38 protein-coding genes, 1 tRNA gene and 1 pseudogene (1 of these 40 running past the window's edge) are annotated in these 48751 nt (G+C 57.2%); 13 read left to right on the top strand and 27 right to left on the bottom strand.

Annotation, left to right across the window (positions count from 1 at the left end):
- Positions 1 to 22: 22 nt before the first annotated feature.
- Complete coding sequence (locus tag BGE01nite_RS15925) at positions 23 to 1060, bottom strand: hypothetical protein (RefSeq protein WP_146851477.1); 1038 nt, start codon at positions 1058 to 1060, stop codon at positions 23 to 25.
- Positions 1061 to 1084: 24 nt separating this feature from the next.
- A pseudogene (locus BGE01nite_RS15920) lies at positions 1085 to 1519 on the bottom strand (YidB family protein); the annotation flags it as partial.
- Between the two features lie 131 nt (positions 1520 to 1650).
- Between BGE01nite_RS15920 and BGE01nite_RS15915 the strand changes: the two are divergent.
- Positions 1651 to 2493 carry an LOG family protein gene (locus BGE01nite_RS15915; protein WP_146851475.1) on the top strand — a complete coding sequence of 281 codons (843 nt, stop codon included), beginning with the start codon at positions 1651 to 1653 and terminating at the stop codon, positions 2491 to 2493.
- A gap of 65 nt (positions 2494 to 2558) precedes the next feature.
- Entirely contained in the window at positions 2559 to 3428 is an 870-nt protein-coding gene (locus BGE01nite_RS15910; RefSeq protein ID WP_146851474.1) for an alpha/beta hydrolase, read from the top strand.
- A gap of 211 nt (positions 3429 to 3639) precedes the next feature.
- Here BGE01nite_RS15910 and BGE01nite_RS15905 read toward each other — a convergent pair whose 3' ends face one another.
- Positions 3640 to 4818: an outer membrane protein assembly factor BamB family protein gene (locus BGE01nite_RS15905; RefSeq protein ID WP_146851473.1), complete on the bottom strand. Its 1179-nt coding sequence runs from the start codon at positions 4816 to 4818 to the stop codon at positions 3640 to 3642.
- 182 nt (positions 4819 to 5000) lie between these two features.
- The gene (locus tag BGE01nite_RS15900; RefSeq protein ID WP_170266820.1) at positions 5001 to 5420 is read right to left on the bottom strand and encodes a prepilin-type N-terminal cleavage/methylation domain-containing protein; all 420 of its coding nucleotides are present in this window, start codon (positions 5418 to 5420) and stop codon (positions 5001 to 5003) included.
- Between the two features lie 563 nt (positions 5421 to 5983).
- On the opposite strand from BGE01nite_RS15900, the gene BGE01nite_RS15895 reads away from it, so the two are divergent.
- The 4 genes from BGE01nite_RS15895 (at position 5984) to BGE01nite_RS15880 (ending at position 19415) form a co-directional block, all read left to right on the top strand.
- The gene (locus BGE01nite_RS15895) at positions 5984 to 6190 is read left to right on the top strand and encodes a hypothetical protein (RefSeq protein WP_146851471.1); all 207 of its coding nucleotides are present in this window, start codon (positions 5984 to 5986) and stop codon (positions 6188 to 6190) included.
- A 198-nt stretch (positions 6191 to 6388) separates the two neighbouring features.
- The gene (locus BGE01nite_RS15890) at positions 6389 to 12796 is read left to right on the top strand and encodes a tetratricopeptide repeat protein (RefSeq protein WP_146851470.1); all 6408 of its coding nucleotides are present in this window, start codon (positions 6389 to 6391) and stop codon (positions 12794 to 12796) included.
- Between the two features lie 57 nt (positions 12797 to 12853).
- Positions 12854 to 16810, top strand: coding sequence for a choice-of-anchor D domain-containing protein (locus BGE01nite_RS15885; protein ID WP_146851469.1), 3957 nt, complete (start codon positions 12854 to 12856; stop codon positions 16808 to 16810).
- Between the two features lie 388 nt (positions 16811 to 17198).
- Complete coding sequence (locus BGE01nite_RS15880) at positions 17199 to 19415, top strand: Ig-like domain-containing protein (protein WP_146851468.1); 2217 nt, start codon at positions 17199 to 17201, stop codon at positions 19413 to 19415.
- 71 nt (positions 19416 to 19486) lie between these two features.
- On the opposite strand, the gene BGE01nite_RS15875 is transcribed toward BGE01nite_RS15880, so the two are convergent.
- Both BGE01nite_RS15875 and BGE01nite_RS15870 read right to left on the bottom strand, forming a co-directional pair.
- On the bottom strand, positions 19487 to 19939 hold the full coding sequence (locus BGE01nite_RS15875) for a ferritin-like domain-containing protein (protein ID WP_170266819.1): 453 nt from the start codon (positions 19937 to 19939) through the stop codon (positions 19487 to 19489).
- A gap of 159 nt (positions 19940 to 20098) precedes the next feature.
- On the bottom strand, positions 20099 to 20971 hold the full coding sequence (locus BGE01nite_RS15870) for an alpha/beta hydrolase (protein WP_146851466.1): 873 nt from the start codon (positions 20969 to 20971) through the stop codon (positions 20099 to 20101).
- A 124-nt stretch (positions 20972 to 21095) separates the two neighbouring features.
- On the opposite strand from BGE01nite_RS15870, the gene BGE01nite_RS15865 reads away from it, so the two are divergent.
- The 4 genes from BGE01nite_RS15865 (at position 21096) to BGE01nite_RS15850 (ending at position 24111) form a co-directional block, all read left to right on the top strand.
- Positions 21096 to 21461 (top strand): hypothetical protein, encoded by a 366-nt coding sequence (locus BGE01nite_RS15865; protein WP_146851465.1) that lies wholly within the window; start codon positions 21096 to 21098, stop codon positions 21459 to 21461.
- 41 nt (positions 21462 to 21502) lie between these two features.
- Positions 21503 to 21982 carry a hypothetical protein gene (locus tag BGE01nite_RS15860; RefSeq protein WP_146851464.1) on the top strand — a complete coding sequence of 160 codons (480 nt, stop codon included), beginning with the start codon at positions 21503 to 21505 and terminating at the stop codon, positions 21980 to 21982.
- Between the two features lie 237 nt (positions 21983 to 22219).
- The gene (gene glgA / locus BGE01nite_RS15855) at positions 22220 to 23419 is read left to right on the top strand and encodes a glycogen synthase (RefSeq protein ID WP_146851463.1); all 1200 of its coding nucleotides are present in this window, start codon (positions 22220 to 22222) and stop codon (positions 23417 to 23419) included.
- A 164-nt stretch (positions 23420 to 23583) separates the two neighbouring features.
- Positions 23584 to 24111, top strand: coding sequence for a DUF5069 domain-containing protein (locus BGE01nite_RS15850; RefSeq protein ID WP_146851462.1), 528 nt, complete (start codon positions 23584 to 23586; stop codon positions 24109 to 24111).
- Between the two features lie 354 nt (positions 24112 to 24465).
- On the opposite strand, the gene BGE01nite_RS15845 is transcribed toward BGE01nite_RS15850, so the two are convergent.
- The 11 genes from BGE01nite_RS15845 to BGE01nite_RS15795 form a co-directional block, all read right to left on the bottom strand.
- Entirely contained in the window at positions 24466 to 24849 is a 384-nt protein-coding gene (locus BGE01nite_RS15845) for a hypothetical protein (RefSeq protein WP_146851461.1), read from the bottom strand.
- Between the two features lie 121 nt (positions 24850 to 24970).
- The gene (locus BGE01nite_RS15840; protein ID WP_146851460.1) at positions 24971 to 25522 is read right to left on the bottom strand and encodes a hypothetical protein; all 552 of its coding nucleotides are present in this window, start codon (positions 25520 to 25522) and stop codon (positions 24971 to 24973) included.
- A 25-nt stretch (positions 25523 to 25547) separates the two neighbouring features.
- A complete protein-coding gene (locus tag BGE01nite_RS15835) occupies positions 25548 to 25964 on the bottom strand; it encodes a hypothetical protein (RefSeq protein ID WP_146851459.1) in 417 nt (138 codons plus the stop codon).
- 24 nt (positions 25965 to 25988) lie between these two features.
- Positions 25989 to 26267 (bottom strand): outer membrane protein assembly factor BamE domain-containing protein, encoded by a 279-nt coding sequence (gene bamE / locus BGE01nite_RS15830; protein WP_146851458.1) that lies wholly within the window; start codon positions 26265 to 26267, stop codon positions 25989 to 25991.
- A 72-nt stretch (positions 26268 to 26339) separates the two neighbouring features.
- Positions 26340 to 26795 carry a hypothetical protein gene (locus BGE01nite_RS15825; protein ID WP_146851457.1) on the bottom strand — a complete coding sequence of 152 codons (456 nt, stop codon included), beginning with the start codon at positions 26793 to 26795 and terminating at the stop codon, positions 26340 to 26342.
- A 178-nt stretch (positions 26796 to 26973) separates the two neighbouring features.
- Positions 26974 to 27309 (bottom strand): hypothetical protein, encoded by a 336-nt coding sequence (locus tag BGE01nite_RS15820; RefSeq protein ID WP_146851456.1) that lies wholly within the window; start codon positions 27307 to 27309, stop codon positions 26974 to 26976.
- 136 nt (positions 27310 to 27445) lie between these two features.
- Complete coding sequence (locus BGE01nite_RS15815) at positions 27446 to 27778, bottom strand: hypothetical protein (RefSeq protein WP_146851455.1); 333 nt, start codon at positions 27776 to 27778, stop codon at positions 27446 to 27448.
- A gap of 215 nt (positions 27779 to 27993) precedes the next feature.
- Positions 27994 to 28203 carry a hypothetical protein gene (locus tag BGE01nite_RS15810; RefSeq protein ID WP_146851454.1) on the bottom strand — a complete coding sequence of 70 codons (210 nt, stop codon included), beginning with the start codon at positions 28201 to 28203 and terminating at the stop codon, positions 27994 to 27996.
- A 536-nt stretch (positions 28204 to 28739) separates the two neighbouring features.
- Positions 28740 to 29042: a putative quinol monooxygenase gene (locus BGE01nite_RS15805; RefSeq protein WP_146851453.1), complete on the bottom strand. Its 303-nt coding sequence runs from the start codon at positions 29040 to 29042 to the stop codon at positions 28740 to 28742.
- Positions 29043 to 29446: 404 nt separating this feature from the next.
- Positions 29447 to 29863, bottom strand: coding sequence for a hypothetical protein (locus BGE01nite_RS15800; RefSeq protein ID WP_146851452.1), 417 nt, complete (start codon positions 29861 to 29863; stop codon positions 29447 to 29449).
- Between the two features lie 62 nt (positions 29864 to 29925).
- Positions 29926 to 30001 (bottom strand) — tRNA-Ala (locus BGE01nite_RS15795).
- Positions 30002 to 30092: 91 nt separating this feature from the next.
- Between BGE01nite_RS15795 and BGE01nite_RS15790 the strand changes: the two genes are divergently transcribed.
- The 3 genes from BGE01nite_RS15790 (at position 30093) to BGE01nite_RS15780 (ending at position 32494) form a co-directional block, all read left to right on the top strand.
- Positions 30093 to 31154 carry a tyrosine-type recombinase/integrase gene (locus tag BGE01nite_RS15790; protein WP_146851451.1) on the top strand — a complete coding sequence of 354 codons (1062 nt, stop codon included), beginning with the start codon at positions 30093 to 30095 and terminating at the stop codon, positions 31152 to 31154.
- Positions 31155 to 31464: 310 nt separating this feature from the next.
- Positions 31465 to 31698, top strand: coding sequence for a helix-turn-helix domain-containing protein (locus tag BGE01nite_RS29900; protein WP_146851450.1), 234 nt, complete (start codon positions 31465 to 31467; stop codon positions 31696 to 31698).
- Positions 31699 to 32173: 475 nt separating this feature from the next.
- Complete coding sequence (locus BGE01nite_RS15780; RefSeq protein WP_146851449.1) at positions 32174 to 32494, top strand: hypothetical protein; 321 nt, start codon at positions 32174 to 32176, stop codon at positions 32492 to 32494.
- A gap of 263 nt (positions 32495 to 32757) precedes the next feature.
- Here BGE01nite_RS15780 and BGE01nite_RS15775 read toward each other — a convergent pair whose 3' ends face one another.
- The 10 genes from BGE01nite_RS15775 to BGE01nite_RS15730 all read right to left on the bottom strand — a co-directional run.
- Complete coding sequence (locus BGE01nite_RS15775) at positions 32758 to 33042, bottom strand: hypothetical protein (RefSeq protein WP_146851448.1); 285 nt, start codon at positions 33040 to 33042, stop codon at positions 32758 to 32760.
- 221 nt (positions 33043 to 33263) lie between these two features.
- Positions 33264 to 37031 (bottom strand): NACHT domain-containing protein, encoded by a 3768-nt coding sequence (locus BGE01nite_RS15770; RefSeq protein WP_170266817.1) that lies wholly within the window; start codon positions 37029 to 37031, stop codon positions 33264 to 33266.
- Positions 37032 to 37424: 393 nt separating this feature from the next.
- A complete protein-coding gene (locus tag BGE01nite_RS15765) occupies positions 37425 to 37637 on the bottom strand; it encodes a TPR end-of-group domain-containing protein (protein ID WP_146851446.1) in 213 nt (70 codons plus the stop codon).
- 74 nt (positions 37638 to 37711) lie between these two features.
- The gene (locus tag BGE01nite_RS15760; RefSeq protein WP_146851445.1) at positions 37712 to 38401 is read right to left on the bottom strand and encodes an ion channel; all 690 of its coding nucleotides are present in this window, start codon (positions 38399 to 38401) and stop codon (positions 37712 to 37714) included.
- Positions 38402 to 39131: 730 nt separating this feature from the next.
- On the bottom strand, positions 39132 to 39611 hold the full coding sequence (locus BGE01nite_RS15755) for a hypothetical protein (RefSeq protein WP_146851444.1): 480 nt from the start codon (positions 39609 to 39611) through the stop codon (positions 39132 to 39134).
- A 197-nt stretch (positions 39612 to 39808) separates the two neighbouring features.
- Positions 39809 to 40894, bottom strand: a complete 1086-nt coding sequence (locus tag BGE01nite_RS15750; protein WP_146851443.1) for a hypothetical protein — start codon at positions 40892 to 40894, stop codon at positions 39809 to 39811.
- Positions 40895 to 40932: 38 nt separating this feature from the next.
- A complete protein-coding gene (locus BGE01nite_RS15745) occupies positions 40933 to 43137 on the bottom strand; it encodes a hypothetical protein (RefSeq protein ID WP_146851442.1) in 2205 nt (734 codons plus the stop codon).
- A complete protein-coding gene (locus tag BGE01nite_RS29585) occupies positions 43074 to 45521 on the bottom strand; it encodes a DNA polymerase III subunit alpha (RefSeq protein ID WP_146851441.1) in 2448 nt (815 codons plus the stop codon). Before BGE01nite_RS29585 ends, BGE01nite_RS15745 begins: the two co-directional genes overlap by 64 nt.
- Before the next feature lie 69 nt (positions 45522 to 45590).
- Positions 45591 to 46367: a DUF72 domain-containing protein gene (locus tag BGE01nite_RS15735; protein ID WP_146851440.1), complete on the bottom strand. Its 777-nt coding sequence runs from the start codon at positions 46365 to 46367 to the stop codon at positions 45591 to 45593.
- A gap of 289 nt (positions 46368 to 46656) precedes the next feature.
- Positions 46657 to 48751: the 3' portion of an excinuclease ABC subunit UvrA gene (locus BGE01nite_RS15730; RefSeq protein WP_146851439.1), read on the bottom strand. 470 nt of this gene lie beyond the right edge of the window; only the last 2095 of its 2565 coding nucleotides appear in the window; its start codon lies off the right edge, out of view; it ends in the stop codon at positions 46657 to 46659.

The following is a 48751-nucleotide window of genomic DNA, read 5'->3' as shown; positions in this document are numbered from 1 at the left end:
ACTGAGCCAGCACCAGAGCACCTCACGTCAGATGCCTGCCCAGCGTGATCTCCAGGTTCCGCTCCACCACATCTCCCATGCTGGTGCAGGAGTCAAAACGCTTGGTCTGGTGATACTCACCCAGCTCACGGGCCAGTTGCTGCATCTTGTTCTCAGGCTCGCGGGGATTCCGTTTCATGCAGTCCAGCAGCAGGTGGATGCGCTGATGCTCGCTGATGTAGCGGCGGGCGATGAGCGTGCGCTCCTCGTCCTGATACTGCCTCACGGTGGCCAGGTTCAGGTTCTTCGAGCACAGCCAGACCACCGGGTTGTTCTCCTTGAAAAACTGCGGCAGATAAAGGCTCCGCCGGCCTTCATAACTCTGCTGGTCGAAGTCGATGGCACGCACGCGATACTGCACGTCCTCAAAGTCCGGCGTGATGTCGATCACGTAGTTGTAGCTGCGCATGTCCCCCAGCAGGCGGATGAAGCAGCGCTCGCTGAACTTCACAAACTCCTTGGCGATGCGCACCTCGTTGATGTCCGGCCGGTCCAGATAGTCACGGATGAAAGCATCCCCGGGGATGCCGGCGATGTGCTCCTCCACCAGCGTGCCGCTGTGCGCAAGGTAGTTGATCCGGTTTGGTGACAGCAAATGCTCCAGCTCCAGGCCATACACACGGGAGGCATCCGCGCGCTTCACATAGAGGTGGTCATAGTTGTCGTTATACTGGTTCACCACGCGCACACGGAAAGGCCGCGAGTTTCCGAACTCGCAGAAGTCCACACGCTCCACGTACAGATGCGGCACCGCGTGCAGGTCCCCCGTGCGCAGCAGGGAGTAGATGCTGGTCAGCCGCGGATACAGATCCTGCTGTACATGCGGCGGATACAGAACGGTGGCCCAGTGGGTCGGATTGCCATTCTTGTCATCCAGCGAGTAGCTCTCCGCAAACCCCAGCAGATCCTGATAGGTGGCCGGCAGCGAATAGCGCCGGCCAAACTGGTCCAGATAGGTCTCCAGATCATCCGTGAAAGGCAGGAATTCCTTTTTCTTGGAGATCTTGACGTCAGTGGACATGAATGAAGCGGGAGACGATACGAGTTATGAGCGACCACCAAACAATCCGCCCAGGCCGCCCTTCATCACGCTGCTGATCACGCTCTGCAGCTGGTCGGTGGAGGGATGCGGATTGTCCACCACGCCATCAGGAGTGAGTTTGTCGATGATCTGCGGCAGGAACTGGCTCAGCAGCGGCAGCAGTGTGCCGGAATCAATGCCAACCTTCTTGGCGAGATCCGCGATCTGACCGGCACCAAAGGCCGCCTCGAGCTGGTCAGGCTGCACGCTTTCGTTCGGCCCGGTGGACACCCACGAGGCAAACTTGTCCTGCAGACCGGCTTCTTGAAATTTTTGCATCAAGCCGGGAAGACCTCCCGCTTCATTGAGGAGAGATGACAGCATGTCGGCAGGCTTTTGGCCGCCTCCGAAAACGCTACCGATGGCTTGTTTGGCGAGTAGATCGAAAAGTCCCATGAGACACCCATGGTGTGAAGTGGCAGCGGCAAGTCAATCATGGTGCTGGCACAATCAGCATAAAAAGAACCAAGCTCAGTGCTGAATTTTTGAATCTTCAAGGGCCTTTCACACTCTCATCTATTGTAACGACCATGATTGCTCCCCAGCCGCCCCTGCAAAGGAAAGAGAAAGAACAGCTCTCAGGACCTCTGCCATCCGTTGAGAACCTCAAGCCAACACCCGAGGAACAGCGTGCTGAAAAAATTTTCTCCAGCCAGTTGATCGACCGCTCGCTTCTACGCGGCCCCAACCGCCGACTGGAAGAGCTGCGCCAGATCTTCAGCGTGGCTTGGGAGTTTATGAAAGGCTTCCGTGCCCTGCATTTCGTGGGGCCGTGCATCACCGTCTTTGGTTCGGCACGCTTTGAGGAGAACCACCCGTATTACAAGCTCGCCCGCAAACTCGGCGCGGAGATCGCGCGCATGGGATTCACCGTCATGACCGGCGGCGGCCCCGGCATCATGGAGGCAGCCAACCGCGGCGCCAAGGATGTCGGAGGGCGCAGCGTCGGCTGCAACATCGAGCTGCCCTTCGAGCAGAAGCACAACCCCTGGCTCGACCGCTGGGTGAACATGAAGTTTTTCTTTGTGCGCAAGGTGCTGCTCATGAAATACAGCTACGGCTTCGTCATCATGCCCGGCGGCTTCGGCACACTGGACGAGATGTTTGAGGCACTCACCCTCATCCAGACCAAGAAGGTGCGGAACTTCCCCGTCGTCGTCATGGGCACGGAATACTGGAGCGAGATGCGTGACCTTGTGAATCACATGCTCAAAGGCTCCACCATCAGCCCGGAAGACATCGACCTCATCTGCTGGACAGACAGTGTGGAGGAAGCCATCGAGCATCTCCAGGACAAAGCGGTGAAACAGTTCGGCCTGGTGCGTGAAACCACCCCGGACAGCAGCGCTCTCCTGGGTGAGAAAAGCCTTTAATCTCCGCCGCAGAACCTCGTCTTGCGCAGCGGTGCCTTTCGCCTAGTCTTTGCGGCTGCCCCCGAATGCCAGATCACACGCTTAAGCTCAAAAACGGACTCATCCTCGGCTATGCTGAATACGGGGATCCGCAGGGCACCGTGATGTTTTACTATCATGGCTGGCCCAGTGCCCGCGTGCAGGGCGCGCTCATTGACGAAACGGCGAAGAAATACGGACTGCGCATCATCGCCCCGGATCGTCCCGGCATCGGCCTCTCCGAGTTCCAGCCGAAGCGCACCCTCATGGACTGGCCGGACACGCTGGACCAGCTGGCCGCGCATGTTGGCGCGGACAAGTTTCATGTCCTCGGCTGGTCGGGTGGCGGCCCCTATGTTCTGGTCACCGCCAAGGCCATGCCCGAGCGCGTCCTGACCGCCACCATCTGCTGCGGAGCGCCACCGCTCAAGTTCCTCGGCTACCAGCACGTGTCCTGGGTCTACCGGCTCATGATCCATCTGCGCGGCCCCTTCCCCGGCCTGCTCGCCCTTGTGCTCCGGATGGGAAAGGTCATCTCCAGCGGCCAGCCAGACCGCGCTCCGCTGAAATGGTTCATGCCCATGCTCGGCAAGGAAGACCGCCGCGTGCTCGCGGATCCGCACTTCTTCAGCGTGGTCCGCCAGGGCATCATCGAGGCCCTGAGCCGCGGCCCGCGCATGGTCATCTCAGATGCGGACATCTATCTTAGCGAGTGGGGTTTTGAAGTCGGCCAGATCGGCACCCTCATCCACTTCTGGCACGGCAAGGAGGACCGGAACATCTCCTGGAAATACAGCGAGCAGATCTCCAAGATCATGCCCCGCGTGACCACCCACTGGCTGGAGGAAGACGGCCACTACTCCCTCCCCATCACCCACATCGACCGGATCATCGGCCACGCGCTGGGGAAGAGTTAAGCACGCCCCGCGGCCTCTAGAACAGCGCGCCAGCGTCCTGGAGTGCGCCTGCCCTCTGGCGCTCTTCGGCGAAGTGAGTGATCTGCACCTTTCTAAAGGCGGATTGACCTCAACTGACCTTCGACGACAGCTTGCGCGAACCATTTGGTTAGGCCTTCCAAAGCGCCGGAGGACCGGCGCACTCCAGGACGCTCCGCGACTTCCATACGTGTTACTGCTTCGCCGACTTGAAGCAATACACCTTCCCGTCATCCGCGCCGAAGATCACATAATCACCGGCCACGGCAGGCGAGGTCTTCACCGGAGCGCCGACCTCATACTGCCAGACCTCCTTGCCGTCCTTGGTGTCGAGCGCATACACATAACCGTCATCAGCGCCGAAGACCGCCACTTTGCCGGCACAAATCACCGCGCTGCTGTCGATGCGGTCGCGGCAGCGATACTCCCACAGCTTCGCGCCCGTGGTGCGGTCGATGGCATGGAAGCGCTTGTCACGACCGCCACAGAACACCGCCTTTTCCCAGATCGCCGGAGCTGCGTAGTATTCAAACTCACGCTCACCATACTCCCAGACCTTGGCGCCATCCGCCATGTTGTAGGCGCCCACGTGATTGCCATAGTGGGACACGTAGATCACGCCATCCGAGATCGCCACGTTGTTGCCGATGTAAGCGCCGACCTCGATCTGGCGCTCCTCCTTGCCCGTCTTCACATCATGCACGTGCAGCACGCTGTCACAGCCGCCAAAGACCACTTTGCCATCTCCCACCGCCGAACCACCATTGATATAATAGCCCGTCTCCGCCGCCCAGTCCTGCTTGCCAGTCTTCGCATCCAGGCAGTAGACCTTGTAGTCATAACTGCCGATGAGGATCTTTTGCGCCTGCGTGGCGGGATCCGTCCAGGTGTTCGCCGCCGCGTGGATCTCCGCCTCGGTCTCATACTTCCAGGCTTCCTTGCCCGTCTCGGCATTCCAGGCATAGACAAAACCATCCTGGCAGCCTGCCACCACAAGCTCGCCTGCAAAGGAAGCCGCTCCATCAAAAGCGCCCTTGCCCTCCGCCTCCCATATTTTCTCACCTTTGGTTAGGTCCAGGCAGCGGAATTTGCCGTCCTTGCAGCCCACATACACCTTGCCCGCACGCACCACGGCGCTGCTCACCAGCATTTCTGCCTGGCCTTTCGGCTTTTCCATCATGGAGTGCTGCCAGGCCAGCTCCAGCGGGAAGCGCAGTTCCACCGGGGAACGCCCCTGCATCGCCTCATCACCGCGCGAATGAATCCAGTCGCCTCCAGCCGGAGCCGGAGTTGCAGCCGGAGTTTGCGCCTGCGCCTGGACGAGGGCCACGAAGACAAGGAGAGAAGCAGCGATACCGGAGAGGCGGAACATGATGTGGGTGGAGAGTTTCCAAACGTGGCACAGGCCGGAGAAGTTACGAAGCACACGTCGTGATCGCGCCACACATCCTGCGGAATCCCCCCTCCAAAGAAAAAACCCCCGAGGTCATCGGGGGTTTGGGGGCTCCGGTCAGGTGAGTTCCTGAGACAGACCGGCTCCTGGAAAGATCTGGGTTATGGCTTCAGGCTGCCATCATAGAGAAGCTCGCCATCCTTGATGGACACATACTTAGAAGCACCGGCGATCTGGTCCGCATCCAGGTGAGGAATTCTGAAATTACGACCGGCAAGGGTGCCGTCGATGACCGTGATTCCATCGACCAGGGTCTTGAGGATCACCTTGACGTCATCGCTTCCCGGATTGGCGAAGTTCACATTGCCAGTCAGGTCCACACCTGCGGAAGAGATGGCGATGGCCAGCGAGCAGAAGTTTTGGGCGTTCTGCTTGTTCACGCTCTGTTTGGCGGGCTCGGTGCTGCCAAAAGTCGGCAGAGCCATCACAGTCATCACACCGATGATTGCGACGGTCATGAGCATCTCGATGAGGCTAAAACCTTTGCGGTGTGACTGAGTGGAGGTGCGGATGTTTTTCATAACTTGTTTCAGGAACGAGAGAGCTATCCACCACCAAGAGCCATGGCGCAAACCCATTTTCATAAATTTTAGAATCCATTATGCGATAGATATCATAATTGATAATAAATGACGAATAACTGACACAATCCTGAAGGATGGCCTATCAAGCGGTTATGAAGGGTATGGAGAATGCCTCCTTGTGGCCTAGGACCGCCTCGAATCATCCCACCCTCCCTACGCCATACGGCGCACGATACCCCGGCTCCAATGCCTGATAAAAGAGGAGGGGAGGCGGTCTTATTCTCCCCTTAGCTTCTCGCCCGTCTCCAACCCCTGTTTCACTAGGCGAAACCGCAGGGTCATCTATCAGCGCAGAATACGGAGTTTCCAGCATCCCAGGAAATTCGCGGCCTCCTTCGGCGCGAAACCGCAGCATCTCTCCGCGCGATCCCACAAGCTGGCATCTGCCGGATCTTTTTAAGACCCGTCTCCATTATCACCCGTGATGCGTATTGACGAGTTGACGGAGAGCAGGGCATCATGCCCCTGCGTTCCATAAATCCCGAACTCCCCATACCCTCATGAAGCTCATCCTCGCAAGCCTCGCACTTCTGATGACCCTCAGCGCCTGCTGCCACGACAACTACTACTCGCAGGCTCCAGGCGGACGCCGCGGCGGTTATGTCCCCACCCCGCCGCCTAAGTTCTCCGGCGCCGGCACCGCCCAGCCCACCCTTTACGTCGATCCGCCCAACCCGCAGCCTTACAACCGCTACTTTGTCTACTGAGAGACATCGATAGCTCGAAGACCTTTTGTCCGCCGTGTCTGCAGCAGCAGCCACGGCGGATTTCGTTTGGGGAGGCTGCGGCGAAGGCTTGCGGCCCGAAGTATTGCGCTGATCCCGGAACCCATCTTGCTCCGCTGAAACCCGCGTGATAGCCTGACCGTAATTCCCTGTATTCTCTTCCTTTCTCCGCGCATGTGGGTGCCCCCTGTTCCTATCCAGCGCGCCATCCTTGTCATGGCGCTCGGTGGATCGCTCGCACTCCAGCTGCCAGCGGTGGGCCAGACTCCGGAGGCAGGTCCCCTGCCCTGGGCGGAGCGGGAGACCAGGCTGGCGAATGAATATCTCTCCCTGCTCGTCTCCCAGCCGGAATACGGCCGGGTGGTGGACCTGCTCTGGACCCTCTATGAGAAGCATGAGGCCACCGCGCTGCTGATCGAAAGCGTGACCCAGCAGGTGCAGCAGCAGCGGCACCCCGCCGTGGTCCTGGTGCTCGGTCATCTGCACCGGAAGGCGGGCAGCCTAACCAAATCTGCCGCCACGTATGAGCAGGTGCTGGGGAATGACAATTACAAGCCCCTGGCCCTGCAGTCCCTGGCGGACGTGGCCCAGGAACTGGGAGACCCGGCCAAGGCCTGGCAGTGGATGACCCAGTTCAACGATCTCCTTCCAGAAAAAGACCCGCGCAAGGTGGATGCGCTGCTGCGGCTCGGCACCCTGGCCCTCTCCGCGCAGAAGAACGAGGACGCCGTCCGCGCCTGGGAACAGGCCGCGAAGCTGCGCTCTGATGACTTCCCTTTGGTCAGGCAGGTGGCAGAGCTCATCCTGCGCGCCGGCTTTCCAGAGCGCGCCGCCGCCTTCTACACCACGCTGGCAGATCAGAGTGATCCGCAGAAGCGGCTGGATGCGCTCTACGATCTCGCCCGCATTCATGAGCATGCGGACCAGTTTGAAAAGGCTGACGCCGCGCTGAAGAAGGGCCTCACCCTGCTCGATTTCCGCGATGGTCGCTATACAGACTTCTTCCGCCGCCGCGTGCGTCTGCATGAGCGCTTCGGCACACTGGAAGACCTGCGCCAGCAGCTCATCAAGGCCGCCTCCGTGCAGCCTCCCGGTGAGCAAGCTCTGCGCGATCTCGCCCGCTACCATGAGATGACGGCAGACTCAGATGCACATCTGGAGGCCATGCGCGCGCTGGTGAAAGCCGCGCCGCAGGTGGACGACTACCGCTGGGAGCTGGTGAGGCTGCTGCTGGATCACGATGGCACCGCCGAAGCCGCGCAGTTGCTGGATGAACGGCTCAAGAACGATGGCACAGATCTTCCTGCCATTGTCTTCCTGCGCTGCGAGGCGGATCTGCGCAGCGGCAAGCAGGCGGAGGCCACCGCTCGTCTGCGCAAGCTGCTGGAAGCCACGGCAGGCAATACCGAGATCGAAAAGCAGGCACTGGCCTTTGCCCAGCAGCGGGCCTTGGATGATGTCATTGAGGCCATCCTGAAGTCACGTGTCGAGCGTGATCCCGCGCGTGCCGAGGCCGTGTTTGAACTCGCGGCCTTTCATCGTGCGCGCAAGGACATGACGGCTGCGGACACGCTGCTGCGGCGCTTCACGCAGTCCGCACCGAGTGATGAGGAGAAGCAGCGCCGCCTGAATGATGCGGCTGCCTTCATGGCCTCCGGCAGTGATCTGGACACTGCCATCATCCTCGCACGTGAAGCGGTTTCAAAACCAAGCGCCGGACGTGAGGAGTTCCTCCGCCTCGCCGATCTGCTCACGGAACATGCCGAGCCCGAAGAAGCCACCGAGTGGCTGGAGAAAGCCTGGGCCGCCTCGAAGACCGAGGAGGACGGCATGGATGTCGACGAGCGCCTTTACTCCATTTTGTTAGGCGAAAAGAAAAAGGAATCGCCGAAGCATCATGGCACCGGCGGAGACTTCCAGCTTCCGGATGTGTTCACCGGCAAGGGCTTTGGCGCGGCCGACGAAGCCATCTCCAGCGGGCGCGAGGCATCCCCCGAGGAGGTCCAGGAAAAAGCGCAGATCTTCATGCGCCGGGTGATGACCGACAAAGGCCCCAAGACCCTCTACATCGATCCGCCGATGGACAAGGAGCGGATCAACGAGATCTTCAACCCATCTCCAACTCCGACTCCTGCGAATGCCATCACGAAGGCTGAACAAAAGGCCATCTCTGAAAACTCCAGGCAACCGCAAGTGCAGCAGCTCGTTGCGGGAGCGGATGCGAACTCGCCCCTGGCCCTCTTCCGCGCCGCGTGGTGGGCCGTGCGCGCTGGCATGAGTGAGGAGGCCTACGCCGCCTTCCGTCAGCTTGAAGAGATCTCACCGGCCCGAAGCCTGCCACTCGAAGCCGAGCGCCTCCTGCTCGAACTCACGCTCGCTGACAAAAACACAGCCCTCTCCATGCGGGTGCTGCGCCGCCTGATGGCCAAGGATCCGTCTAACCAAATACGCTACACGCTACGTCTCAGCGAGCTGCTCCTGGAGGATGAGCAGACCGCCTCCTCCGCCATCAACGTGGGCATTTCTCATGAGCGCACCGGCTGGCGGATCGCGGGAGATACTCCCGTGCCGGGAAAGATGGCCACGGCTCTTCTGGAGCGCGCTTACCGCGAGGCACCCGACTCGGAGCAGCTTCTGAATGCCCTCACGCAGTGCTACACCCTGCAGCGCCGTCCAGATGATGCGCTGAAGCTGTGGGAGCAGGCCATCAGCCGTGCCACGGGTGGTGCCGCGGTCACTCTGATGCAGCGCTATGCGGAGATGCTGCTGCAGCGCGGCAAGCTGCCGGAGCACATCCTCATCCAGCTCCGCATCGTGGAGCAGGAGACAGATGTGAAACGCCGGCGCGAGGACTTCAAGCGCTTCCTCGACCGCCTGCTCTGGGCTGGTGAAGGCGGGGGCGAGCTGCCTGCCGAAGTCCAGACCGAACGCATCAAACTCATCCAGGATGCTCTGCTCGGTCTGGTGAAGAAGCATCCCTTCGATGGCTTCTACCACGAAGCCCTGGCCAGTGTCTATGAGCGCTCCGGTGATGCGGCAAAAGCCTTCGCCGCCATGAAGCAGGCCTACTACACCGCGCCTGACACACCCTTTTCGTTAGACCAGTTGCGCGAGGCCGCGCTGAAAGTCTCCGATCTGAAGGCCGCCATCTATTTCCAAAAACAGATCGCGGCCAGCGCCGCGCCTTCCACCATCGCCGCGGAGTCGCGTCGCCTCGTGGAGATGCTGGAGCAGACCTTCCAGATCGCGGAGGCAGACCGCGTGCGCCGTCGCCTGGAAAGCCGCTTCGCCCAAGATGCCACCGCGCTGGAAGGACTGGCGGAGCACTACCGGTCCACCGGCCAGGATGAAGCTGAGCGCCGTGTGTATGAGCAGATCTCCCACGTGCGTCCGTGGGATGCGCATTCGGAACTGCGCCTGGCCTTGAAGTGCCTGCGCCTCGCGGATGAAGATGGCGCGCGCAAGTATCTCAGCGAGATCCTCCGCCGCACTCAAGCCCAGGCCTTCATGCCACCCACCGGAGGCAGCCCGGAGCGCCTGCCGCTGCCCATCGCCGAACAGCGGAAAACCGGCACGCCCGGCCCTGTCTCAGAGATTGTGAGCGAACTGGATACCGTGCCCGGCTTGAAGAGCACGGAGATCGCCACGCTGCGCACCTTCCTCAGCCTGCCGAGACCTGAGTTTCTGGAGCTTCCGACCGAAGCGCCGCACATCCGCCTGCGGGCGATCGAGGAGCTGGCACGTCTCTCGAAACGAGACGGCAGCAGCATCGAGGCCTGGAAGAAGGAAGCCAGTGCATGGAAATCACCCATCGAGCGGATCTGGGCCTTCTACTTTGCCGGACTGGACGAGCATTGCCGCAGCGAGGTGCGGGCGATCATGGGCCCTGGCAGCACTCTGGAGGCCACCTTCTGCCATCTCTGGCTCACGCTGCGCTCCGGCGGCATGGACGAGGCCATGCGCTGGTCCACGCAGACCGGTGTGGATGGCGAGATCCTGGAGCGCCGCCAGCGCACGCTGCTCGCAGTCGCGGCCATCCTCGCAGACATTGACGGCTTCCACTTTGCCAAGGGTGATCTGGCTCTGCTCGGCACGCTGCGCAGCGTCTCCGTGCTGGACATTCTGCGCCGTCTCCAGGACCAGCAGCGCTACTCGGAGGCGCTGGAGCTGGGTGAGAGTCTGAGCGAGCACAATGCCGCGCTCGGCAGCGCTTTTGTCTTCTCGCTCGCACGCATCGCGGAGGCTGCGGAGCGCTGGGATCTCGCACGCGAATATCTCAGTCGTGTCGTGCGCGGCCCCGTGACACCGGAGGCGTATCGCGGCACTTTTGATCCCTATCTCTTCAGCCTCAGCGCCGCGAACCGTCTGGCCATCAGCGCGGAGGAGCGCGAACAAAATGTGCGTTCATCCTGGCAGCATTTGCAGGCCACGCCAGGCTCGGCCATGACCAGCCTGCGAAAGTCCGCCGTGGCAGGACTTGCCGGTGCGCCGGACAAGGCCGCGCAGGAGATGGAAAAGCTGCTCACGGGTGACTTTCTCCCAGCCCGCCAGATGGGCGAGATGCGCGGCATGCTCATGCCCCAGGGCTCCCCACGCTATGAGGAGCCCATGCATCTGCGCAGCCTGTGGGAAGAGACCCGCGAGATCCAGGCGCGCTTCACCAATGAAGGCTTGGGCCAGGTGGTGGAGCAGGTGAATGACAAGCTCATGAGCCGCTGGGGAGGTGTGGGGCTCAGCTCACGCTCTGGACTCGAGTTCGGTGAATGGCGCATGGGCCACCTCATCCGCCGCATGCGTGAGGTGGACTACCCCACGCGCCTGAAACTGCTGCGCGAGCACCTGGCCAGTGTGGACATGCGCCAGGAGGTGTCTGTGGATACTTTAAGCGAGCTCGGCGGCCGTCTGGAAAGCGCCGGCATGGCCCGCGAAGCCATCGAGGTCTACGGCATGCTGCCCGGCCGTGCTCCGGCAAATCCGGAATACGCGCAGTGGCTCATCCGCGTGGCCGAAGCCTCGTTGGAGACGAAGATCGGCATCAAGTTCACACTGCAGTTGCTCGAGGCCGAACCACCTTTCAAACCACCGCAACCCGGTGACGAAGTGCTGCGTGAGAAACATGCGCACTTCCTCGCGCTCGAGTATGACATCGCCACACTGCACCGGCTCGGTTACCTGCCCGCCTTCACCCAGGTGCGCCAGGGCCGCATTCCAGATGAGGTGCCCTATCTCCGCGAACTAGCTTTGCTTTATGAAAAGATGGGGCAGGAGAAACTCGCGCTCGCCGCCTGGGACCGGCTGCATGAGGCCTTCGTGGCGAATGCCGGCAGCGGCATCATACCGGATGCCGAAAGCTGCGTGCACCGCGCCCAACTCATGATTCAACAAAACAAGCCAGCCGCCGCGCTGGATGCGCTGCGCATCGTGCCGCTGGTGGAGAAGGCCGGAGCCCAGGGCCGTGAGGCGCTGAAGCTGCGCGCCAAGCTGGCCGCGCAACTCGGCCTGTGGGAGGAGTTCCGTGAACTGATGACGAAGGCCGTGGACCTCAAAGCCATCGATGCCATCACCCATCTCTCCGCGCTCTGCCGTGAGCACTCACGCGCCACAGAAGGCCTGAACTTCCTCACCCAGGCCGAACGAACGATGAAGGATGACGCGGACCGCTTCCGCCTGCGCCTGGAACTGCTGCGCCTGCTGGCCGCAGATCCAGCGTGGATGCCGGATCGCGGTCGTGCGCAGATCGCCGCGCTCTTCCGCGTGCGCAATCGCAGCCGCGAAGCGCTCACCCAGCTCGCCGATTGGATGAGCACGGAAGCGGAGGGCAAGCACCGCGAAGCCTGGCTGCCCATCCTGCGCGCCGAGACACGCGCAGGCACGGATCGTCCGCTCGCCGCCCTGGCCCTCAGCGCCTTTGCCAAGGATGCGCCCACCTCTTTCTCGGATGACCTCCGCCTCGGCTGGCAGAACGTGACGGACAGTGATCGCATCTGCGTCGAGCTCGCCGCCAGCATGCTCATGAAAAAAGAGCGCCCTGCCCTGGCCTGGCAGGCCTGCCTCGTCATGCAGGATCTGCCCTCCATCCGCCTGGACAGCCGGAAGCAACCCTTCATGCTCCGCGTGGCCCATGCCATGAAGGACCGCGCCATCGTGCAGGAGCTGTTTGCAGAGGTCGTGCGCATGCCCGTCCCCGGCGGCTCCCAGACCGTGGCCTGGGCCCAGGCCCTGCTGGACTGCGGCGAGCTGCAGATGGCCCGCGAGCTTTACCAAACCGCGCTCGACCGTCTGAACTCCACGAACTCCACCCAGCCAGATCTCACCGCCGCCTGGGCCCGGTTCCTCATCTCCCAGAAAGAGTTCGAAGCCGCCGAGACCTGCCTCATGAAGGACGTCTGGATGCTCCCTCACGATGCCGCCGCCCTGCTCTTCGAACTCTACGAGTCCTGGGGTCGCCTCGCCGACGTGCAGCAGGAGCTGCGCAAATTCCACCTCACCGGCGGCATCGAAAAAGAAGTCCTCTACCGCGCCTCCAAAACCCTCGGCCTGCCTCCGCCCACCACGAGTGCGCTTCCGCAGAGTCAGGGCGGGGAGTGAGAGTAAGCAGACTCCTTATTGCCCAAGCAGGCTTTCGGGTATATACGATGTTAACACATGCGTTTACGACCCACTGCCTTTGCCCTCACACTTATTCTAAATCTGATGATGGGCTTGGCTGCCTGGGCTCAGACGGCCCCGGAGATTGTGGTGGAAACGGCTGCTGGAGAGAATCTCACGAGCGGCGCAGCCACCGTGGATCTTGGGGCGGCTCTACTAGGGGATTATACCCCGGAAGTGCCACTCATCGTGAAAAATGCGGGCACGGCAGACCTCACCCTTGGCGTTGAGATCAATAATGCCCGATTTTTCGCCTCAGGGTATGTCGGAACTCTGACACCAGGACAGTCCACCACGGTGAAACTTAAGTTCAGGACCACGAACCAATACGGTCCAGGCACCTTCACGACCACGCTGAAGCTGCGGAGCAATGATGCCGATGAGAGTCCTTTTGACATCGTGCTCACCGGTCGCGGACTGGCCCCGGACATGGAGGTGGAGGAGCCTGTGGGAAGTCCGCTGAACTGGGGAGACGACCGGGACTTTGGCCAAGTTTCTGTGGGCAGTGCCCAAAGCAGGACCTTCACCATCACCAATGTGGGCACTGCCAGTCTCGCAGGTTTGGCCATCACCTCAACCAACAGCCCCCCATCCCCCGACTTCACGATCACCGAGCCGCCTGCAGCATCTCTGGGACCGGGGGCCAGCACCACGTTCACCATCCGCTTTGCACCCACGGTGGGGGGACTGCGTGGAGACAGTTTCAAAATCGCCAGCAATGACTGGGACGATGGCGACCTGCTTTTTTATGTCCGTGGCACGGGGATGGAGCCGGAGATCAGCGTGATCAAGGAAACCGGATTCGTCCTGCAGGATGGTGGCTCGCATGCCTTCTTGTGGATGCCCGTGGGCATGAGCCGAAGCCATACTTTCACCGTTAAGAATGACGGCCTGGAGCCGCTCACCGGCCTGTCTCTGACCCTCGATGGCGAGCATGCGGGGGACTACCTCATCACCCAGCCGCTGTCCGTGACTGAGCTGGCACCTGGAGCCCAGACAAACTTCACCGTACAGATCACTCCATCCACCACCGATTTCCGCCGCGCTGCGCTGCACATCACCAGCAATGATGCCACAGAGAACCCTTTTGACATCACACTGAGCGGAGCTGGATCCATCCCGGAGATCCAGGTGGAGAACAGCAGCGGCGTTGTAGTCCCGCATCTTGGCACTTCCAATCTGGGCAGTTGCAGGGTGGGGACCACCCTTGATCGCACCTTCAGGATCAAGAACGTGGGCTTTGGCTCCATGATGGTTTTTGATGCCCAGGTTTCTGATGGCGAGATGACCTACCCTGACGAGGAAGACTTTCAGATCTACATCGCGCCAGACAATGCATGGGTCACTCCCGGACTTGATTTCAATCTGCGCGTCATCTTCCAGCCCAAGACCTATGGCACACGCACGACGACGCTCAAAATCATGAGCGAGGATCCGGACGAGAGCCCCTATGAGATCACCCTGACGGGCACGGGCCTGCTGCCAGGCTTCCAGATCGAGCAGCCAGCGGACACTGCCGTGACTTCCCCCTACACACGGCAGTTCGGGCTGGCTGCCGTCAATACCACGAACACGACTCTCACCTTCACCATCAAGAATCCGGGCACCCAGGCGCTGACTCTTGGTCGCACCATCACCGGCACGAACGCGACGGATTTCACCATCGTGGCACCCTTTCCCCTATCCAGTGTGCCTGCTGGATCCAGCACCACACTGACGGTGCAGTTTTCGCCGAAAACCTCCGGAGCGCGCCAGGCGATGCTGAACCTCACCCACAATGCAGCCGAGTCCGGCTCGGGGAGCTTTCAGGTCCATCTCTCGGGCACGGGGGTCTACTCCCAGGTGGAGCTTACATCCTCCAGCTACAACGTGAACCATGGGGAAACTGAGGTGTCGGTGACTATGACGCGGGATGACACGCGGGTGCCAGCCTCTGTCGAACTGCAGACGCTCTCAGGTCCTCGTTCCAGCATTCCTCCGGTGGAGGCCGCCCTTGCGGGTGAAGACTTCACTTCCCTCACCGGCCCCTCTGCGGTGGTAAACTTCGCCATCGGCGAGGCGGAGAAGACGGTGACCATCCCTCTGCTGGCCCCCGCCTCGGGTGCTACTGAGAGCCGCCAGTTTCGTGTCAAACCCATCAATCCCGGCCCAGGTGTGATCCTGCGACCACCCTATGAGGCCCTGGTCCGCATTGTGGGCGCAGACAGTGCCAAACCAACTTTGACATTGACTACTCCGGCAGCGGGCAAGATCAGCACCACCTGGCCGCTGGTCGTGAGCGGCAAGACAGGTGATGCGAAAGGCATTGACCGCGTGGAGGTAAAGCTGGGCAGTGCGGATCCCGTGCTCGCCACCCTGAGCCCCAGCGCCACGAAGCCCACCGATGTGCCTTTCACCTGCGATCTGTATCCGGCAGACGGAACCTACACGCTTGTGGTCACCGCCTATGACTTGCGCGGAAACAGCACCTCCGTGACACGCAGCATCACCTTCACCCGCCGCCATACACTCACCGTGAAACTGGTCGATGGCAGCGCCGATCCCGTGGGACTGCCAGGCACCCTGGCCATGACCGCCACTCCCGCAGCCTCCGCTGCGGCTCTCAAGACGGATGTCACAAATGCGCTTATCAAGACCACCACCGTCGTGCCCGGCACCCAGGTGAAACTGGTGGCCACTCCCAAGGCAGGGTATGTCTTTGGCAGATGGCTCGTGCTGAACAGCAACGGTAACATCGTGCACACGGGGCCTGAACTCACCCTCACCATGCCAGACACAGGCCTGACGGTGGAGGCCATGCTGGTGCCAAGTCCCTTTACCCCCCTCCCAGGTCACAACAACAGCCTGCACTGGATGCTGGTGCCCGCTGAATCCACCGAAGCCCCGCTCACCGCCTCACAGTTTGGCTATCTGAGCGGCACCATCACTCTGAAGGGTGGCTTCACCGGCAAACTGCTGATGAATGGCCAGACATTGCCTGTGACCGCCACCTTTTACGGCGACGGTCCTGCCTTTTTCACGGTGGCAGGCCAGAAGCGTGACTCCCTGCCAGTGCCAGGTGGAAACCTGAAGCTCTACTATGACTATCTGCCTGCCACCCTCACCTCGCCTACCGGAGAACTCCTGGCCATGGCTGAGATCCAGCATGGCCTGGCAAAGGCACCCGCCAGCCTGCTGAACTCTGCCACGAAAGGCACCTACACTGTCCGCCTGAATCCTGCGCCAGAGCCGCTGGATCCTGCCACCTTTCCCCAAGCTTCTGGTTATGCCACCATGACGCTGTCAAACACCGGCGTGATCTCCCTGGCCGGAGCGCTGGCAGATGGCACCGCTGTGACCCAGACTTCCGCCCTGCTGCCAGGCAACAAGGCTCCGGTCTTCATCCAGCTCCCCACTCCCGGCGGCACCACGAAGCTCGGCCTGCTCATCGGTCAGCTGGATTTTGACATCGTTCCCGCGACCACAGACGTCACCAGCGCTCTCCAGTGGTTCCGGCCAGCGGCAGCGAGTGCCAAGGTGCAGCTCTATCCCGCAGGCTGGCCAGGGGGGATCGGTCTTGATGCACAGGGTGCGCTTTATTCCGCCACCAAGACCGCCCAGTCCGCCTTCTTTGGCCTAACCAGCAATACGCCATCCCCTGCCCGCCTCCACTTCACGGGCGGGAAGCTCACATCCGCCATCGAGAAGACGAACTTCAGCCTGAAAGGAAACACCGTGGTGAAGACCGCTCCGGCAGATGCTTCCTACACGCTCGCCATCACGCCTGCCACCGGCCTCTTCAGCGGCACCTTCACGCCAAATTGGAGCAATCCTGGTTCGGCCAAACCGGCCTTCAAAGGAGTCATCCTGCAAAAAGGCACCCTGGGCACAGCGGCCGGTTTCTTTATCAGCAACGCCAAGGGTGAACCTGCGCCGGAAAGCGGCGCGGTGATCCTCAGCGCGCCGGTGCCGTAAGCAAGCAGCCTGGAGATAGACGGCCGCTTCGCGGCCCAACGAGAGAGAGCCAGCCATCTGGCTCTCTTTTCGCGTGCAGGGGGCTTTCTCACACCCAGGGGCCTCGGAAACCTGCGGTTCAGGGCCAAAACTAAGTGGACAGTATCGCTGCCATTTTATATGTTCATTTGAACTTATCTTATGAACACGGAGCCGACTCGCCAACGCCCTCTTTTGACCTTCCGCAGGACCACCCAGGATTCAGTCGAGGAGGTCCGACCATGAGTTCTGAGGACAAGTATTTTACTCTCCCGCTGGCCATCTTGCGCAGCAGCTCGAGCGCTCTGGATGTCCTGCATCAGGCCTGCTCCTTTTCTCCCCCCAGGCCTTGGGACTTCGGCAGACCTCTTTGCGTATCCATAGCAACGCGCTCCCCTATGCGGACTACCCGACACTGCCCGTCCCTAACGCCAGCTTCCTCTTGAGCGGCACCTGCAAGCTCTCCAGCATCTCTTTAGATGCTGCGGCGTATGAGGCCGCGGCTACGGACAAACAGCGCGTTGTCACCCTCACGCGCAGTCCGGCAGATGTGGCGGCCACGGTGCGGCTGGACACGAATGACGGCCCCGCACAGGGCCTGCCGCTCTTCACGCCGGCGCTGGCAGGGGTGGACTACACAGACCTCACCGGTGCCACATCGTTGGTTAGCTTTGCAGCTGGTGAGGCGCAGAAGACGGTGACCCTTCTCTTGCGGGCCCCCACCTCCCGCGCAGGCCTGAACCGGCAGATGACACTGACGCTCAGCGAGCCCGGCGCCTCCGCTGAACTGGGCAGCATCAGCACCGCCACGCTGCGCATCATGGCCGCGGACTCCACCAAGCCCACCGTGGCCATCACCACCCCCGCAGCGGCAGGCAAGGTCAGGGTGGCAGCAGATGAGGTGACCGTCACCGGCAAGGTCGGAGACGCGAAGGGCATCTCCCGCGTGGAGATGAGCCTGAACGGCAGCGAGCCGGTGCCGGTGACGCTGGGTTCCTGGACCACTCCCACGGCCATCCCCTTCAGCTTCGCCATCACCCCCGTGAACGGGCCTAACGAATTGATCGTCACGGCCTGGGATCCGCGCGGGAACAGCACCTCGCTGAAGCGCTCCTTCACCTTCCTCCGGCTCCGCACTCTGGCCGTCCGCGTCTATGACTCCTACACCCAGGAGCCTTCCGCCTTCATGACTCTCAAGCTTGCCACCACCCCGTCCGGCCTGGCCCAGCCCTGGCAGCCTGCCACAACGGTCGAGCCAGGCATGATTGAGCGAAAGGCCGTCATCGCCCCGGGAGCGCAGGTCACCCTCACGGCCAACGCGCCCAAGGGGCATGTCTTCTCCAACTGGGATTATTTTGCCCCCCTGTCTGAGTTTGACTCCCGGTTAGGCAACCAGGTCACCTTCACCATGCCGGACGCGGATACCACGCTGCTTGCCATTCAGATGCTGCGGGAGCAGTCCTTCCTCCCCACCACCACGGTCAGCCTCCACTGCCTGCTGGATTCCAGCTTCCCCGGCACGCCGGCCTTGAAGGGATATCTGACGGGAACGCTGAGCCCCACGGGCACCTTCAGCGGCAAGTTTCAGGTCCAGGGGAAAAGCCAGCCGGTCACGGCGGTGTGCTATGACAATGGTCCGGCCGTCTTCACCGTGGCAGGCAAGAAGACCGATGCCCTGCCCGTCCCTGGTGGCAAGCTGCGCCTGGATCCTGGCGGCGCGACCTACACGAGGGATGATGACGGCAGCTACTCCTCTGGCTTCACCCAGCTGGCTCCCTTCACCACTGCCAACAAGGTGCCTGCGGCATGGCTGAATTCCGCCACGCAGGGTTTTTACACCCTGCGTCTGGACCCGCAATCCGAGCTGACCCCGTCTGCCTATCCGCGAGGCTATGGCTATGCCACGGCCAAGCTCACCTCGACAGGCCAGATCTCCATCACCGGCGCACTGCCAGATGGCACCACCATCACCTGCTCCTCCGTGCTGCTCGACGATGGCACGGCTCCAGTCTACCAGCCCCTGCTGACTCCAGGCGGCACCACGAAGGACGGACTGCTGTTTGGCAGGCTTCAGTTCACTCAGAACGCGGAGACACCCCACATCACCGCGAGCCTGAAATGGTTCCGCCCGGCGGCGGTCAGTCCGAAAGTCCTGCTCTATGCTGCAGGCTGGCCGGCGGGAATCACCCTGGACACCAACGGCACGCTCTATGACAGCAAACTGGCCGTGGAGTCCATGCTGGGCCTGACAGCGCCGGGCAATGGACTGGGCAATGCCTCCCTGCGCTTGAGCGGCGGCAACCTGGTCTCCGGCATCACCAAGGAGAACTTCAGCATCGTCAAGAGTGCTGTGGTGAAGATCGCTCCGGCGGATGGCTCCTTCACGCTCACCTTCACACCTGCGACCGGTCTCTTCAGCGGCACCTTCACGCTGGATTGGAGCAATCCTAGTTCGGCCAAACCGGCCTTCAAAGGGGTGATCCTGCAAGGCACCGCCCTCCGCGGCGGCTACGGCTTCTTCCTGAACAACGCCAAGAACGAGCCCGCGCCGGAAAGCGGTGTGGTGCTCCTGGGCGGAACGCTGTAGTGAGGGATGCCAAGCGGCGAGCGCGCTTTCGCACGCCCGCCGCGGGTCAGAGGGTGACTCTAGAGTGCCGGTCAAGACACAGGAGCGAGGGCATCACGCATTTTGCGCACGTGGTCATGCACGGACTTCACCTGGGCGGCCTGGGTGCGGATGGTGTCCACGATGTTCATGGGCAGGCCGGGCTGCTCCAGGGCTTCCTTGTAGGCGGCGACGGCGAAGTCCTCGCCACGCTCACATTCCGCGAGGATGGCGTGCTCATCTTTGGAGGCGATGGCGGCCTTGATGTCCATCCAGCCGCGATGCAGCGCCGCGGCCACGGAACCGCTGTTCGGCGGATCGGATTCGCCGAGGGACTGGGCCAGTGCCTGGAGCTCGCCTGCGAAGGTGCTGCGCTGCAGTGAATACTGGCTGAAGAGGGTTTTGAGCTCGCTGTTGTCCACATCCGCCGCCGCGGCTTGGAAGCCGTTCTGGCCGTCTTTGAGGATTTCAATGAGCTTGTTCAGGGTGCTGAGTGGGGTTGCCATAGTGCAGAAGGATCGCGCTTGCGGATTCATCTGCGCCTAAGGTCTTCACCTGATCCGGACACGCGATGATGGCTCGTGCGCACACAGCGGTGGCGCGCTTGGGCGCTTCTATGGACTGCGGCGCTGCCGCGCTCATCGCGGCATCACACTTTCTCCGGCCTAATCAAATTTGCCGAGACCGGCCTCTGGATCGGGCTCGATGAAGCCGAGCTCGACGAAGAACTCGTCCATGGACATGAGGGTGGCCTCATACATCTCGAAGGAGAGATTGAAGTTGAAGAAGCCGTGGCCCTGGCCCTCGAACTCGATGAGGCGGCAGAGATTCTTTTTCTTCGCGCTCTTGCGGGCGAACTCGTAGCTGCCGGCAAAGGGCACCACGCGGTCCGCGGTGCCGTGCATGACCAGCGTGGGAGGCAGGCCTTTGTCGATGGCGCGGATGAGATTGGCCTCCTTGGCCACACCGGCGTCCGGGAAACGCTCAAGGCCGAAGCCCTTCTTCGAGGTGTCCAGCACAGGATTAAAAAGCACAAGCGCGTTTGGCACCGGGGTGATGCCGCCGCTGCTCTCTGCCGGATCATCAAAGCCTCTCAGCATGGCCGCGGAGCAGATGGCATGCGCGCCACCACTACCACCGACACCGACGATCTTCCCTGGATTGATGCCGAGCTCGATGGCATTCAAACGCAGCCAGCGCATGGCGGAGCGCGCATCAGCGATGGCCTCCAGCGGTCCGCCTTTCGTGCGGTTCGCCACGCGATAATCAAACGCCATGGTCATCATGCCGCGTGAGGCGAAGTAAACGCAGTGCGGTGCAAACTGCGCCACCTGACCCTGATCCCAGCCGCTGCTGAAAAAGAACGCGGCCACGGATTTCGGATACGGTGGTGTCTTCTCCGCGGGTGGTTCCCAAATATAAACGGGGAGGTGCACATCACCCACCGTTTTATAGATCTCTTCACGAGCACTCTTCAGCAGCTCGCGATTACGATCGAGCGGCAGTGTTCGAGGATGACCTTCGCCGGTGAATTCCATGAGTCAGGGGGACAGAGCGGCGACTGTTACGAATCCGGCAGAACTCGGCAACCTCTTTTCCTTATTCACGGGTAAGATTGACACCAAAGTGACGGGTTGATAGCGTCTCTACGATTATTTGCTTATGAAACCCTCGTTTGATCCTATCCGCCGCCCCCTCCTGGTGCTGACTTGCTGCCTCGGTCTCGCCTCCTGCAAGGAAAACCAAGCGCTGCAAAAACAACTGGACGAGGCCAACGCCAAGGTTCAGGCCGTGTCCCAGGAATCCATCGAGATCGACAAGATGCTGGCGGCGAACCGTCGGGAGATCCCCGCCTATGCAGGCGTGGGTGCGGCCGGGGCGAACCACTATGCCACGCAGCTGGCGCAGGAACTGGTGAACGCCGAGAGCCTGGTGAAGCAGGCAGAGGCCAGCCTCAAGGATGCGGAGACCTCCCTGGCGACGGCGCAGAAAGATCTGCAGATCGTGAAATCCAAGGACCCGCGCTGAACCTCACTTCCCCTTTCCGATCTCTTTCCAGTTTCTGATCCATGAAAAACATCCTCATCCTCCTTCTGTTCGCCGGTGGCTACACCGCCTGGTATTTCTACCATCAGAAATCTGGGATCAATGAAAGTCTCGCCGCGGCGCAGACCCAGATCGCCGATCTGGAGAAAGCCATCGCGGGAAAGCGGGCCGAGTCCCAGGCCGTGAGCAAGGTGGTGGCCATCAAGGGCAAGATCGCCGAGCAAAAAGCCGCCCTGGCGGACGTGCAGAAGAAGATCAAGAGCGTCAATGATGCGCATACCGCCACCTTGAAGGCCAAATACGACACGCTGGCCTCCATCCGCCAGAAGTTCATCGGCGTGACCATGCCCATCGTGCTGGCCAGCGGCCGTGATCTGGGCTCCGTGCGCATCATGAAGATGGATGACGCCGGTCTCTCCGTGGCCACGACCTCTGGCGTGGTGAAGATCGTCCCGAACGAGCTGACCCCTGCCCTGCAGGCACAGTTTCTCTACAGTTTCTAAGGCTGGCTGCCGGTGTGCCAGCACCGCAGGCGCATCAAAAAAATCAAGCCCGGAGAGGCACAGAGACATTCGTTTCTGTGCCTCTTTGTTTTTTTCTCGGTGACTTCCCGAGTGCCCTGGGACCTGGGACGACCCTGGATTCTCAATTTCCAGACCGAGGACGCATGGGGATGATGCGGTGAGCTTGGTGTTTCGCTTGCCTTGCCGCAGACGTTCACGATAGACACTCTGCCTCTCATGAAATCCCTCTTCCTCACCAACGAATTTCCTCCCTACATCTACGGCGGTGCCGGTGTGCATGTGGAATACCTCAGCCGGGAGCTGGCAAAGCTCATGGACATCGAGGTGCGCTGCTTTGGTGACCAGGAGGTGAATGAGGGCGCTCTCACCGTGCATGGCGCGGGTCTGGACACCGAGGGCTGGACCAGCCCGGCGAACCTGAAATCTGTCTTCGGCGCGCTGCAGCGCTGCCTGGACTTTAACACCCGCGCGGTGGATGCGCAGATCGTGCACCTGCACACGTGGTATGCGCACTTTGGCGGCCTTTTGGCGAAGCTGAACTACGGCGTGCCCATGGTGCTGACTGTGCACTCGCTGGAGCCTCTGCGCCCGTGGAAGCGCGAGCAGCTGGGTGGTGGCTATGACTTTACCTGCTGGCTGGAGAAGACCGCCATCGAGATGGCAGACGCGATCGTCGCCGTGTCCGAAGAGACGAAGGTGGACGTGATGCGCCTCTTTCAGGTGGACCCGCACAAGATTCACGTGATCCACAACGGCATCGACCTGGACGAGTATCAGAAGGTGAATGCCCCGGAGATCCTGAAGAAACATAGGGTGAACCCGGACATCCCCTTTGTGCTTTTCGTGGGCCGCATCACGCGGCAGAAGGGCATCATCCATCTGGTGCGCGCCATTGAGAGCATGACCCCGGGCTTCCAGATCGTGCTCTGCGCGGGTGCGCCGGACACGCCGGAGATCGCCGCGGAGATGCAGGCCGCCGTGGCCGCCGCGCAGGCGAAGCGTGAGGGCATCGTCTGGATCCAGGCCATGCTGCCTGTGCCAGAGAAGATCGCCATGTATTCGCACGCGGAAGTCTTCTGCTGCCCGTCCATCTATGAACCCTTTGGCATCATCAATCTCGAGGCCATGGCCTGTGAGACTGCCGTGGTGGCCAGCGCTGTGGGCGGCATTAAAGAAGTCGTGGTGCCGGGAGAAACCGGCATCCTGGTGCCGCTGGACCAGCAGACAGAGAGCCCCTTTGAAGCCACGGATCCGGAGCGCTTCGCCCGGGACCTGGCGGAAGGCATCAACTCTCTGATGGCCGATCCTGAGAAATCCCGCCGCATGGCCCTGGCCGGCCGCAAGCGCGCCGAGGAGCGCTTCAGCTGGAGCAGCATCGCCAAGCGCACGAAGACGCTTTACGACAGTCTAGTTTAAAACTGTTCGCGGTTCTCTGTTCACGGTTCTCGGTTTTGTGTTTCGAGATCCTCATGAAAGCAAAGTTTGTTTACCAAACGTGCCCGATCCGAATCATTCGTGGCTCTGTAACTGAGAACAGAGAACAGCGAACCGAGAACTAAAAACTCCCCAACTTTTATATTATGACCAAGCACTACACCTGGGACGCCTACTTCGCCGAACTCTTTGAAGCCTGCATTCAAGAGTATGATGAAGGTAACAAAGACTACGAAAGCTGGTTCGCGGAAGAGGACCAGGAATATCTGGCAGCCATCGGCTACAGCGAACGCGAGCTCTTTGACTTCGTGGATGACCACTGCGTGTCCGACGGTCAGGACCCCACGGCCTTCACGGTCCTGCTCATTGCCGCCGTGCGCCGTGACTACTTCCTCACCGTGCAGAAAGGTGTGCCAAGCACGCACATCGTGAAGCCTGCGGACCTTCCCGCAAAGACCGCTGAAGCCGAAGGCATCGTCTGGCTGCCGCGCATCATCGCGAAAGCCCGCGCCAAGCTGAAGGGCGAGATGGATCCGGAGATCATGTTTGGCTGCGGTGGTGACCGCGCTTTCTGCTCCAAGCACGACATCCACCCCGCCGACTTCCTCCGCCACGTCTGGGCCGCGGGTGACGATGACGCGAAAATCATCGAGTATGTGAAATCGCGGAAGTGAACCGTAGAACAGGTTTTCCAACCTGTTCTCTCCGCCAGCACGCAGCGGGTCTTGTTGACCACCTTCAGGGTGTAACCACCCGCTGCCTCTCCGCGCTCCACCCGACAGGTTGAAAACCTGTCCCACTTTGCATGCCCGCGTGCTTCAGAAAGTGGAACAGGTTTTCCAACCTGTTCTCTCCGCCAGCACGCAGCGGGTCTTGTTCACCACCTCTGTGGTGTGACCACCCGCTGCCTCTTCGCGCTCCACCCGACAGGTTGAAAACCTGTCCCACTTGACCTAACCAAAAGAAACGCCGTGACTGCGGGTGCAGCCACGGCGGACAAGATTCAATCAATCAAAGAGCGCTAGGCATCAAGGCCTGCCTTTGCCCTTGCCGTGGAAGGCACGATAGCGGGCCAGGACCTCAGGGGACAGATCACGCCACCAGCGGTTGATGGGACGGTTCGCATGGCCTGCGGTGCCTGCACCGGAAAACATGGGGGGTGGTGTGGCGACATAGCCGCCGCCGCCGCGACGGGCAGCCTGCCCGGCTGGGACGAGGTGGGATTCCGTGAGTCCGCGATTTTGGACGCGGCCTTCGTTGCGGCCCCTCTCATCGCCGAAGCTCATGGGGGTGTTGAAATAGGTGCCCTTGTTCTGCCAGACGCCTTCCTGCGTGGAAGTGTAGAGTTCTCCAGCGTAGGTCCCTGCCGTGAGCAGCAGCAGTGCGGCGGTGCTTGCGAGTGTCTTCTTCATAGTGTGATGGGTGTTGGTTTCATTGTCGGGGCAATGACTGTCCCCTCGATCAGCCAATACGTAGTCAGAAAGATATTGGCCGTAAACAAAATCCATGACAGCGCCACATACTCCCTTGGTGTTACTGCTTCGAATGACGGAAGGTCAGGCCCATCCAGTTCGCGGCCTCCTGCCCGTAGTAGGCGGGCCAGGTGGAGACACTGACCAGTCCCAGGGTTTCCACGGTGCCGTCCTGCATCTCGGCCACCACCATGTGCCTGGGCATGGAGCCACCTCCAGCAAAGCGGGTGGAGAGACACTTCACGCTGGCCACCGGCAGAGTCTTCCCTTTGAGGCGGATCTCGCCAGGTGTCCCTGGCTCTCCACGATCAAAGACCAGCAAAAACCGGCCGCTGCGGAGGGTGACCCAGGGGATGTAGAGAAACACCGCCACGATGAGGATGAACAACAGGCTGCAGGCCTTTTCGATCAATGACTCCCCGGTGAGCAGCAGCTGCACCGCCATCCAGCCCGCTGAACCCACGATGGCCACACAAAAGATGGAGGCTCCGATCATGGACCCTGTGGACTCGCGGAAGCAGAGGTAACGGTGGTCCGAGGCTCGGTGATACTCGCCATCCCGCTTCCAGGTGAGGCGGCTCGAAGGGGCAGATGGATGAGCGTGGGCGGTCATGGGGTCTGGCGTTGAAATGGTGGGCTCACGTCCCTGGCTCTAGCGTCCTTTTCCCAAACTTTGCCTTCAGACCGCCCAGGGCAGCTCCCACAAGGGTCCACATCAAAAGTGCCGTGGGGATCTCTAAATGCTCTTCAAAGACATTGTCCTCTCCCAAGATCATTTGGCAAACCTCTTGGATCGGAGTCGCTGAATACCAGATGAACACACCAGGGTAAGTGAACTTAATCCACCCGCCCTTAGGCGTCATCGGAGACTCATGCTCAAGGACAACCGACGACAGAAACAGGATGACGAAAATTCCAGCGAAAACAGCCGCTCCAGCCAGCCAGGATGGTATGCCCTTTCGTGAGGCAAGAGCGAACAGCACGATCAGGCAGATAATGGTGACCAAATAGTTCCCTATCCACCGGTGGCCGTGTGTGAAAATGAAGTCGTTCATGGCAGCGACGCGACAACGTCTGACTCAAAACGTCTCGTAGTGACCATGGCGGACGAGGCCGTTCGCATCAAACAGAACGTTGACGTAACCAAAGGCGAGCACGCGTTGGTAGGTCCACTGTTTCGAAGTGGCATCGCTCGGCTCTCCGAGAAGCTCACGCACCTGGCTCTGGCTCATGCCGGGCTTCACAGCTTCCAGTTTCGCGAGCGGGAACGGCGGCTGGAAGGCCCGAACTGCGAGGAATGCCCCCAGCGCGAGCGAGGCGGAGACGGCGGCGATGATGAAGGGTCGTGTCTTGCTCATGATGAAGAATGTGAGCTACGCCAACAAAGCTTGTCATCAGCGCTCGGCATGAACGCGGACAACTGATCTCCCTTACTCCAATCCGACAAGCGCCTTCGGAGCGCCATACTGCTCGTGCCAGATGATGTAAAAGGCATCACTGTGCCCGGTGCTGTGGTCGACGAGCCGCCAGCCCTCGCGCGTCCGAAGCCAAAGCGCAACGGTATCGGTGTTGTCCATGGGCGGGAACTTCACGGACTTGCCATCAGCGTCCACGGTTTCGCCGCTGAACAAAGCCCAGTTCTTGAAGGCGCGCAGGCTGCCCTCGAACTGAACCTTGCGTTTGGCCTCGCGCTCGATTTTGGGGCGCAGCAGATCAAAGAGCTGCTTCCGGAGCGGCGTGTCCTTGGGCACTTCCGCCGGCTTGGTGAAAGGTGGATCAAAGGCATCACGCCAAAGATCGGTGCCGGGCTGGATGATCGGGTCCTCGGCGGAGGCTGGCAGAGCGCTGCCGGCTGCGAGGAGGAGGGCCAGGAGACAAGTTCTCATGCCCGCACACCTAACCAATGATCTGCCATGACCTTGCTGGCTTTGCCCCGACGCTCTGACTGCCGATGGTAAGGTGAACATAGGGTGTCAGCCTACCGAACGCGCAGGCAAGCACGCAAGCGCTTTGTGTGAGGTTGAGACACCGAGGGCACCATGAAGTCCGCCTGCCGTGACAGAATCAATACGGACCATGTTTGGGGACCGCGCCATCCTCCGCAGGACACTTGCCAAAGGCCAGCGGCGGAGTGTCACGCATGAAGGTCCAGAGGCTCCAGACGCTGATTTTGTCCCCTGCCCGCGCTTCGGCGATCAGATACTCAATGAGGTCTTCATAGTCATCAAACACCCTCGTATGCGGTCCGCGTCCGCCGCGCAAAAACTTGTGCTCCAGCAGGACGGGGCCGTCCTTGTTCACCACCTGCCTGATAGCCTCGAGCTTCTCGGGATCTGAGATCTTCTCACCATCACAACTCCATTCATCGGCTTCGGTCCGGCATCCTGGTTTGAATTTCATGATTCGTGCAAAAGAGTCTAACCAATGATTAACATCCAGCCTCTCTGTTTTGTTGATCTGCCCTAAAACATGCCGCCGTGTTCTGCCTGGGCAAAACACGGCGGACAAGAGCTTTCAAATGACAGACGGTATCCGTTTACCAGCTGTTGTAGGACCTCCGGTAGGGGTTCCCGTAGTAGGAGTTACCGTAGTAAGAGGTGTTGTAGTAGTTGTTGTAGCCGCCGCTGCGGCGGCTCCCAGGCCAGTAGCCATGGGTGTCCTGGATGGTGCCGGCACCGGAGAACTTCGGTGCAGGGGTGGCGACGTAGCCTGGGCTGCGGCGAGCTACGGCAGCGGCCTGATGCGCAGGGACGAGGCTGGACGGCGGAACGACGGAGGGCTGGGCGCCAGCGTAGACGGGACCACCGGTCTCTGCGCACGAGGTCAGGAGCAGCCCGGCGGCCATGCTAGCAAGTGTGATGTGCTTCATAATGAGGTTCTTTAGGGGTTGCGACGGGGCGGTGTGACCCGGCCCGCGATGGGTTTTCCCAAGAGGTTCGCAGGTGCCCCTCGTTTTGGCCGTCCTGACCTCACCTGCCGGGCGATTCCGCAGGCAGGCCGGAGACATGACTCACCTCACAGCTGCAGGTCCTTGAACCTCAAGCCTCAGTGCTGCTGTCTCTGCTCTGCCCGGGGCCCTGCAACTCAGTAGTTGTAATAGGCCATGGTCGTGCCGTTGTTGTAGTCCACATACTCACCCTTGGGCGTGGTCGGAGTGCCGGCGCCGGAGAATTTAGGCGGAGGCGTGGGGACATACCCGCCACGACGTCCCTCTGGAGCATGGGAGACATAAAAGGTGCTGCAGCAGGAGCTGAGGGTCATCAGGAGGGCGAGACTGGTGAGGATGAGCTTCATGAGGGTTTGGGGAGTTCGGTATTTTTTGAGGAACGTGGCTGCCATGTTGATGGCGGCCCCGCATGCTCGTCAATACGCATCATGGGTGATTGTGGAGACGCGGCTTAAAAAAATCTGTCACCTGCCCCGCGCTTCATTCTTGAGAGTCGGAGAGGACATGATCTCATCACACTCAAACGGCGTGCCATTCGTAGCCGGGCGGCAAATGGTGGAGCCCATCCTTCGCTTTGCAAGCTTCGGAGGGCATTCTTCGACTCTTAAGGTCGGCGAAGAATGGTGGAGCTAAGGGGATTCGAACGCCTGCACTTTTAACGCTCTTAAAGGGGATATTGGGCGATAATGCTGTCTTACACCCTGTTTACACCCCAGGGTGCTGACCTGCGCCAGTGGCACAGATCCGGCATAAACGCCCGAGACCACATGACGTGTGAACAGGCCGCTCGACCCAAGCTCAGCGACCCGGCCTGCGGGACGCCACGATTGCAACAGTGACGCGATGGCCGGGTTCGCTGCAGCGCATGATCAGGCCACGGCACTCAACCCGGCAACTTGGCCGCGAGGACGTCAGCCTTCTCTATTGACGGTGGTCTGGCAAAAAGCTCACCGGCCTTTGCCATCAAGGCCGCTGCTACTTTACCTGCAAGATGAGCCTCCCGGCCGGCGTCATCTGGAAAAGCGTCAAAGATCCCAAATGTCGATGGACCCAGGCGGATTCCGAACCATGCCGTCGTCGCTGGCTCTTCCTCCACGATTGGCAGTCCACCAAGGATAAAATCTTCAACTTCCTTTTCCTTGCCGGGCTTGGCTTCAAGCCGAACAAATAATGCAGCTTTGATCATAATCTGCTGTTCCTTTCTTATCCATTCTACGCCTCTGGTGGCAAACCTGGCCGCAACAATCGTGCGCGCGGTGCGGTGGCCTAACTATTTCATTGTAAACAAGGGTGCAGGACACCACAAGAGCGTTATGGGGCGGCAGATTTGCCGAGTGCCAGCGGACCCAGGCTTTTAACGTCTTTTCAGGGAAGAGGAGGCGGCAATTCGGCCTTAGACCCTGTTTACACCCCAGGCTGTTTACGCATCCCGGCGCTCCTTCCCTAGGAGCAGACCTTCCAGGGCGGCACACGCTGTGAAGGTGGATCTGACCTGGGCGATGCTGCCCACGGCTGCGCTGCCGCGCTTCAAGTGTGCAGTGATGGAGGCGGGGGTGTGGGGAGATAAAGTTCGCTGATGAGTCTTTGGATTCATTGCTTCGCGTCACCCGCTGATTCCTTGGTTGTGCGTTTTGCACTCCAATCGAGTTTCTGCGCTTCGCCACCGTCGTGGCTAGGTGCTTCGACGGTCCCCTTGATCGTGTTGCCTTCAATTTTGCCCTGATACTTCACCACATACTTCTTGCCGCCGAGATCACGCACCACCTCGAACCTAATCACGTCGTCTCGCAGTGAGGCGTTGCTGATCGCTTTGTCGCCAAATTGATTCGAGTAAGCGCCAGCGATCTTGCCATTCTTCAGATCGAGTTTGAGCGTGGTTGGGATTTCGCCATTCGGCGACATGGTGCTCCATTTCCAAGTGCCGGTAGGATCAGTCGGATCGTTGGCGAACGCCGCGGCAGCCACGGCGATTACCAACAACGAACAAAGGATGCGAATAGTTTTCATGGGGAGAAACTAGGTTGGAGGATTTGCCTGCATCGCTTATTGGCGACCACTCAATTTTCGAGTGGTGGAGCTAAGGGGATTCGAACCCCTGACCTTCTCATTGCGAACGAGACGCTCTACCAACTGAGCTATAGCCCCAAAACGTTTAATTTCAACAGATTGCAATCAAAGGACACACCCACTACTTTTCGTGTTGATACCGCTTTTGTATACTCGCATACTCCAGGACATGAAAACCGGGGGTAATCGAGATCAAAAAGGCGTTTGGCAGAGGGTAGCTCCATGTTTGTTCCGTTATCGGGAATCCGGATATTATGCCGTAGTCCGTCGATCTGGCAAGATTGTTCGCAAATCCCTTGAAACAGACCGCCTCGAGGTCGCCAAGCGCAAACTCCGTGATTTCCAGAACGAAGTAGAGAAAGTCGGGGTGGATGCGCACAGCCGGAAATTCGGCGAGGTCATCGAGGACTTCGTGTCAAGCCGCACAGGCGCCCCTGCTACACTTGGCCGTTATTCCGACATTGCCAAACGAATCAAAACCTCCTGGCCTGAGGGGGTGAAGCAGTATGTCCGCAATGTTGATCTGCGCCAATGCTCCACGTGGCTGAAACAGTTCAACGACCAGGTAGCCTCCTATAATCTGGCTCGCCAGTGGCTGGTGATGTTCTTCAATTACTGCATTGGCAACAACTACATCACACGCCCACCTTTCGACCGGATGACTCTCAAACCGAAGAAGCGGATCAAGCCTATCCGCAATGCACCATCCGAGGAGGAATTCAACGCCATCATCAATGCCATCCGCGAGCAACCATTTACTGACCATGCACAAGATACTGGCGACTTGGTGGAGTTTATGGGGCTGGCGGGCGTGGGGCAGGCTGAGTGTGCGGGACTGAGATGGCAGCATGTCAGCCTCTCCACCGACAAGCTCACCTTATTCAGGGTGAAGACCAAGACCGCCTACACAATTCCGCTTTACCCAAAGGTTCGCCCATTGATTGAGAGGTTGAAAGAACTGGCCGTTGATGCCGATCCCTCTGCTACCATTTTCAAAGTTCGCGACCCAAAAAAGGCGTTGGCTGCGGCATGTCGAAGGCTGAGCTTCCCAGATTTTTCACCGCGCTCATTGCGACGCATGTTCATCATCCGAGCTATCGAGAAAGGTGTGCCCATTAAGACCATCGCCGAATGGCAGGGACATGTAGACGGAGGTGTCCTCATCCTATCGGCATACTCTAACATTATCAATGGGAAGACAAATGCGGAGGCAGCGAAGCTTCTAGCTTGACTCCAAATCCCCTCTTGCCAGACTTGTAGTTAGTATAGCAACTGAACCGGTGAAACGGAGGATGTTCCACAAATTTGTGGAACAAAGCGGTTGCGCAGCCCGTATTCTAAGGTAATACTCTTCGGGTCTAGCGAGAGACAAAGAAGGGTTGCCCTAAATTGCCTCGAGTTAAACGCACTAAATAAGTTTGCCGCCCTCCGCGGCAGCTTCAATTGAAATATGCACGTCTGTCCTCAAGGCAGGCCCCTTGTTGCCGATCAAGGCTGCGAGGGAATTTAAATATGGTTAGACCGGTTCGGGCCCTTCAGACATGCATATCATGAATACATCAAACACAATATCACCTTTAGCTTATAAGCTGAAGGACGCCGCCACACTTTTGGGGATTTCCGTCATCACCCTTCGTCGTGCCATCACTCGAGGTTTGATCAAACCTTCTCGTGCATTTCGACACGTGATGATCAGTGCCGATGAACTCAAAAGGTTTCTAAACGCGACCACAGCTGATACGGAGAAAGGCGCCAGGGGGATAACCACCCTTTAACTTGCGCCGCTTTACTAGCTGATAGGATCGTTAGCATCAAGCCGCAGGACAAGGCGGCACGCTAGGTGTTTTTAAACTTCCCGCGAACCCATCTCGCCGATCAACAACGGCGAGAAATCGGTTATACGGATTCGCGTGGTGCTAGCACTTCGTGCAAAGTCTTAAAAATACCTGATGGCCAACTAAAAATGTCCCCAAACACGGGGCTCTTAATTACTGGCTGAAGAGGCTGCATGATCATCAAGCTTTGACGCTTGGACAGGCGCATACGCCTTCGGAGTAACGCACACAAATTTTTGGCGATCCTGATCACAACGATCTTTGCCGCCGAAACACAGCATGAGCCACACTGGCTGCATGCACACACATCAAAACAAACATACACACATATCAAGCCATGTTAGCAACGCCAACGACGTCAAACACATTTGACACAAGCGAGGCCGCGATGGGTAGGACCATCACGACCTCTACCGTGAAGCATGAAGTCGAGTCAAGAATCCCGGTTGATGATCAGCCGGAACAAGAGAAAAGCAACTTCAACACTCAAGGTGATGAAGTGAACACCAATCTGGAAGCAATCTTTAAAGGCGCTTCGATTGTCCTGCCAAGCGAGATTATCGGACCACCAGGAAGTCCACCCAACGAGGCAGAAGCGCTCTCTGCTCAGGAACATTTGGCTGAGCAAAAGAGGAAGTTACGCGAATGTGAAGCTATCCATGCTTGCGAGGCTTTAAACCGCACCAACCAATGGTTCTCCAGTGCTCATAAAATGTGGGCACTGGAGAGGCCTTGAACGTGGATTTCTGGACTGGGTTTTGCCGACAGCTTTTTTCGCACTGCGTTGTGAATCACAGTTGCCCAGGAGAGGCTAAGTTTTTCACCTAACCTTCAATGTACAGATCGATAGGCTTCGACTTTCCTTAAAAGTGGCCTTTCTGGATCCATTACTCATCAGGATTCAAAGCGGCTTTTCCGGCTCAACCTAAAATCGTCGTCCAGCTGAGATTTAATAAAAATGGGGAGAAGCCAATCAGATGCCTTTTCCCCTACTTGAACTTAGTCTGTCGCTTTCTTCGATTTTGCCCACCGCTTTTTCTGGGCCTGGGCAATCTTCTCTCGAGCTTCAGGAGACATAGCTCGCTTAGCCTTCTTTTTCGGAGCTGTAGCTTTGGCTGCATCGCCACTACTTGCGGAAGCCTTCACTCCAGGTTTGCGACCACGTTTAGCTCCTGCAGATTGTCCTAGCAGACTGGCAAGTTCAGCCTGCAGCTTTTCGATCTGTTCATGAATTTCAACAGCACGTTTGAGCTGTTCCAACGATAACACGGTGTTCTTTGCCATAGGCTGTAACTAACCGACATGGATCGTGAGGCGTCAACAGCCTCCAGATACTTGATCGCAAATTCTTCAGTGCCATCAGGGATCGTCCTTCGGAGCCAACTCTAGAAAACCAAAATCTAGCTGTGATCTGAAATACCTTCTTTCACATTAAGTCATCTCGATTGCAAAAGGCATTAGCAGCGATCTAGTAAGCAGTCTCAGAAAACGAGACTCCTGAGCGGCTACAGCGGCATAGCCGGGCCGCCGCCGCGCACTATGAGGAGATGTTCGGAGGAAGCCTTCCCCTCAATGCGCAGATGCAACTCATTTAGGCTGTCGCGGCCGGCTGAAGCCCACATCAGTGCGTCGTTCAATGTAGCAGTAAGGTTACCACCGAAGTGAGACGTTGCGCTGAGTCGCGTCAAAGCATTGTAATAGAGATTAAAGCACTCTCCCAGGTATTTGCAGATAGCAGAGTTTTCCTTTATATTGTCGATTGATCCATTCTGACTGAATTTCAACGTGTTGCGCTTCAAATTAGTGAGTAGATCTATCAATTTCGAGAGTGATTTCAGGAAGCCTTTCTCTTCGATATCTAGAGTGCAGTTTTGTATCTTCCGCCTTAGCTCGCTTGGTTGAATGGACCATTCTTGATGATCTTCAGATGCCAATTCGTATAATTCGCATGCAATCTCTGTTAGCTCGTTAGCCTTAAGGTCGCCAAAACTAAGCCTTACTCCAGCCAAATTACTCCTTGTCATCATACGTCTGTGATCGGTGTCTCGCCCTAAATGGCGGGCGAGACTTGCGACGATGGTTTGATTGCGTCCCGACAATGCGACAAATAATGCAAGGCCAAAAGATTCCTGGATTATTTCGTCGATCAAGGGCGCATCACACCTGCCATCAGCGCGGCGGAAATCTCTGCGTTGAAGCACAACTTGTAGCATGCCGTTAAAGCTCACGAGTCGGAGAGCATCTCTGATCATTATCATTGATAGCACCTTGTTGTTAAAGAGCCCCAAACTACAAAGTTTAAGACCGCGCTCGACCTGAACCTGGAACGATATCCAAATTTTCTTGCAAGCCTTTAAGATCCATCCAAAAGTGACGACAGCCATCCAGATTGGGAAGAAGACAATTTTCCATGTCGTTTGTTGAAACAGTTTGGTCACCAGAAAACTGAATAGGCCTACAAAAAACGGCCCGCCATTGAATATTATAGCGCCTGCGACTGTCAGGCCGATGACAGCGCAAATTAGCGCGCCTACATACAGAACAAACGCCAGAGCAGGCTCCTTCTCGGGGTTGCGAAACACCTCCAAGTATTCGGCAGGCATCGCTTCTTTAATGCGATCGGCGAACGTCGTAAGGTGCGGAATGACTTTATCCAGAGCTGAAGGCATGTCCGAATGATCCCATGATAATTGAGGCGGACTCCAGTTCATTGCCCCGTGCCACGCTGAGACTAGATGCGGCCTCAGCAAGTAGATACCTGATCCTATCGCTACAGCAACACACACGGCAAGGAGGATTGCTAGAAGTCTTGACTGCCTTAACGACTGACTCAGCTCTCGATCTAGGGCCTCAGCCAGCGGTGGGGACTTCAAAATTCGGGCAGCATTATGCAGGGGACTAAATATGCTGTCGCTGGTGGGCGTGTTGGATGCACATGCCAAACTTCCGTTGTCGCACCAACACGCTGAATCGGGGGGCAGCACGGCACGACCATGAGTTGCAACTTCATACTGAGTGGGCAAACGATATCCCAGACCGTTACGAGCCGGCTTTACCTCATTTAACCACGAGACGAATTGCTGAGCATCACAGTGAGCAATTCCAGTAATAGGCGAGTTTGCATCTAGCCGATTAGGCTTTACTTCATTGGGCCAGTGTAAGGGGTAATTGCGATGTCCACAGAACATGAAATAGCCATAGGAACTTGTCGTTACAACACCGGCCTCATCTTCGCCCCATGAGAGCAATCTGTGATCTAGAAAGCGATCCAGTTCATACCCAGTTAACTGAGAGTAGTCTTTGTGCCCCGATACTTTATTAAGGGCGACTGCCAAATGTTCCGATAAACTTGAGCTAATACCCGTGATAGAAAATAGAGACGTTGCTTCTTTGGATAGCTTAGCTGCAAGAATGGTTGCGACATGCGTTCGGTTTTCAGAAAGCTCCGAAGCAGCCGCAGTCAAAACCGCCTTCGCCAATACAACACAACGAGCCTCATCCTTCGACAACGCAGCATAGAGACAAAACGCCTCGCTCCAGTACTGATTTTTTACCAACTCTCCAATTTCAGAGCGAGGAAACGAATTAGGGTGCTGGTGCCACAACAAAGCGACGAAGTATTCACGGAACGTCTTGTGAACAAACCGCCACTCCCCCTTTTTCTCGGGATCATGCAGCAGCGAAGTCTTTATCCTTATTTCCTTAATCAGTTCCGCCATCGGCCCCCGGAGAGCCCTAGCTTCTATTTTCCCGCTTGATTGTCCTCCGATTAGTTGACCTACAATCAAGCTAATGAGGGATTGGTGGCGTTTCGTTTGATCATTGACGAGAGCATCACAAATTGAATCAGTGTCCATTACAGCCTCCGCAGCAACGCGTTTGGAGCCACTCTCCATCATTCGCCAAGCCAGGTACTGCAGGAGTGGAAAAACCCTATCATCTTGCATTTCGCTTTTCTTCATCAAAGCGTCAACAAGGTTACGATATAATTCTACCCGTCTCCGAGGAACCTCAACCCCGGTAGAATATAGCCATGTCAGCATGGTCAAGAGCAGAGGGTTTTTGCTCAGATCCGACATATGCGATCCACCGCCCTCGATGATTCTGATAAGCTGGACAGCTTTTGCGGATGTCTTCGCTTCTTTAACTTTACGCCAGCGGAGCCACCATGGCTGAGCACGCACCGGAGAATTAGTTGCGTAGGCACGAAACCAGCCATCTACAAAACTCTTCCATTCTTCGGACTCGAACTCACGCACCTCATAGCGACGACAATTTGCAGTCTCAGCCCCAGAAAGTCCCGCTGGACGTGAAGCGACAATAAGTTGCCAACGTCTCACCGCAGAACACTCTAACACCATTGAGCTGAGGAGGCCGCTTCGAACCGAATCTATGTCGATCTCATCAAGGCTATCTAACAAGATGACACAGTTATGCTTTAGGATCCATTGGAACCACAGCAGGTCCTTCTCAGGTGCTTCATAATAAGCTCTCAGAAACATTGCCATACGCTTCTTTGAACTAAGCGTCGGCTGAGCATCAAGGGCGGACAAGAGCCCAACATGTTGGGCAGCACGGGGGGCAGAAATTGAGATTGGAACAATACCATGCTTCCACCATGACTTTGCTGTCCGCAGAGCAATATGGCGCATTAATGTCGTCTTTCCTGAACCCGCTACGCCAGAAATTAGGATTGGGGACCGACCGTGCCTAACAAGGAGATCGTTCGCGTGCTCTTTGAGGATCCTCCAGATGTCCTTTCTCTCTTGGTTTAATACTCCTTCACGACTCAAGGAGAGCTGCACATAAACATCCTCAATATTCAGCCCCTCAATGAAAGGGTTAACAATATCGTCATTCCCCTCGCGCCATCGCTTGTCAGTGGAGTGCGCGACTTTAACAGTCCTAAGGTATGCATGACGCCGGAAGTGGTAACCGCTGATGACCGCCAGAAATGGAGACAGGGCCCATGCTAAAACCTGCCTCAATTGCTGTTGCAGGCTCGGTTTCCATGCCTCCCAAAGCTCAATCACAGGCTCTGAAATGGCGGCCCATACCGTGAAGGCACTAACCTGAACTAAATTTATATAAAAGGCATCAAACGTCGACAGAATCGAATCTTCCGACTGTGAAAATAAGCTTACACTATATTTAAGTGCCCACGGCAATGGCAGTCCCAGCCAAAACAGTCGTTTGCGCCTAGCCGCAATCTTCGCAGATTGGGCTTCTTCCGACGCTGATGGTATGTCTGGGTGACTCATTTGATATTTCAAGACCGTACTTTAGCATGGTATAACAGTAAAGAGGAGAGTGCTTAGGGTTGACACTGCCCCTTAATCTTGCTTATCTAAAAGCGATTAATTGAGTGCTGTCCGGACACCGGCCTCAAGTTTGCCTGAATTTCTGAGTGTGTGTTCTCAATGCAATCTCGAGCATCTGGCGAATGGGCATGCTAAAATTGGTTCACCACTTTCGTTTTTGGCATGTTCATGATGTCGGTCGCAGCTCGACATGAAATGAAACTTTGTTGCGGCCATGTCGCCACGGTGACCAGCAAATTCTACTATCCTCTCTGAGATCAAAAAGAGATGTTATCAGTAGAGAGCATGGGCTCGCCCTGTGATCGAAAAACTAAATCACAGCTCAAATCTCAGGAAGTCTTTGCGTCATTTAGCGCCAAACATCTCCTCAAACGCCGGATCATGGGCGGCCTTCATTTTTAGCTCTTCTTCCAGGTCACACGCGGTCTTCAGTTCAGCCTTCATTTGCTCAACGTCACCTAAAGCAGAATGACATTGAGCCAGGCAGTAGTGGAAGCCAGCCGAGCCTTCCCGCAGCTTCTTGATGATTTCCTCTGCGGTGTGTCTCTTGCGTTTCATGGTGTCTGATGGTGCGCTTCGCGCACTTCAGACTCTCATAACACTTGGGTCAACTTCCGGGGTGCAGACCACTGCTATTGCTTCGGATGCCCGCGCATGGTGGCAGCCATGGCAATGAGACGGGAGACCACGATTGCCATGTACATCACCCCGCAGAACATCTCCAGCATGACCAGTGAACGCGCCATGGGCTGAATCGGTATTACATCGCTAAGACCGACGCTGGAAAGCACGCTGAAGCTCAGAAAGAGCAGTTCCAGCCAGCCGCGCGCCTCCTGCGGATTCACGGCACCGGTGAAACTCCCCGGACTTATTGCCTGACAGACCGAGAACACAAAAGCAAAAGCCCAAGCCAGCAGGGTAAAGGTCGCTGCTGCGGCCAGCAGTTCATCAAACGTCACTTCGTTATCTGCTAGCATGTAAAAGATGAGGCCGACTGCGGCATAAAAGTAGAGTGCCGCTTCTAGAAGATGACCAATGACCAGGCTATATGGATAGTTGCCGAGGTGCGCCATGAGAGACAGAACTACTGCGGGAACGGCCAGCGTCCAGCCGATCCAGTTCACCATTGGGCTGCGGTTCACCACCCACAGGGTAAGCGCCAAGACTAAATTGCCAAAAACGACAAACGCCGCCCGTCCCACGGCTGAACTGTCCATCAGTGGGTACAAACATATCGCCAGCAACTGAGCGACCAAAAGCCAGCCCGAGGGATGTCTGCGGAGGGTCCTCAATGCATGAAGAAATGTGATGGGTGAGGGCATTGAGTTCATTGAATTATCGAGCTCGCGGATCAGGAATTAAGAGTGTCGGGAACTGGCAAGGTCAAGTATTGACCTTCAAACCTCTGCGCTCGCCAGCGTGCGAGTGTGGGCGGGTTGTATCAGCTGATCAACCACCGCGAGCGACGATAATGTCAGGCCACCGTTCGTGCCAATCGCTAAATTGCTCGTCGATACCTATAATGACAAAACGAGCTTCATTTTTGGCTCTGTTGCTCCTCCCCCATTCACGAAGCCCTGGATTGATTTTGCTCCAGAAGGCCCCATCCGCTGCGCAAGAGAAGCTGATGCACAGAACGATGCAGACATGCAGGGCCAGACTCTTCATAGACGTGAAACTCTAGGCATTTGGCGAAGGCAACGCCAGTCTTGTTTTAGACAATTGAAGACGTACCAACTCAATAAGGAGCGAAGTAAGCAGCCTATCCCAAGCTTTCTTTGGCAAGATCGGCACCTCGACGGCGCATGTCTGACTTCACGATCATTGAGGGCGAATCCATAAACGTCGTGACTCGTCAGCTGCGACATCTACAATGCAACCGCCACAGGGCAGTTCTGGTGGCGCTTACGAACAAAGCTTCCGAAGACCTTCTCAAGTCCACTACGTCGAAGATGGACCAGATTCTGGATGCTTTCACACCGGAGGACCAGTATGACATTCTCCCGCACCCTCTCGGTGTCACTTTTTGAGGCAGCAAGCCTGGCTTCACTGCTAAGATGTACTGGAAGCCGCAGGCTGATCAATCACGACTCGCCAAGAGTGTTCTTCATCCTCTTTGATTGCTCTGCCTTCGTCGAGCGGGCGAATAAAAACCTGACGCCCTTTCTTGGCAAAACGCAGAATTCGCCCTTCAAAATCAGGGTCCGGGTCACCAGGGTAGATTCCGCAGTCATAGGCCTCACTAAACGCTTCCACATGATCGCAATCCAGGAACTCAAAAAGCAGCTTTATTTCTCGGTAATCATTAATCGCAGAAATGAGTGCCTCTGGATGATCAGCGTGCTGCCATGGCGCGAAGTCGTGCTCCACACCGACGAACAATTGACACAAGCGCCCATCCTTCACGCAGTCGTAGGGATCTCCAGGCATCTCTCCTCTGCCGAGAGAAAAGTTGAGCCATGGCCTGTTGACCGGATCACCAGCGGCCGGAGTGATGCTCCAATGAAGCCGATGAACATTCTCCATTTTCATCGAAAAGCCAAAGTCTGACTGGGGTAACAGGACCGAACATCTTAGCATTCCCTCAGGCGTTGCATATGACAACCCAAAGCGGTGTAGGACAGGGCCATCTGTCACCACGAAATGTGGGTGATCGTACCGCTCTCGGAGCCTCGATAGAAGATAATCAAAGTCGATACCATGCTCCCAATAAAGTATGATTCTCATGTCTACTGGAGCGGCAGTTCAACGAAGTCAGAAAGAGTGAAGATCTGCTTCGACGGGTTGGGGGCGTATAGGTTGGCCAATTCTGTGTTGAGATCGGTGATTGTAGAATTCATTGGAGTCCAATCAGTGTCAAAGTGAGCAAATTTGTAGCGCTTTCCTGCCCCACCAGGCGAGTCTAGAGCCAGTTTTATAGCGGCTGCCATGGTTTTTTCTTTGCCCACGACTTTGTTTCTGACTGTTCCCCCGTTAACCCCAATTTGGAACATCTCGGTATCAGTTAATATGTCGACGGCCGATCCTTTTGGCAGGGTCCCACCCACTTCATCTGGCCCAATGGCTAAAACATTTTTCCCGCTGACACGCAATCGAGCCGCTGCCGCTACCTCGCAGATCGCCCCGGCAGCGACACCTTCAACGTTCGTATCAAGTTTACTCCTGCCCCACATATCCTTGCCGATCACCGGAGGCGAGGACTGCATCAACAAATTCCAGTCTCTGTAGAACTCCGCCTCTGTGTAGTTAAATTTAGTGAGGGTCGAATGGTTGAATCCTACCTGGCTTCTGATGATGATGGTAGCCATCAATGTGTCATTGCCTGCTAGAGGAGGATGCTTGGCCAGGTGCCCAAGGCCTGCACCCATTTCGTCCAAGTTAGCAGCTGACATAAGGACCCGGGGGGTAGTCGCCACTTCGATAAACGCATCCGCTGTTTTGCTGCCGATTCCAGGACCCAGAGTCGTGCTACCTGTCATGGGAGAGGTGGCTATTTGTTCCGCACGATCAACGGAAGCCTCGATGTCTATACCAGCCTGGATGGCCCTGTCATCAGGATCAGTGATGGCTGCCCATGATGGACGCCTGGGTGATGTGCTGCCGGTGAGAGCAGCGCGGATGCGCGTATCCAAAGCATCTGTGAGCTTCTGACGCCAAGCTATGACACCACGCTCCCACATGGAGGAGACGTGCTTGAGCGCACACAAGGGATTGGGCAAGGCCAAAGCCGGAGTGAAGCTGCCTGCGTTGATCAGCAGAAGAAGTGCAGCGAGAGCCAAAAGGATTCGCTTTGCATGGTGAAGGTAATTATTCATGGCACAGAAAAGTGAGAGGTTGGGATAATGTGCACTCCTTAGTTTGTGCACCCGGCCTGGAGGGTGCGTTTGACCATCGCCTCCAGCTTGTTCATGCCTGTTCTTTGTTTGACCCACTGGGTGGCGGTTCTCATGATAAGGTTTTTGGCCTTGGAAATTTTGGCCGCGAACTCCTTGGTAGCGTCCAATGCACCAAAGATGCTCTGCCCCACTTTTAGAACTTTTAGTGCCTTCATGGTTTGAGCGATCTTGCTTCCCATGACTGCTGCGCGGGCAATATTGGCAGTGACAGCGAAGACACCCAGAACAACCGTTTTCACCAACTGTTCAGTCAGGTAGCCTGCCCCATAACCTGTCACGTAAATGATGAGATCAAGCCCATCCGGACCTTTGGGGTCAACCCATGAAAGCTGCTTAGTCGCATTGCCCAGAAACTGCTGGAGCATGACAGCTGGAATGCCTTTCAGCTCGGCCATGCTCATGCTGCACAGGCCGCGGAATCCTTCATAAAGCGATTTTGCCGTCTGGACGGGATGGGCAATCATTTCCGCCAGTTCCGTGAGTTCCTGGTAGTCACTCTTGCAGCCCGCAATGAACCCCTGGACAAATCCTTGGGCACCAATGACGTCAATTTTGACGGCTTCCACCTGGATGACCACTCCGTTGATGACGCCGTTTCGGACGGTGTCATAGACCGTAGAGCAACATTTGGAGACGAGATTTCGAAAGCTCAACCCCCATCCAGATGCTGCCACCTGCCCTGGAGGTGGTGGGGGCGGAGGTGCTGCGCCAGGAGGTGGTGGGGGCGGAGGTGCTGCCACAGACGTACCGGCCAATGCGCTTGCAAAAACCTGCTGGAGCGGCGGAGGAAAAGGCAGCACTGGCTGATACCCTCCCACATCGTGCCACAGCTGAGCTTCACGGAAGGTAGATTCGAGCATGGCTATGAGGTCAGCCATGTGCTGATAGGCAACAAGTGTGTGCCGGCGCGCCAGTTTGTCCTGTGGACTGCCCGTTCGCCACAGCTCCACTTGAATGACGTCTAATCTGTCAAAGCAAGTAATGAACTTGTAGGTGCTGCCGAATTTTGACACGGCCACGGGCGCTCTGGAATTTCTGAACTGATTTGCACTCCATGGGGTTTCCGCTTCTGAAGACGGAAAAAATACCCCTTCCACCACGGATGGATTCGAAGGCTGTTGGTAGATGGTGGCATTCGACAGGGAAACGTCATAGATCTCCCCCGAGCTGTTTGAGATGCGCAGATTAAAATCATTGATGCCCCCCATCTCGCTGACCAGCGACTCTGGCACTTTCACCTCCACATAGCGGTCGAGGCTGTTAATCTCGAACTGAGCGGGCATCTTGCGAGTGGCCTCTAGTGGGGCCTGGGTTCCAAATGACTTCGTGATTGTGCTGCTGCCAGAATTGTCCAGCATGGTGTGGACTTGATGACGGGTGGTTGGAAGAGCTTTTGACAGACCACCAGCGACACGCCATTCCACGCCGATGTTCCACTCGAACTTTCCAGGCCCCCATTCATGGATTGGAAACCCGTGAAATTCAGCGAGGTCCGTCCAACGATTATCCTTCGTTAGGTTTACCCAGTTGGGATTTGGCTGATGCACCAAGCGGGAAGGATTCATCTTCTCAAAGATACCCGTTACTCCCGTTGCTGGGCCAAGAACTACCTCGCGCATCTGGACGTTGTAGAAGGACACATCTTTATCCTTCAAGCTAACCTCTAGGTTCATCCCGACCCCCTGGGTGCCTTCTGGGTAGTTTAGATCGTTCAGCTTGACGGCCGTTTCACTGGCTGGTTCGACGACGGTAAAGCCCTTGATTTGCCTTTCTCCGGTGACAGGAAGGAAGTGATAAGTTGGTGGTATTGACCAGAGCCAATTCCAGAGGTAGAAACTACGAGGATATGCCCAGGGAGCGACGGTGGCTGATGGAGAGCATGCCCTGTCTCCTGCGCTGAGAAGATACATGCCGGCAGAGTGAGTCGTCAGTGTCGAGTTGCCACTATTTCCAGATACATATAGATCACGCATTCCAGTGGGTTTTACGCAAATCCAGGCTTGTTCGCCAACGCCAAGTTTGGCTCTGCTACGATTAGTTGGAACATCTGATAAGGTGCTGGATTGCAACCAAGGCAGATAGAGATCGAAACCTGCGTCTAAAAAACGAGGATTGTTGAAGCCGCCCCAGACAGGTATGTTGAATTGTTCCGGCGCATCCATAAAATACCTGTACTAGGAACTGGATACGGTGAGGAAAAACTCACCGTACACTGGACGTGGTCAACGTTGCCTATGTATGAACGCAGTTGATCTATGCCGAGCGGGGCTGTTCCTATAGACACTTTAACCTTATATTTGGCGCCGGCCTTGAGGTTTAGAGTGAATGGTGCCGTTGTGCCCACATTTGGCCAGCCGCCATCGTATGCGTTTCCATATGGCCTGTAGAAGTGAGACTCATGGTTATACTCATCAACGATGTCGATAAAGTACCTGGTGGGAAACCTGGCACCCGAAGGGACGCGCACATCGCAAAAAACCTTTATTGGCACGAGCGGAGCAACTGCATCAAATGAGGGAGGAGTTGCGGGGGGTGTCGTGCCGCTGCCAGCATAGCCGCTGGCAACGCCGCCAGGATTGGCGATGGTGCTTTTGATGTTCGAGGGGTCGCTGCCCGCACGATATTCGTCACCATCTTCGTCGAGATCATTATCAGTGTCACGATCTCGTGGATTCGTGTTTAAACGCTCTTCGAGTTGGTTGTTGAGAGTGTCTCCATCTGGGTCTGCAGTCGGATCATTGCTCGGATCAATGTCCCTCAGGTTATTGATCTTGGCGTTGAAATACTTGACCTCCCAGCCGTCATTCATCCCGTCGCCGTCAGTGTCTGGATTTGTGGGGTCTGTGCCACGGCTGATTTCGTCTGCGAAAGTTAGACCATCACCGTCGGTATCTGCGGTGAGAACGGGCTTACTCGCCGCACTAAATGGATTACTCTTGAGGCTAATCTCGTTGCCGTTGTTGTAGCCATCTCCATCAGAGTCACGATCCAGGGTGTCTGGATAGTCGGGAAGCTTCGGATTGCTGTTATTGTGTTGCTCCTCCAAGTTGGATCGGCCGTCATGATCGGGGTCCACCTTTTTGAGTGCCTCCCATTGTTGTTTGCTCAGCAGTCCCTGGTTACTAATTCCATAATCAACCAGCAGCCCATCCTCCCGCAGATCTGTCAGCTCCATGGCGACCTCAAAGGGCATGTTCCCCCGTGGGGTGTCTCGATGATAGCCAAAGTTCAGAACACTTTCGATGGCATCCAGGGCATCGGCGACCTGCAGTTTGTTATCGGTCTCCATCCCCGTCAAGATCACCTGTAGCGGTGACATCCAAGGGTTCATAGAGCGCTTCGATACGGTCAGGGATAGCTTCTCCTTATGCTTGTTTAGAGCTCGTCGCAAAACATCACCTCGACCTGGAGGCATTCCAGCAAAGGCTTCACAAATTTGAAGGATGTGTTCTTCATACACGACCAAACCAAAAGTGCTTCGCAGACAGCTTTCGAGTGATGGATCCGGATAGTAGGTTGGCTCGAGCCCTTGATAACGTCGAGTGAACTTCAGCTTCTTGGATTCATTGGCTGCACCTGGTCGAATCACACTCACGATCGCTACCAACCCATCAATCTCTCGAACATTCGTCATTCGACACAACGAGATCATCGCCGGCGACTCAATGTGATGAACAGCTCTGGCGCCACCGCTGGCGATCATTTCCCAGACTGAAGGATCCTCCCATGGTTCTAATCCTTCAAGATCAGCAATAATGCCGCGCAGAGATAAAGCCTTCACAGCATCACGCATTACGGCCAGGCCACCCTGAGCAAGTATGTCCATCTTGATCAATCCAACCGACTCCACCGAATCCATGTCGAGATGAGTCGTTGGATAACCCTTGGAACTGACGAAGGTGGGAGTCAGCGAGTGGACAAGGTCGCGAGAAATCACGACCCCGCATGGATGCATCTTGGGATACCTGGGGTAGCCATCAAGGAACTCAGCAGCATCCAATGCCGTCTTATACGGCTCTTCATCCCACGCATTGTCACGGCACTCCTGGCTATGCTTGACTGCGTCAGACAAATTCTTGGCTCTCGTGTATGGAACGGTCTCTGTGTAACGCCGAATTTGATGCTCTGACACTCCTAGCACCTTGGCAATATCCGCAAGAGCAGACCTGCCTCTGAATGTGTTGAACCCTCCCACAATTGCCGCGTGCTGATTCCCATACCTCTTAAAGATCAGGTCAACGACGTCATCTTTACGATCATGTGGGAAGTCGATGTCGATGTCAGGGAGTTTGTTCATCGCCATCCGCTCTCGATTCAAGAATCTCCGAAAGTAGAGATCGAAGCGGATGGGACACACGCCACTGATGCCCAGACAGTAGCAGACCAATGAATCCGCAGCACTTCCTCTTGTAATCCAGTCAATGCCCTCCAATCGGCATTCCTGCAGCAGAGCCCACACTGTCAAAAAGTATTCTTCATATCCAACCTCTGAAATGATCCCCAATTCTTCCTCGAGCTGCGCGAGATATGTGGGTGCCCTAACCACCTACCAACAGGGCCAGCATGTCGATGGGGGTTTCGGCAACCTCACGTATGAAGGTCAGGCCAGCTGATTTCAAGGTGGCTGACAGCTTTGGTCCGACATTGGGAAGCCAATGGTTTGGTAGTGGTGCCAAGAAGGATCGTTCATGTTCACGAAAACGAATGATGGCTTGTCTGTGCCTTTGACCTTTTCAATCAGGCGCTTCGCAGCTTCACGCACCCCGGCATTTGGATCCTGGAGGGCGGTGTAGGGCGAAAAGGAACTGACAGCCTCTTCATACGTTCTGCCTGGCCTTAAGAGCAGCCTAGCCACGGAAAAGTCGGCCGTGAACGATCCAGGCATCGCCATCTGTTCTCCCATCTCCGGCATCTTCGTCCATGAGTTGAACAAATGAGCCACGCCATGTGAAGCCAGCATGGAGAAGTATTCCGGCTGTAGGAGGCTCTTGTTCCTGATCTCAACCGCGTAGCTGTAGCCCCTGGGTAGTTGGCCAAAGAACTGATCGAGCATTTCGACAAACTCCCGGCCATGGTTGAAGTCTTTGGGGTAGAAGTGGGAGAACTCGAATATGAACACTCCAACCTTTGCCTGCTGCTTGTCGAAGGATGACAGAAAAGCTGTTTTGAACAGCTCGGCATTCAGGAAATGCTCATTGGGCTTTCCTGCTAAAGAACCAAACCGAGGAAGGTTGGTGTAGTTCTTCAGAGTGATTGTATCGGTGACCTTAAATCCAAACCGGAAAGACTGAGGGACCTGCTGACAAAGGGAGTCAACATACTGGGGTGAAGGGAACTTATAATAGCCAGCATCGACACAGACAGTTGGAAATATGTCTGCATATTCAGCCAGGCACTCACGCTCGAATTTGGCCTCCGAAAACTTGCCACGAGTGTTGTATCTCGCAGCCTCGTCGACTTGCCCACACTAGCCCGGATACTTCCATGAGGAGGTGCCGACATAGACCCCGTTCACCGCGAGCTGCGCAAGAGGCTGGCAGAGGCGAGAATGAGTGCGCTCATCGAACATACGCAACCATGATACTGCTGAACAACTCCGACGCCGTCAATATATCACGTCAATAAATGTGCCGACACGCACGCAGCGATTCAACGGTGGTGGGAGTGAGTTCTTCAATACTTCAGATGACTGCCATGGGCTTGTGTGCTTCCATGAGATATGGTTTCGTCCGGCTATCTTGCGCCTCCCTAATTTGCGAAGGGCGGCCTGCATAAACGATGCGTCCGCCCTCATCGCCTGCGCCGGGCCCCATGTCGATAACCCAATCCGAGGCGGCTGCGACCTGCATGTCGTGCTCTACGACGATGACCGTGTTGCCTGCCTCCACGAGGCCCTGAAGCTGGGTCATGAGCTTTTCGACATCGGAAGGGTGCAACCCGGTGGTGGGCTCATCCAGAATGTAGAGAGTGGTGCCTCGTACAATGCGCTGAAGTTCCGTGGCGAGTTTGATGCGCTGTGCTTCACCGCCGGAAAGTTCGGTGGCAGGCTGGCCTAATCGCAAGTATCCAAGACCCACTTGACGCAGCACGTCGAGGGAACGTGAAAGCTGTGGATCGTCCATGAAGAAGTGCCATGCAGCCTCTACGGTGAGACCGAGTACTTCGGCAATGTTTTTGCCGCGATATTGAATCTCCAGGGTCTTGGCGTTGTATCGGGCCCCGTGGCATGTGGGGCATGGGGTGTAAACGCTGGGCAGGAAGAGCAACTCCACAAAGACAAAGCCCTCGCCCCTACAGTTCTCACAACGACCTTTGGCCACATTGAAGGAAAACCGGCCAGCATCATAACCACGCGCCTTCGCAGTTTTAGTTTCGGCAAAGAGGCCACGCACATGATCAAACAGACCGGTGTAGGTAGCGAGGTTGGATCGTGGTGTGCGGCCAATAGCTTTCTGATCCACTCTTACCAGGCGCTTCACAGTTTCCATGCCACTGACGATCTCGCCGCCCGTGGGGGCTGAAGCAGTGCGTTCCAGTGCTTCTCCTTCCTCTTCATCAACGGGCACTTCATGGCCGAGATATTCGGCGACTAATTCTACCAAAGCTTGGCTTACCAGACTGGATTTGCCTGAACCGGAAACACCGGTGACTGTCGTGAAAACCCCCAAAGGAAACTCAGCGTTGAGTTGATTCAGATTATTGCGTGTGACTCCTTCAAGTCGCAACCACCCCCGAGGCTCATGCGGCGTTCTGCAGCTCGAAGTCGAGACATGAAAAATATGCCGTCTAGTTTCGGAAGCGGCCACATGCTCAAGGCCCGCGAGCGGCCCGCTGTAAACAATCTCTCCTCCTTTTTCGCCCGCAGCTGGACCGACATCAATGATCCAGTCGGCATTGCGAATGACATCGAGTTCGTGTTCGACAACAAACAGAGAGTTCCCAGCCGCCTTGAGTTTGTGAAGCACAGTCAGCAGCGCCTCGGTATCGGCAGGATGCAGACCGGCGGAAGGCTCATCAAGGACGTAAACGACACCGAACAAATTGGATCGTACCTGAGTCGCCAATCGCAGCCGTTGCAGTTCACCCGGCGAAAGCGTGGGTGTGCTGCGATTCAGCGCCAGATATCCCAGTCCAAGATCCAGCATGACTTCCACCCTCGCCGCGACATCCTGGGCAATTCGTTGGGTTACCACTGCCTTCTCCGGATGAGATTCAGCCAGAGTATTCCATCCTTTCACTGTCCCGTCGGCATAAGGCTGGATCACGGCCGCCAAAAGTTTTAGAGGTACGTTTGAGATCTCCGCGATATCCAGGCCGGCGAATTTCACAGATAGAGATTCTTTGCGCAGTCGCTTGCCGTCGCATACAGGGCAATCACTGCTGATCATGTAGCGAGCGACACGCTTTTTCATGGAGGCGCTTTCCGTCTTGGCAAAAGTCTCCATGACGTAGCGTCTCGCACCGGTGAAGGTGCCCATATAACTGGGCGGTTCCTTGCGTTTGATCGCTTTGGCGATGGTTTCGTGATCCCAGCCGGCGTATACCGGCACCGTGGGTTGCTCTTCAGTGAACAGAAGCCAATTTCGCTCCTTTCTGGACAGGTCTCTCCAGGGCTTGTCTATGTCATAGCCAAGAGTGGTGATGATGTCGCGAAGGTTCTGGCCGTGCCATGCCGGAGGCCACGCGGCAATGGCACGTTCGCGAATGGTCAGCGAATCATCCGGCACCATCGATTGCTCGGTGGCTTCATATACACGACCAAGACCGTGGCATTTC

Origin of the sequence: Prosthecobacter gellanilyticus (assembly GCF_007992435.1) — a bacterium.
Lineage (GTDB): Bacteria > Verrucomicrobiota > Verrucomicrobiia > Verrucomicrobiales > Verrucomicrobiaceae > Prosthecobacter > Prosthecobacter gellanilyticus.
The sequence above is the reverse complement of the archived record's forward strand: the minus strand, read 5'-3'. Positions and strand labels throughout refer to the sequence as shown.

Excerpts from the sequence above, each read along its gene's own strand:
- BGE01nite_RS15925 (WP_146851477.1), bottom strand. The coding sequence starts at position 1,060 with ATGTCCACTGACGTCAAGATCTCCAAGAAAAAGGAATTCCTGCCTTTC.
- BGE01nite_RS15915 (WP_146851475.1), top strand. The coding sequence starts at position 1,651 with ATGATTGCTCCCCAGCCGCCCCTGCAAAGGAAAGAGAAAGAACAGCTC.
- BGE01nite_RS15910 (WP_146851474.1), top strand. The coding sequence starts at position 2,559 with ATGCCAGATCACACGCTTAAGCTCAAAAACGGACTCATCCTCGGCTAT.
- BGE01nite_RS15905 (WP_146851473.1), bottom strand. The coding sequence starts at position 4,818 with ATGTTCCGCCTCTCCGGTATCGCTGCTTCTCTCCTTGTCTTCGTGGCC.
- BGE01nite_RS15900 (WP_170266820.1), bottom strand. The coding sequence starts at position 5,420 with ATGAAAAACATCCGCACCTCCACTCAGTCACACCGCAAAGGTTTTAGC.
- BGE01nite_RS15895 (WP_146851471.1), top strand. The coding sequence starts at position 5,984 with ATGAAGCTCATCCTCGCAAGCCTCGCACTTCTGATGACCCTCAGCGCC.
- BGE01nite_RS15885 (WP_146851469.1), top strand. The coding sequence starts at position 12,854 with ATGCGTTTACGACCCACTGCCTTTGCCCTCACACTTATTCTAAATCTG.
- BGE01nite_RS15875 (WP_170266819.1), bottom strand. The coding sequence starts at position 19,939 with ATGGCAACCCCACTCAGCACCCTGAACAAGCTCATTGAAATCCTCAAA.
- BGE01nite_RS15870 (WP_146851466.1), bottom strand. The coding sequence starts at position 20,971 with ATGGAATTCACCGGCGAAGGTCATCCTCGAACACTGCCGCTCGATCGT.
- BGE01nite_RS15865 (WP_146851465.1), top strand. The coding sequence starts at position 21,096 with ATGAAACCCTCGTTTGATCCTATCCGCCGCCCCCTCCTGGTGCTGACT.
- BGE01nite_RS15860 (WP_146851464.1), top strand. The coding sequence starts at position 21,503 with ATGAAAAACATCCTCATCCTCCTTCTGTTCGCCGGTGGCTACACCGCC.
- glgA (WP_146851463.1), top strand. The coding sequence starts at position 22,220 with ATGAAATCCCTCTTCCTCACCAACGAATTTCCTCCCTACATCTACGGC.
- BGE01nite_RS15850 (WP_146851462.1), top strand. The coding sequence starts at position 23,584 with ATGACCAAGCACTACACCTGGGACGCCTACTTCGCCGAACTCTTTGAA.
- BGE01nite_RS15845 (WP_146851461.1), bottom strand. The coding sequence starts at position 24,849 with ATGAAGAAGACACTCGCAAGCACCGCCGCACTGCTGCTGCTCACGGCA.
- BGE01nite_RS15840 (WP_146851460.1), bottom strand. The coding sequence starts at position 25,522 with ATGACCGCCCACGCTCATCCATCTGCCCCTTCGAGCCGCCTCACCTGG.
- BGE01nite_RS15835 (WP_146851459.1), bottom strand. The coding sequence starts at position 25,964 with ATGAACGACTTCATTTTCACACACGGCCACCGGTGGATAGGGAACTAT.
- bamE (WP_146851458.1), bottom strand. The coding sequence starts at position 26,267 with ATGAGCAAGACACGACCCTTCATCATCGCCGCCGTCTCCGCCTCGCTC.
- BGE01nite_RS15825 (WP_146851457.1), bottom strand. The coding sequence starts at position 26,795 with ATGAGAACTTGTCTCCTGGCCCTCCTCCTCGCAGCCGGCAGCGCTCTG.
- BGE01nite_RS15820 (WP_146851456.1), bottom strand. The coding sequence starts at position 27,309 with ATGAAATTCAAACCAGGATGCCGGACCGAAGCCGATGAATGGAGTTGT.
- BGE01nite_RS15815 (WP_146851455.1), bottom strand. The coding sequence starts at position 27,778 with ATGAAGCACATCACACTTGCTAGCATGGCCGCCGGGCTGCTCCTGACC.
- BGE01nite_RS15810 (WP_146851454.1), bottom strand. The coding sequence starts at position 28,203 with ATGAAGCTCATCCTCACCAGTCTCGCCCTCCTGATGACCCTCAGCTCC.
- BGE01nite_RS15805 (WP_146851453.1), bottom strand. The coding sequence starts at position 29,042 with ATGATCAAAGCTGCATTATTTGTTCGGCTTGAAGCCAAGCCCGGCAAG.
- BGE01nite_RS15800 (WP_146851452.1), bottom strand. The coding sequence starts at position 29,863 with ATGAAAACTATTCGCATCCTTTGTTCGTTGTTGGTAATCGCCGTGGCT.
- BGE01nite_RS15790 (WP_146851451.1), top strand. The coding sequence starts at position 30,093 with ATGAAAACCGGGGGTAATCGAGATCAAAAAGGCGTTTGGCAGAGGGTA.
- BGE01nite_RS29900 (WP_146851450.1), top strand. The coding sequence starts at position 31,465 with ATGCATATCATGAATACATCAAACACAATATCACCTTTAGCTTATAAG.
- BGE01nite_RS15775 (WP_146851448.1), bottom strand. The coding sequence starts at position 33,042 with ATGGCAAAGAACACCGTGTTATCGTTGGAACAGCTCAAACGTGCTGTT.
- BGE01nite_RS15765 (WP_146851446.1), bottom strand. The coding sequence starts at position 37,637 with ATGAAACGCAAGAGACACACCGCAGAGGAAATCATCAAGAAGCTGCGG.
- BGE01nite_RS15760 (WP_146851445.1), bottom strand. The coding sequence starts at position 38,401 with ATGCCCTCACCCATCACATTTCTTCATGCATTGAGGACCCTCCGCAGA.
- BGE01nite_RS15755 (WP_146851444.1), bottom strand. The coding sequence starts at position 39,611 with ATGAAAATGGAGAATGTTCATCGGCTTCATTGGAGCATCACTCCGGCC.
- BGE01nite_RS15750 (WP_146851443.1), bottom strand. The coding sequence starts at position 40,894 with ATGAATAATTACCTTCACCATGCAAAGCGAATCCTTTTGGCTCTCGCT.
- BGE01nite_RS15745 (WP_146851442.1), bottom strand. The coding sequence starts at position 43,137 with ATGGATGCGCCGGAACAATTCAACATACCTGTCTGGGGCGGCTTCAAC.